The sequence below is a fragment of the Variovorax sp. IB41 genome, from assembly GCF_016405905.1.
Taxonomy (GTDB): domain Bacteria; phylum Pseudomonadota; class Gammaproteobacteria; order Burkholderiales; family Burkholderiaceae_C; genus Variovorax.
In genome coordinates this window covers 169,246-226,490 of the sequence record NZ_JAEFCB010000009.1, presented here as the reverse complement: position 1 = coordinate 226,490, position 57,245 = coordinate 169,246, and the positions used below count along the sequence as shown (strand labels likewise).

The following is a 57,245-nucleotide window of genomic DNA, read 5'->3' as shown; positions in this document are numbered from 1 at the left end:
CTCTACCTCACGATGCCACGGCGCCTGCGCAAGACCGTGCAGCCGGCGCACCGGCCTGCAACCGCCTGGTGGCAGCGCTGGAAGCCGGCGTGGACCGTGCGCTGGGCGGCCGGCGGCTACAAGCTCAACTTCGACCTGCACCGCGCGGGCGGGCTGTGGATCTGGGGGCTGATCATCGTCGTGGCCTTCACCTCGTTCTCGCTGAACCTCTACAAGGAGGTGTTCCACCCGATGCTCTCGCTGGTCTCCAAGACCACCCCGGGGCCCTCGGCGCTGGTGCCGCTCGCACCGCTGGGCACGCGCATCGAGCCCACCATCGGCTTTCGCGAGATCGTGGCGCAGGCCGAGGCCGAAGCGCGCCGCCGCGGCTGGACGACGCCGCCGGGCGGCGCGTTCTACAACGCGCGCGGCGGCTTCTACAACATCTCTTTCTTCGACCACGCCACGCACGACGACAGCGACGGCATGGGCCTGTCGAACCTCTACCTGGACGGGCGCGACGGCCACCTCATCGGCAGCAACCGGCCATGGCACGGCACGGCGGCCGACGTGTTCGCGCAGCTGCAACTGCCGCTGCACGGCGGGCGCATCCTGGGCATGCCGGGCCGCATCATGATGTCGGCGCTCGGGCTGGTGGTGGCGATGCTGTCGATCACCGGCATCGTCATCTGGGCGCGCAAGCTGCGCTCACGGCGCCTGCAGGCCCGGCGCGAGCGCGAAGCCCGCGCGGCGGCGGCGCCTGTGCTCGCGTCCGCCTCCGAGCTCAGGCAGGACGCAGCGCTTTCTCCAGCGCGTCGATGAACATCTTCGGCACGTCGAAGCCGGTCTGCTCCGTGATCTCCTGAAAGCACGTCGGGCTGGTCACGTTGATCTCGGTGACCGCGTCGCCGATCACGTCCAGCCCGATCAGGAGCAGCCCGCGCGGTGCCAGCACCTTGCCGATCGCCTCGGCGATCTCGCGGTTGCGCGCGGTCAGCGGCTGCGCCACGCCCTTGCCGCCCGCGGCCAGATTGCCGCGCACCTCGGTGCCCTGCGGAATGCGCGCCAGCACGAAGGGCGCGGGCTCGCCCGCGATGATCAGGATGCGCTTGTCGCCCTGCACCACCTCGGGCACGAAGCGCTGCACCATGATCGTCTCGGCGCCGTCCTTGTTGAGGGTCTCAACGATGGAGCCCAGGTTCAGCGCGTCCTGCTTCACGCGGAAGATGCCCATGCCGCCCATGCCGTCGAGCGGCTTCAGGATGATGTCGCCGTGCTCCGCGTGAAAGTCGCGCACGGCCTGCGCGCTGCGCGTGACCAGCGTGGGCGTCACGAACTGCGGAAACTCCATGATCGCGAGCTTCTCGGGGTGGTCGCGCAGCGCGCGCGGCGAGTTGACCACCTGCGCGCCCTCGCGCTCGGCCTGCTGCAGGAGGTGCGTCGAATAGATGTACTCGGCGTCGAAGGGCGGGTCCTTGCGCATCAGCACCGCGTCGAAATCCTTCAGCGCCTTCGACTCGGTGATGTCGACGGTGTACCAGTCCTTGGCATCGCCCGTCAGCGTGATCTGCTGCACCGTGGCCGTGACCAGCCCGCCCGACTTCCACTGGATGTCCTGCGGCAGGCAGGCCGCGATGCGGTGGCCGCGCCGCTGGGCCTCGCGCATCATCGAGAAAGTGGTGTCCTTGTAGATCTTGAAGTGATCGAGCGGGTCGGCGACGAAGAGGATGTTTTTCACGGGACGTTCTTTCCGGCGCCGGGTGCGGCGGCCACGTTGGTTTCTGGGGCGATGTTGCCGGAAGCGGCCATCTCCTTGCCGACAGGGGCTTTTTGCTTTCGCCCCACCTGCTGCACGGCCAGCGCCACCGCCCCGGCCACCACGCCCCAGAAGGCCGAGCCGATGCCCGCCAGCGTGATGCCCGAGAGCGTGACCAGGAAGGTGATCAGCGCCGCCTCGCGGTGCGTTTCGTCGCGCACCGCGGCCGCGAGCCCGCCGCCGATGGTGCCCAGCAATGCCAGGCCCGCGATGGCCGCGACCAGCTCCTTCGGAAACGCCGTGAGCAGCCCCGTGACCGCCGCGCCGAAGAGCCCGATCACCACGTAGATCGCACCGCAGGTCACCGCCGCGGTGTAGCGCCGCGCCGGGTCTTCATGGGCTTCGCGGCCCATGCACATGGCGGCCGTGATCGCGCTCAGGTTCAGCGCGAACGCGCCGAACGGCGCGAGCACCAGCGTCGCGAGGCCGCTGAGGGTGATGAGCTTGCTGACCGGCAAATCGCTGTAGCCGCTCGCGCGGATCGCCGCCACGCCGGGCAGGTTCTGCGAGGCCATGGTCACGACGAAGAGCGGCAGCGCCAGGCTCACGACGGCCTGCCAGCTGAAGACCGGCATCGTGAACACCGGCCAGGTCAGCGAAAAGTGCACCGACGACCACGCGAGTTCGCCGCGCGCCGCCACGAAGACGATGGCCACCAGCAGCGTCAGCGGCACCGCATAGCGCGGCAGCAGCCGCCTGCCGACCAGGTAGGTGCCCAGCATCAGCAGCACCAGCGGCAGGGCCGTCTGCGCCGCGACGAAGGCCGAGATGCCGAAGCGCGCCAGCACGCCGGCCAGGAGCGCCGAGGCGATCGCCATCGGAATCCGGTTCATCACGCGCTCGAACCATCCGGTGGCGCCGGCCAGCACGATCAGCACCGCGCAGACGATGAATGCGCCCACCGCCTCGCCCATGCTGTGGCCTACACCAGCGACCGCCAGCACGGCGGCGCCCGGCGTGCTCCAGGCGATCATCACCGGCTTCTTCCACCAGAGCGAAGGCAGCGCCGAGGCCAGCCCCATGCCGATGCCCAGCGCCCACATCCACGAGGCCGCCATCTCCGGCGTGGCGCCGAAGGCCTGCGCGGCCTGGAACACGATCGCCACCGAACTCGTGAAACCCACGAGCACGGCGACGAAGCCCGCGGTGAAAGCCGAAAGGCTCAGGTCCTTGAAAAATGACATCGCGCGATTGTGCCGGGCGCCCGAAGGCCCGGGCGAGGCCCGTTCGGCACAGGAATTGCGGAGGTTTCCACCATGCACCGCCACGCACTGCCATGCACCGCCGTGGCCTCAACGATGGAGAACCCCATGGACACTTCAGCTTCCCCCAACCCCGCCGCCCCCGCAGCGGTGGTCGACGAATTCCTCCGGCTCGTGATGATTCCCGACCCGCAATCGGCCTCGCGCTTCACCGCGCCCGACATCCGCATCCGCTTCACCGGCAACCGCGCGATGCACGCGCCTGGCGACACCTCGGCCTTCAACGCGAAGCGCTACGCCTGGGTGAAGAAGAAGATCGAACGCACCGAAACGGTGGCCGGCGGCACGCCCGAGGCCACCGTGGTCTACAGCCTGGGCACGCTCTACGGCGCCTGGCCCGACGGCACGGCCTTCGAAGGCAACCGGTACGTCGACCGCTACGTGGTGAGCCGCGGGCTCATCGTGCAGATGGACGTGTGGAACGACAGCGCCGAGTGGCTGCTGGTGCGCGCCGGCCTCGCGGTGCTGTGAGGCGCAACGCATGACCACGCGCTGGCCCGACCTGCTGCCCTCGCACGATCGCTTCGACTACCGCCCGATCACGCGGCGCCCCGACTACGCCTGGCCGAACGGCGCGCGGCTGGCTGTGTACCTCGGTTTCAACATCGAGCACTTCGCCTTCGGCGACGGCCTGGGCGCCTGCATCGGCCCGGCCTCGCCGCAGCCCGATGTGCTCAACCACGGCTGGCGCGAATACGGCAACCGCGTGGGCGCGTGGCGCTGCCTCGAACTGTTCGATGCGCTCGCGCTGCCGACCGGCGCGCTCATCAACACCGCGCTCTACGACCACTGCCCGGAACTGGTGGAGGCCTGCGTGGCGCGCGGCGACGAGCTCATCGGCCACGGCCACAGCAACGCGGAGCGCCAGGGCGCGCTCGACGAAGAACACGAGCGCGCCCTGCTGCTGCGCTGCCGCGAACGCATGCTGCGCGAAAGCGGCCAGGCGCCCGGAGGCTGGCTGTCGCCGTGGATCTCGGAAAGCGCCACGACGCCCGACCTGCTCGGCGAAACCGGCTACGGCTACACGCTCAATTGGTGCCACGACGACCAGCCGGTGCGCATGCGCACGCGCGGCGGCGGCTCGATCTGGTCGGTGCCGTATCCGCAGGAGCTCAACGACATCCCGATGATCGTGGGCCGCCTGATGGACGCGAAGGATTTCAGCGCGATGGTGGTCGACAACTTCGACGAGATGCTGGGGCAGTCGCGCGCGCAGCCGCTGGTGATGGGACTGGCGCTGCACCCGTACATCGTGGGCCAGCCGTACCGGCTGCGCCATTTGCGCACGGCGCTCGCGCACCTGGCGCGGGCGCGGGACCGGGGGGAGATCTGGTTCACGACGCCGGGGGCGATCGCGGGGCACATGACGCAACTGGCGGCGGAGCGGCCGGAAGACTTCGGCTGAAGAGGCGGCTGCCCCTTCCTCCGCTCAGATCTCGATCTTCGACCCCAGCTCCACCACCGCATTGTTCGGCAGCCCCAGGAACGCCGCCGCCCCGCTCGCGTTGTGGTGCATCTGTGCAAAGAGCTTCTCGCGCCACGGCGCCATGCCGCTGCCCAGCGTCGGGATCACGACGTCGCGGGAGAGAAAGTAGCTCGTGGCCATCGGCTCCAGCTGGCAGCCACGCAGGCGCGCGTGTTCGAGCGCCCGCGGCAGGTCGATGTCGTTCTTGAAGCCGTAGTGCACCATGACCTGCCAGCAGTGGTGGCCGAGCGCCTCGATCTCGATGCGCTTGTCCATCGGGATCCAGGGCACCTCGTGGTTGCGCACGGTGACGAACATGTTCTGCTCGTGCAGCACCTTGTTGTGCTTCAAGTTGTGCAGGAGCGCGTTGGGCACGACGCCCGGCTCCGCGGTGAGGAACACGGCCGTGCCGTCCACGCGCGCCGGCGGGCTCACGAACACGGAATCGAGGAACGACTTGAGGTCGATGGCGTCGGCGTGCTGCGCCTCGCCCATGAGGCGCCGCCCTTCCTTCCAGGTGATCATCAGCGTGAAGACGAAGCCGCCGATCAGCAGCGGGAACCAGCCGCCCTCGAACAGCTTGAGCAGGTTCGAGGCGAAGAACAGGAAGTCGACCACGAAGAAGACCGCGGTCGACGCGATGCACAGTGCCAGCGGCAGCTTCCACGCGTAGCGGATCACGAAGAAGGTGAGGATCGTGGTGATCAGCATGTCGGTCGTCACCGCGATGCCGTAGGCCGCGGCCAGGCTGCTCGAGGTGCGGAACATCACCACCGCCAGCACGATGGCCACGAACAGGCCCCAGTTGACCAGCGGGATGTAGATCTGCCCGGCCGTGCGCACGCTGGTGTGCTCGATGTTCAGGCGCGGCAGGTAGCCCAGCTGGATCACCTGGCGCGTCACGCTGAACGCGCCGGTGATGAGCGCCTGCGAGGCGATCACCGTCGAGAGCGTGGCCAGCATCACCAGCGGAACCAGCGCCCACTCGGGCGCCATCATGAAGAACGGGTTCTTCACCGCCTCGGGGTTCTCCAGCAGCAGCGCGCCCTGGCCGAGGTAGTTGAGCGTCAGCGCCGGCATCACGACCGAGAACCACGCGATGCGGATCGGCTTCTTGCCGAAGTGGCCGAGGTCGGCGTACAGCGCCTCGGCGCCGGTCACGCACAGCACCATCGCGCCCAGCAGGATGAAGCTGGTGCCCGGGTTGTCCCAGATGAACTTGAGCGCATACCAGGGGTTGAGCGCCTTGACGATTTCGGGGTGGTGCAGGATCTGCCACACGCCCAGCACCGCGATGGCCGCGAACCACGCCAGCGTGACCGGCCCGAAGAACTTGCCGATGCCCGCGGTGCCGCGCTTTTGCACGGCGAAGAGGCAGAACAGCACGACCAGGGTGATCGGGATCACGTAGTGCTTGAAGTGCGGCGACACCACCTCCAGGCCCTCGACCGCCGAGAGCACCGAGATGGCCGGCGTGATGACGCCATCGCCGTAGAAGAGCGAGGTGCCGAAGATGCCGATCACCAGGAGCACGTGGCGAAGGCGCGGCCTGTCGGCCACCGCCCGGGAGGCCAGCGCGAGCATGGCGACGAGGCCGCCCTCGCCTTCGTTGTCGGCGCGCAGCACCAGCACCACGTACTTGATCGAGACGATGACGGTGAGCGTCCAGAAGAACATCGACAGGATGCCGTAGACGTTCTGGACGGTGAACGGCACGTGCCCGTGGCCGAACACTTCCTTGACCGCGTACAGCACGCTGGTGCCGATGTCGCCATAGACGACGCCGATGGCGCCGACGATCAGGCCGGCAGAGATTGATTTGGGGGCTGACACGAAGTCGATGGGGAAAAGGGCTGGCCGTTGGGGATCGACGCGTCAGACACGCGGGGGCGTCGTGGCGGCGGAACATTCGTTCCACCACGCGTCGCCCCTCCCGCCCTTTTGTTTCCGTTGCTGTGGGGCCGCTATTTTGCCGTTGCCCGGTGACCCCGCAACCCGACAACCCCAATCATTCGTAGATTTCGGCGTCCGGGTCGGTCGCTTCCATCTCGTAGCTGGCCGCGACCATGGCCAGGCGGCCGACCACGCCATACATGTAGAAACGGTTCGGGGCGCTTGCGCCGGGCTTGGCGCCGGGCTGGGGCATGTGCGTGCTTTCCGAGAAAGCCAGCGGCACGTAGCTTGCGCCCGGCAGCTTCAGGTTCTCGTCGGCTGCCTGCTCTGCGTGCACCCGGTAGAAGCCGCCGACCACATAGCGGTCCATCATGTAGACGACCGGCTCGGCCACGCCGTTGTGCACGCGCTCGTTGGTCAGCACGCCTTCCTGGACGATCAGCTCGGTCGGTTCGCGCAGATCGCGCCCGGCCGAGGTCTTGGCCGCCGACGACGTGCTGGTGCGCGACTTGCCGATCAGCGCCTCGACTTCCTTGGCATCGCGCACCGTCACCACGCCCGGGCTGCCGCTGCCGCTGTGGCCGCCCTTGACGACCACGAACGGCTTCTCGTTGATGCCGTATTCCTTGTACTTGCGGCGCACCTTGGTGAGCACCGCGTCGACGTGGCTGGTCAGCACGTCGATGCCGCGGCCCTCGGCGATGTCCACGCCTTCGGCGCGCGCGTAGATCGGGTTGATGAGCCAGGGGTCGATGCCCAGCAGCTTGCCCAGGCGCTTGGACAACTCTTCATAGCTATGCAAGTGGTTGCTCTTGCGGCGCACCGACCAGCCCGCGTGCAGCGGCGGCAGCAGGTACTGCTCGTGCAAATCCTCGAGGATGCCCGGTGTTCCTGCAGAAAGCTCGTTGTTGAGCAAAATTGTGCAGGGATCGAAGTTCTTCAGGCCCAGCCGGCGCTTGCCTCGCACCACCGGTTCGAGGGTCACCGTCTCGCCGTTGGGCAGCTCGATTTTCTTGGGCGACTTGATGGCCGGATCGACTGAGCCGATTCGCACGTTCAGCCCCGCCATGTGGAAGATGCGCACCAGTTGCGCGATGTTGGCGAGATAAAAGGTGTTTTTGGAGTGATTTTCCGGAATAACCAGCAGGTTGCGCGCCTCCGGACAGATCTTCTCGATGGCCGCCTGCGCGGCCTGCACCGCCAGCGGCAGCATTTCCTTGGTGAGGTTGTTCCAGCCACCCGGGAACAGGTTGGTGTCGACCGGAGCGAGCTTGAAGCCCGCGTTGCGGATGTCGACCGAGCTGTAGAACGGCGGCGTGTGCTCCATCCATTCGAGGCGGAACCAGCGCTCGATGGCTGGCATCGAGTCGAGCACCCGCTGCTCCAATTCGTTGATCGGGCCGGTCAGGGCGGTGACGAGATGCGGAACCATGCGGCGGCCTTCTTCGATTTTTACTTAAAGGTGGAGCGGAATTGTAGGAATTGGGGGTGCATGCCCCGATGACAAGACCGCGGGAGCAGCACGCATCAGCTTCGCACTTCGCCCTGGCCGAGCACCACGTACTTGAGCGAAGTCAGCCCTTCGATGCCGACCGGGCCGCGCGCGTGGAACTTGTCGGTGCTGATGCCGATTTCGGCACCCAGCCCGAACTCGAAGCCATCGGCGAAGCGGGTGCTCGCATTGACCATGACGCTGGCCGAATCGACCTCGCGCAAAAAGCGCTGTGCATGCACATGGTCGCGCGTGACGATGGCGTCGGTGTGGTGGCTCGAATAGCGGTTGATGTGCGCAATGGCCTCATCGACGCCGGCCACGACCTTGATGCTGATCACCGCGGCCAGGTATTCCTCGGACCAGTCCGATTCGACCGCGTCGATCACCCGGGCAGCCGGATCGGCAGCGCCAGTTGCCCGCAGGATCTGCGCCGCGGCCGGATCGCAGCGCATCTCGACGCCTTTGGCGGCAAAGATGGCGGCAATCTGCGGCAGGAAGTCTTCCGCGACCACTTCCGACACCAGCAGGCCTTCGGCCGCATTGCAGGGGCTGTATTTCTGGGTCTTGGCGTTGTCCACGATGCGCAGCGCCATGCCGAACTCGGCCGTGTCGTCCACGTAGACGTGGCAATTGCCGTCCAGGTGCTTGATGACCGGCACCTTGGCGTCGCGGCTGATGCGTTCGATCAGCCCCTTGCCGCCGCGCGGAATGATCACGTCCACGAATTCGGGCATCGCGATGAGCTGGCCCACGGCCTCGCGGTCGGTGGTCTGCACCAGCTGCACCGCCTCGACCGGCAGGCCCGCTTCGGCCAGCGCCTCGGACACCAGCAGCGCCAGCGCCTTGTTCGACTCGATCGCTTCCGAGCCGCCGCGCAGGATGGCCGCGTTGCCGCTCTTGATCGCCAGGCTCGCGGCCTCGATGGTCACGTTGGGCCGGCTCTCGTAGATCATGCCGAACACGCCGATCGGCACCCGCATCTGGCCCACGCGGATGCCGCTGGGTTGCTGCTTCATGCCGATGATTTCGCCGATCACGTCGGCCATGCCGGCGAGTTGCTCGCAGCCCAGGGCCACCGTTTCGATGACCTTCGGGGTGAGCTTGAGGCGATCGACCATCGGGGCCGAGAGGCCGGCGGCGGTGGCGCGTTCCAGGTCTTTCTCGTTGGCGACCGCCAGCACCGGGCCGGCTTCGCGCAGGCGTCGCGCGAGCGCCTTCAATGCTATGTTTTTGGTAGCTGCATCCGCACGGGCCATGAGGAAAGCAGCGGTCTTTGCCTGCAGCCCGAGGGCCTGCATGTGCTCGCTGACGTTGAACGCATTCATGTCGGCATTTTCCCACGCGGACCTGTAGCCCGGCTTACGCAAGCCTTTTGGTGCCTGGAGCCATCAAATCAGGCGCGGCGCGCGGCAGCCGGCGCACTGCTGCACGCGCGGCACAGCATCAGCGCCAGCCGTTGCAGCGCCTGCCAGCCACTGGCGGGCCAGTCGGGTTGCTTCAGGCCCTTGCAGATGCCGTCCACCAGGTGCGCCGCGCGCAGCAGGCGCGCCAGCATGCGGTCGTCCAGCCGCGGCAGCACGCGCTCGAAGGCGCGCTCGCGCGGGCCCCAGATGCGGTTCTCGCGCAACGCCATCGGCAGCGGCCGGCCGGCGGCCATGGCGTCTTTCACGCGCTTCAATGCGCGGATGTCCTCGGCGATCGTGTAGTGCACCAGCACCTCGGCCTCGCCCTCGGCCTGCAGGCCGTCGAGCATGCGCGCCACGCGCTGCGGGTTGCCCGCCAGCACCGCTTCGGAGAGCTTGAACACGTCGTAGCGCGCCACGTTGTTGACCGCGCCCTCGACCTGCTCCCAGCTCAGCTCGCCCGCCGGGTGCAGCAGCGCGAGCTTCTGGATTTCCTGGTGCGCGGCCAGGAGATTGCCCTCGACGCGGTCGGCAAAGAACTGCAGCGTGCGCTGGCCTTCGTCGCCCGGCATCACGCGCTGGCCCTGCAGCGCGAGGCGCTGCGCGATCCACTGCGGCAGCGCGCCGCGCTCGATCGGATCGACCTGCAGGCTCACGCCGTTGTTCTCCAGCGCCGAGAACCAGGCGCCGGTGCGCGTGGCCTTGTCCAGGCGCGGCAGCATCACCAGCGTGAGCGTGCTGTCGTTGCCGGGCGCGGCCTCGGCCAGTTGCTGCAGGGCGGTGCTGCCGTCCTTGCCGGGCTTGCCCGAGGGGATGCGGATCTCCACGATCTGCTTGTCGGCGAAGAGCGAGAGCGAGCCGCCCGCCGCCAGCACCGCGCTCCAGTCGAAATGCGCGCCGGCCACGGTGTACGAGCTGCGCTCGGTGTAGCCCTGCGTGCGCGCGGCGGCGCGGATGGCATCGGCCGCTTCCTGCGCGAGCAGCGGCTCGTCGCCGTGGATCGTGTAGAGCGGCTTGAGCCCCTTCTGCAGGTGGGCCCCGAGTTGGGCGCTGGCAAGTTGCATGAAAAAAACGCTGGGCGCGGGCGCCTAGAGCTCCTTGACCGCCGCCAGGCGCCGCATCAGCTGCTGCGCGATGTCGGACTGCATGTCGCGGAACAGCAGTTCGGCCTCGCCTTCCTTGGCGAGCGCGTTGGTTTCGTTGAAGCTCAGGTCGCGCGTCTGCGACACCTCGGAGGCCGAGAGCAGCTCCTTGCCGCCGGGCGTCTTCAGGCTGAAGCGCACGCGCAGGCGCAGCTGCAATTCGCGCAGCGCGCCGGCCGAATTGGTCGAGATCACGAAGCGGTCGCGGTCTTCGCCGAGCACCACCAGCACCGCATCGGCGGTCTTGGCGTCTTCCTTGGGTACCAGCGTCACCGTGCCGGCCGCGCGCAACTCGCGCCGCACCTGGTTGATCAGCGCGGAATTGCCCTCGACCGACAGCGTCTTGAACGCGAAGACCGGCGCCTTGCGCAGCTCGAAGCCGCAGCCGGCCAGGCCCACGCTGGCGCCCACGGCCGTCAAACCGAGGAGAAAGCCGCGGCGCGGCAACGAGGCATTGCGTTTGTTCATGCTTCTATCGTTCAAAGGACCACGTTGACCAGACGGCCGGGAACCACGATCACGCGCTTGGGCGGCGCGCCCTCGGCGAAGGCGACGAAGTCGTCGCAGGCGAGCGCGAGCTTCTCGATCTCGTCCTTGGAGGCGCCCGCCGGCACCAGCAGCTTGCCGCGCAGCTTGCCGTTGACCTGCAGCATGAGCTCGATCTCGTCCTGCACCAGCGCCTGCACGTCGACAGTCGGCCAGGCCGCGTCGAGCAGGCCGCCCAGGTCCTTGTCATAGCCGAGCTCGCTCCACAACTGCTGGGCGATGTGCGGGGTGGCGGGGTACAGGCAGCGCAGCAGGATGCCGAAGCCCTCGCGCAGCGCGGCCGCATCGCCCGCGCTGCCGTCGGGCTTGAAGCCCTCGAGCGCGTTCAGGAGCTTCATCGCGCCCGAGACCACCGTGTTGTATTGCATGCGCTGGTAGTCGTAGTCGACCTGGCGCAGCACCGTGTGCACCTCGCGGCGCAGCGCCTGCGCGCCCTTGCCGAACGTCTGCCCGCCCGCCTTGGCCGGCGCCACGTCCGCCTGCGCCACGCCGAAATTCCACACCCGGCGCAGGAACCGGTAGCTGCCTTCGACGGCCGCGTCGTTCCACTCGAGCGTGGCTTCGGGCGGCGCGGTGAACATGGTGTACAGGCGCGCGGTGTCGGCGCCGTACTTCTCGATCAGGTCCTGCGGGTCGACGCCGTTGCGTTCGCTCTTGCCCATCTTGCCGACGCCGCCGTATTCGACCTTCGTGCCGTCGGCCGTGGTGCCGCCGGTGATGCGGCCCTGCGCGTCGAGCACGGGCGTGACTTCCGAAGGCGGGAAGTAGTCCTTGCCGCCCTTCTCGCTGCGCTTGTAGAAGATGTGGTTGAGCACCATCCCCTGCGTCAGCAGCTTGCTGAAAGGCTCGTCGGCCTTCACCAGGCCCATGTCGCGCATCACCTTGGTCCAGAAGCGCGCGTAGAGCAAATGCAGGATCGCATGCTCGATGCCGCCGATGTACTGGTCCATCGGCATCCAGTAGTCCGCGCCCTCGGCGACCATGGCCTGGTCGTTCTTCGGGTCGCAGTAGCGCATGAAGTACCACGACGAATCCACGAAGGTGTCCATCGTGTCGGTCTCGCGGCGCGCCGCCTTGCCGCAGACCGGGCACACCACGCCGGCGTGAAAGCCCTCGTGCTTGTTCAGCGGGTTGCCGGAGCCGTCGGGCACGCAGTCGGTGGGCAGCACCACGGGCAGGTCCTTCTCGGGGACCGGCACCGCGCCGTGCTCGTCGCAATGGATGATCGGGATCGGCGTGCCCCAGTAGCGCTGGCGGCTCACGCCCCAGTCGCGCAGGCGCCAGGTGGTCTGCAGCTCGCCCAGGCCCTTCTGGCCGAGCGCATGCGCCACGGCGGCCACGGCCTCCTTGTACGACATGCCGCTGAAGTTGTCGGAGTTGATGGTCACGCCGCGCTGTTTGTCGCCGTACCAGTCCTGCCACTTGTGATAGTCGAAGTGCGGCTCGTCATCGACCAGCACGACCTGGATGATCTCGATGCCGTACTTGTTGGCGAAGGCGAAGTCGCGCTCGTCGTGCGCGGGCACGCCCATCACGGCGCCGTCCCCGTAGCCGATGAGCACGTAGTTGCCCACCCACACCGGCACCTGCTCCTCGGTGATCGGGTGCTTGACCGTGAGGCCCGTGGGCACGCCCTTCTTCTCCTGCGTGGCCAGTTCGGCCTCGGTGGTGCCGCCGTTCTTGCATTCCTCGATGAAGGCCGCGACCTTCGCATCGAGCGTGGCCGCGTGCGCGGCCAGCGGATGCTCGGGCGCCACGGCGCAGAAAGTGACGCCCATGATGGTGTCGGCGCGCGTGGTGAACACGTACATGCGCCCGTCCTGGATGAGCTTGCCGCTCGCGTCCTGGATGTCGTGGGTGAAGGCGAAGCGCACGCCCTCGCTCTTGCCGATCCAGTTCTCCTGCATGAGCTTCACGCGCTCGGGCCAGCCCGGCAGCTTGTGCTGGGTGTGATCGAGCAGCTCCTCGGCGTAGTCGCTGATCTTCAGGTAGTAGCCCGGGATCTCGCGGCGCTCGACCGTGGCGCCCGTGCGCCAGCCCTTGCCGTCGATCACCTGCTCGTTGGCCAGCACGGTCTGGTCGACCGGGTCCCAGTTCACCACCTGGGTCTTGCGGTAGGCGATGCCCTTCTCGAGCATCTTCAGGAACAGCCACTGGTTCCACTTGTAGTAGCTCGGATCGCAGGTGGCGATCTCGCGGCTCCAGTCGATCGCCAGGCCCATGGCCTGGAGCTGGCCGCGCATGTAGTCGATGTTCTCGTAGGTCCACTTGGCCGGCGGCACGCCGTTCTTGAGCGCCGCGTTCTCGGCCGGCAGGCCGAAGGCGTCCCAGCCCATGGGCATCAGCACGTTGTAGCCGCTCATGCGCAGGTACCGCGTGAGCATGTCGTTGATCGTGTAGTTGCGCACATGGCCCATGTGCAGCTTGCCGCTGGGGTACGGCAGCATGGAGCAGGCGTAGTACTTCTTGCGGCTCGCGTCCTCGGTGACGCGGTAGGCATCGGCGGCGCTCCATTGCGCCTGGGCAGCGGACTCGACGTCGCTGGGTTTGTAGCTGGGGTTCATAACGGCTCGGCAAGGCCCGGCGCGGGCTGGCCGGGGAAGGCGGATTATCGCGCCCGGGCGATGCCCTCCGCGCGGCAGACCCTAGACTTGGGGCACGCAACCTGCATGTTGCCTGGGTAACGTCTGCTTTCGTACTGCCTGAACGCCATGAAACTGCTCTGGAAACACCTCGCCCTGGGCCTCGCGGCCACCCTTGCCACCGCCACGCCGCTGTGGGCGCAGCAGGCGAGCGACAAGCCCCTGCGGATGGTCGTCCCCTTCGCCCCCGGCGGCGCGCAGGACGTCATCGCCCGCTACCTGGGCGCCAAGCTCACAGACAGGCTCGGCACGCCGGTGATCATCGACAACAAGGCCGGCGCCGGCGGCATCGTCGCCGCCGACGCGGTGGCCAAGGCGACCGACGGGGCCACCGTGCTGCTGGCCACGGGCGGCGCGGTCACCATCGCGCCCCACCTGCAGGCCAAGCTCCCTTACGACCCCGTTCACGAACTGGTGCCCGTGGCGCTGGTCGCCGACACGCCGATGACGCTGTCCGTGCGCGCCGAAAGCCCCTACAAGACCATCGCCGACGTGCTGCGCGACGCCAAGGCGCGGCCCGGCCAGGTCACCTACGCCTCGACCGGCAACGGCACGGTGTCGCACCTCACCGGCGCACTGCTCGCGCAGGCGAGCGGCGTGAACCTGCTGCACGTGCCCTACCGCGGCGCGGCGCCGGCGCTCACCGACCTCTTGGGCGGGCAGGTGGCGACGATCGTCACCAGCGTCGCCTCGATCGAGCCCATGGTCGCGACCGGCAAGGCGCGCGTGCTCGGCACCTTCTCGCGCGCGGCGCTTCCCAGCATGGGCACAGCGCCGACCGTCGGCGAGGCCACGGGCCTCGCGGGCATGGAAGTGCCGGTGTGGGTGGGCGTGATGGCGCCTGCGCGCATGCCGGCCGCGGCGATCGACAAGCTCTCCGCCGCGCTGGTCGAGGTGTGCAACCTGCCGGAGACCAAGCAGCGCTTCGCCCAGCTGGGCGCGGTCAACACCTGCGGCAACGCGGCGGCGCTCGGCAAGGTGGTCACGGAAGACAGCCAGCGCTGGGCGAAAGTGATCAAGCAAGGCGGAATCAAGGTTGACTGAGGCTTCCACGGAAAAGTACCGCGTCGGTATCGCGGGCACCGGCGCCATCGCGCTCGCCAGCACCGCATGGCTGCGCCAGGCGGGCCACGGCGTCACGCTCTGGTCGCCGGGCGGCCAGGGCGCCGAGGCCCTGCGCACGCAGCCGCTCGAAGCCGCCGGCGTGCAGCCCTGCACCGTGACGGTCGAGGTGGCCGACGACGCGGCGCAGCTGTGTCACGCCTCCGACGTGCTGCTGCTCGCCCTGCCGGTCAACGGCCACAAGGCGGTGATGGACGCGCTCCTGCCCGCCCTGCGCGACGGCCAGACCGTGATCGTCAGCTCGATGGCCTCGCTGTCGTCTCTTTATCTTCACGAAGTCGCGCGGCGCGCCGGCAAGCAGGTGACTGTCGCGAGCTTCGGCACGACCGTGCTGACCGCGCGCCGCGAATCGGGCACGCAGGTCCGGGTGATGACGCGGCGCAAGGCCGTCGGCGTCTCGGCGCTGCCGGGCGCGAACGTCGCAGAGGCCGTGACGCTTTGCACCGCCCTGTTCGGCGATGGCTTCTTCCCGCAGGACAGCGTGCTCGCGAGCGCGCTCGCCAACGTCAACCCGCAGTCCCACGGCCCGCTCGCGGTCTTCAACTGGACCCGCATCGAGCGCGCGGAAAACTGGCCGCAGTACCACTGCATGACGCCCGGCGTGTCGCGCGCGATCGAGGCGCTGGACCGGGAGCGCCGCGCCGTGGCGCAGGCCTTCGGCATCGCGCTCGGCCCCATCGAGGAACACTTCGCGCGCTCCTTCGGCACCGCGTCGGCGCGGCTCGAAGACATCGCGGCCGAACTGCACGCCCAGCGCGGCGGCCCGCCCGGGCCGGTGCGCACCGACACCCGCTACGTGACCGAGGACATGCCCTACGGCCTGGCTTTCGTGGAGGCGCTGGGGCAGATCGCCGGCGTGCCCACGCCCGCGACGCGCACCATCGTCGATGCCGCTTCGCTGGTCAACGGCGTCGACTTTCGCGCGCAGAACGACCTGCTCGCGCCGCTGGGCCTCACGGGCGAAACCGTCGAAGGCCTGCTCGCGCGCCTATGACCCGTCCGCGGGAAAGACCGGCTCGCCCAGGTTGAGCATCAGCCGGTTGGCCCAGGCGAAGAGGGCCACCGAATGGACCAGGTCGAGGATCTCCAGTTCGTCCAGCCCCACAGCCTTCAGCGCGCGAACGTCCTCGGCCGACACCGTGTCCGGCTCGGCGCCGAGCTTGATCGAGAACGCGACGATCGCCTTCTCGCGCGGCGTGGTGCCGGCCGATGCGGGCGCCTCGAACACCTGTTCGATCACGTCGCTGCGCTTGGCCAGCTGCTCGAAGCGCTGCGCATGCACCGAGGCGCAGTACACGCAGCCGTTGACGCGCGACTCCACCGTGGCGCCCAGCTCGCGTTCGGCGCGCGGCATGCCGCCCGGCGCGAACATGATCGCGTTGAAGGCGATAGAGCGCTGCAGCAGGATTTCCGGCTGGTGCGCGAGCACGAGGAAATACGGCGAGCTGCGCGCCTGCGGGCTCATCTCGTCCAGCGCGGCCAGCTGGGCCGGCGTGGCAGTCTCGACATTCACCGTGTCGAGCCACGGCTTCCACTTGAGCACCTCGTTGGTGAAGCCCTGGACGCGGATCGGAAGCGTCATGCCGAAGCCTCCGCGGCCGCCAGCGCCTTGAGCCCCGCGACGACGCGGACCTGGTAGGAGAGAAAGGCGATCAGCTGGCTCAACGCGACGAGCGCGGGCGTCGAGAGCCCGTGCACCGCCAGCGCCTGGAGGGCGGCGCGGTCGCCATCGATCGGTCGCGCGATGAGCTTGCCCGCGAAGTCGAGCATCGCGCGCAACCGCGCATCGGCGAGCGAGTCGATGTCGCCGCGTTCCACCGCATCGGCCACCGCAGCGTCGGCGTTCTCGGCCGCCAGTTCCTCGCGGTAGTGCGCGGCGAGGTTCGGCGCGTTCGAGACGCGGCAGGCATGCAGCGCGACCAGCAGGCGCTCGGTGCGGGTCAGCCCCTCCACCGCGTGCGAGAACATCGCGTCGTGGCTGCTCTGGGTGGCGGCCACGACCTTGTCGCGGCGCTGGCGCAGCGCCCAGGTCGGCTGGTTCGGCGCGAGGGGCACGGCGTGATCGACCACGTCGATGGCCGGCAGCGCCACGGAAAGATTCGTCATGCGGGTCCTTGAAGAAGAAGGTTCAGCTGCGCTCGCCGGGCGGCGGCGCGGGCGTCCACTCGTCGCCGAACAATTCGGGCTCACTGTAGGCTTCGAGATTCGCGAAGTGGTGGTCGAAATCCTCGCGGTAGAACAGGCTCGCGATGCCGCTCGCAAGGCGCTTGGCACCGTCGCTGATCGCGGGGATGTCGCCCGACACCGTGCCGTGCGAGAGCGCCGCCGGGTAGCAGAAGCAGTGGATGCGATCGAGCCCCGGGCACTCGCCCGCCGTGCGCGGCTGGAATTCGAAGACCGGGCCGAGGTCGGGTGAATCGGCCAGCTCCTGGTCTTCGTCGCCGGGCGCGGGCACGAAGCGGTCCTTCCACGTGCGGATGTGGGCAGCGATGGCGTCGAACTCGGGGCGGTTCGGCCAATCGACCTTGAAGCCGGTCGAGACGATCAGGAAGTCGAATTCGAAATCGCCCTTGGGCGTCGTGACGCGCATCGCGTCGCCCTGCGGCGCGACCGCAAGGACCGGGCAGCCGAAGTTGAAGAAAGCGTTCGCAAATGCCGACACCCGCAGCGTGCTGCCATGCGGCGGCGGCACGTTCAGGGCGTTGATGTAGTGGCGGATGCGCCACTTGCGTTCGTCGGACAAATCGAAATGCCCCTGCGTGAGCCCCGGCACGCCCGCGCCCTTGCCCTTGTTGATGCGCGGCAGGTCGGGCCGGCGGATCAAGAGCTCGACGCTGCGCGCGCCCGCCTCCAGCGCGGTGGCCGCGCTGTCCATCGCCGACGAGCCCGCGCCGATCACGCCGACGCGCAGGCCGGCGAGCGTGCCGTAGTCCATCTCGTCGGACGAGTGCGCCCATTGCGAACGCGGCAGCGCATCGACGAACGCCGGAACCGCCGGGCCGCCGAGGCCGTCGCGGCCGGTGGCCAGCACGACGCGGCGCGCCAGCACGCTGCTGGCGCCGGCCGGCGTGCGCAGATCGAGCCGCACCGCCGTGCCATCGGGCAGCGGCTGGATGCGGGTGATCGCGGTGTCGTTGCGCACATCGACGTTCATCACGCGGCGGTACCAGCCGAGGTAATCCATCCACTGCAGGCGCGGGATCTTGTCCAGCGCCGCCCACGCCTCGCGCCCGAACTGCGCCTCGAACCATGCGCGGAAGGTGAGCGCCGGCAGGCCCAGCGCGGGGCCGGTGAGTTCCTTGGGCGAGCGCAGCGTTTCCATGCGCGCCGTGGTGGCCCAGGGGCCTTCGCGGCCGGCGGGCGAGCGGTCGAACACCACGGCGCGAATGCCCTGCTGCGCGAGCGCCACCCAGGCCGCAAGGCCCGCCTGCCCGCCGCCGATCACGGCCACGTCGAGCAGCGCCTGGCCATCGCTCTGCCGCACGGGCATCCATTGCCGGCCGGGAAAGCCGAGGTAGTCGAGGTCCTGGGCGAGCCGCGCCTCGAGCACGGCGAGGGAGGAGACGGAATCTGATGTCATTTGGGGGAGCCGGAAACAGCGCCCAGTGTAGAAAGCTTCGCGGCCTGCCGAATCGCGCACGGTCGCCCGCAAGCGCGTATGACTGGCCCGAATCTCGCATGCCACAATGAATTCCGACCACAGGGGCAGGCATGGGCAGCAGCATCGACAGCACTGACAACACCGACAACGCCGACGGAATCAAGGGCGAATGGTGGCGCGGCGCGGTGATCTACCAGATCTACCCGCGCAGCTTCATGGACAGCAACGGCGACGGCATCGGCGACCTGCCCGGCATCACGGCCCGGCTCGACCACGTGGCCAGCCTCGGGGTCGATGCGGTCTGGGTCTCGCCCTTCTTCCGCTCGCCGATGAAGGACTTCGGCTACGACGTCTCGGACTACCGCGCGGTCGATCCGCTATTCGGCACGCTCGCCGACTTCGACGCGATGCTCGCGCGCATGCATGCGCTGGGCCTGAAGCTCATCATCGACCAGGTGCTCTCGCACACCTCCGACCAGCATGCGTGGTTCGCCGAAAGCCGGAGCTCCCGTGACAACCCCAAGGCCGACTGGTACGTCTGGGCCGACCCCAGGCCCGACGGCACGCCGCCCACCAACTGGCTCTCGGTCTTCGGCGGCTCGGCCTGGCAGTGGGACTCGCGCCGCAGGCAGTACTACCTGCACAGCTTTCTCACCGAACAGCCCGACCTGAACTTCCACTGCGCCGCCGTGCAGGACGCGCTGCTCGGCGAGGTGCGCTTCTGGTGCGAGCGCGGCGTGGACGGCTTTCGCTTCGACGCCTGCAACCACCAGTTCCACGACGCGCTGCTGCGCGACAACCCGCCGGCCTCGCTCGCGTCGATCGGCGAGGTCAGCACGGTGCGCGCCGACAACCCCTATGCGATGCAGCAGCACCTGTACGACAAGAGCCAGCAGGAGAACCTCGTGTTCCTGGAGCGCCTGCGCCACCTCCTCGACGGCTACAGCGCGGTCGCGCTGGGCGAGGTCGGCGACGAGAACGCGCCGCCCGTCATGGCGCAGTACACCGAGCTCGGCAAGCGCCTGCACCTGGCCTACAGCTTCAGCCTGCTGACGGCCGAGCACAGCGCCAAACACCTGCGCCACCAGGTCGAGACGCTCGACCTCGCGCTCGCGCCCACGGGCGGCTGGGGCTGCTGGGCGGTGTCGAACCACGACGTGCCGCGCGTGGCCACGCGCTGGAGCAACGGCCGCGCGCCCGACACGCGGCGCGACAGGCTCTGGCTCGCCTTGCTGCTCACGCTGCGCGGCAGCGCCAGCATCTACCAGGGCGAAGAGCTCGGCCTGCCCGAAGCCGAAGTGCCCTTCGAGCTGCTGCAGGACCCCTACGGCCGCGCCTTCTGGCCCGAGTTCAAGGGCCGCGACGGCTGCCGCACGCCGATCCCCTGGCAGGCCGATGCGCCGCAGGGCGGCTTCACCACCGGCACGCCGTGGCTGCCGATGTATGGCGCGCACCTGCCGCTGGCCATCGACAACCAGGCCGACGATCCGCACTCGATGCTGGCCTTCAGCCGCGCGCTGCTGCGCTGGCGCCGCACGCAGCCGCTGCTGCGCACGGGCGGCATTGCATTTTTCGACGCGCCCGAGCCCGTGCTGTGGTTCGAGCGGCGCGACGGAAAGCGGTCGCTGCAGGCCGTCTTCAACATGGGGAGCGAGCCTGTTGCGATCCCATTGCGCGAAGCGCTGTTGCCGCTGCCGGGCCATCCGCTGACCGGCGCCGCCACCGTGCAGGGCGATGGCGATAAGCGCATGCTGGCCCTGGCGCCCTACGGCGTCTTTTTCGGAACACCCGCCAACGACGAAGCACAAATCTGATCACCATGCCGCCGAACTCCCTGCCCGCCTCCGAAGTCCACGCGCTGATGCGCGCCGAACACGGCGATCCGTTCGCGGTGCTCGGGCCGCACGAAACGCGCGAGGGGCTGGAAGTGCGCGCGCTGATGCCCGGCGCACAGAGCGTGGCGGTGATGCATTCGCGCACCGGCTGGCCGCTGGCGATGCTCACGCGGCAGGAGGGCTCCGACCTGTTCAGCGGCCTGGTGCCGGCCGCGGAAGCGCGCCTGGGCTATTCGTTCCAGGTCGAGTGGGGCTCGCACACCTCGCGCCTCGAAGACCCGTACCGTTTTCCGTTCGTGCTCGGCGAAACCGACGTGTGGCTGCTGGCCGAGGGCACGCACCTGCGGCCCTGGGAGCAGCTGGGCGCGCACCTGCGCGAGATCGACGGCGTCAAGGGCGTGGCCTTCGCGGTCTGGGCGCCGAATGCGCGGCGCGTGTCGGTGGTCGGCGACTTCAACAACTGGGACGGCCGGCGCCACATGATGCGGCTGCGCCGCGAATGCGGCGTGTGGGAAATCTTCGCGCCGCACGTGGCCACCGGCGACAGCTACGAGTTCGAGATTCTTTCGGCACAGGGCGAGGTGCTGCGCAAGGCCGACCCGTTCGCCTTCTCCTCGCGGCTGCGGCCCGAGACTTCCTGCGTGGTGGCGCCGCTGCCGGCCGCGGTGAAGATGCCCGAGGGCCGCGCCGAGGCCAACGAGCGCCATGCGCCCATCAGCATCTACGAAGTGCACCTGGGCTCGTGGCGCCGCAAGAACAACGGCCACGAGTGGCTCGACTACCGCGAGCTGGCCGACACGCTCGTGCCCTACGCGCGCGACATGGGCTTCACGCACATCGAGCTGCTGCCGATCAGCGAGCACCCGTTCGACGGCTCGTGGGGCTACCAGCCGATCGGCCTCTACGCACCGACCTCGCGCTTCGGCACGCCCGGCGACTTCCGCCATTTTGTGGAGGCCGCGCATGCGGCGGGCCTCGGGGTGATCCTGGACTGGGTGCCCGCGCACTTTCCGACCGATGCGCACGGCCTTGGAAATTTCGACGGAACGGCGCTGTACGAGTACGCCGATCCGCGCGAGGGCTTTCACAACGATTGGCAGACGCTGATCTTCAACTTCGCGCGCACGGAGGTGCGCAACTACCTCGTGGGCAATGCGCTGTACTGGCTGGAGCGCTATGGCGTCGATGGCCTGCGCGTGGACGCGGTGGCGTCGATGCTGTACCGCGACTACAGCCGCAAGGCCGGCGAGTGGGTGCCGAATGCGCAGGGCGGGCGCGAGAACCTGGAGGCCATCGACTTCCTTCGCCGCATGAACCGCGTGGTGGGCATCGAGCGGCCCGGCGCGGTGACGCTGGCCGAGGAATCGACGAGCTTTCCCGGCGTGACGCGGCCACCCGAGCACGGCGGCCTGGGCTTTCACTACAAGTGGAACATGGGCTGGATGAACGACACGCTCGCCTATGCGGGCACCGACCCGGTCTATCGCAAGCACCAGCACCAGCAGATCACCTTCGGGCTGATGTACGCGCACACCGAGAACTTCGTGCTGCCGCTCTCGCACGACGAGGTGGTGCACGGCAAGGGCTCGATGATCGGGCGCATGCCCGGCGACGAGTGGCAGAAGTTCGCGGGCTTGCGCAACTTGTACGGCTACCTCTGGGGGTATCCGGGCAAGAAGCTGCTGTTCATGGGCGGCGAGTTCGCGCAGGTGGCCGAGTGGAATGCGGACCGCAGCCTGGACTGGCACCTGCTGGAGCATGCGCCGCACCAGGGCATGCGGCGGCTGGTGCGCGATTTGAACAATGTGTACCGGCACTTTCCGGCGTTGCATGAGCTGGACAACGATGCCGGCGGGTTCGAGTGGATCGTGCATGACGATGCGGACCAGTCGGTGTTTGCCTTTGTGCGCAGGGCGCGGGATGGGGCGTTCGTTGTCGTCGTGTGCAACTTCACGCTGCTGCCTCGGCATTCGTACCGGCTGGGCGTGCCGGTTGCGGGGGCTTACCGCGAGATCATCAATACGGATGGTGCCGTGTATGGCGGGAGTGGTGTGGGGAACGGGATCGTCGAAAGCTCGCCTGTCTCCTGGCATGGGAAGGCGGACTCGGTTGTTGTCAGCGTGCCGCCACTGGCTACCGTGATGTGGGTGGTTGTTTGATGGGGCTTGAATCGTTTTGCTTTCCGAGGCCGGGTCTCGCCCCGGCGGGCGACTCACTTTCTTTTGCTTCGCCAAAAGAAAGTAAGCAAAGAAAAGGCGACCCTGCTGTCTGCGACCCTTCGCTTCGCTGCGGGCAACCTGCGGTGCTCACGTTTCGCGGGGTCTCGCCCAAACTCGCTTCGCTCAAACAAGGGCGAGCCCTGATCCGCGAAACGCTCCGCTCCTCGGCGCATACAGAAGGGCTTTCGGGCACGCCATCGCTGCGCTCGGCGTTCAAGACATGTCGGACCATCGCTTTGCTCGGTCCCACCCGTCTCCTCCCAAAAACCGCCATAGCCATTCAAGGCGGACACGCGCAGCGTGTCCGCCCTTCGTGCCGAGCAACGCGATGGCACGTTCGGTGCCCCCTCCCCTCTGGCTGCGCCGAGGAGCGGAGCGTTTCGCGGACAAGGGCTCGCCGCTGTCTGAGCGAAGCGAGTTCGGCGAGACCCCGCGAAACGCGAGCACCGCAGGTTGCCCGTAGCGCAGCGAAGGGTCGCAGACAGTGGGGTCGCCTTTCTTTTGCCTACCTTTCTTTGGCGAAGCAAAGAAAAGTAGGTCGCCTGCCGGGGCGAGACCCGGCCTCGGGAAAGAAACCAATCCAGAGGCAACAAGAATGCTGAGCCCAGGCACGCCGTTCCCGCTGGGCGCAACCCCGTCAAGCCAAGGCGTCAACTTCGCACTGGCAGCCCCCACCGCAGAGTCCGTAGAACTCTGCCTCTTCGACAGCACGGGCAAGAACGAGCAGCAACGCCTCCGGCTTCCCGCCTGCACCGATGGCGTCTGGCACGGCCTGCTGCCAAGCGGGCGCGAAGGCTTGGTCTACGGTTATCGGGTGCACGGCCCGTGGGCGCCGTGTGAAGGCCAGCGCTTCAATCCCGCCAAGCTGCTGCTCGATCCGTATGCGCGAGAGATCGTCGGGCGGTACGACGGCGGCGACCTGTTCCTAGGCCACGATCCGGCAAATCCCGATCGGCCCGACCAACGCGACAACGGCGCAGTCGCGCTCAAGGCGCGCGTGACGGCGAACGCGAATGCCGCTGCATCGCCAGGCCACGCGCGCATCGCACCGAGCGACCGCGTGCTCTACGAACTGCACGTCCGCGGCCAGACCCACCTGCACCCCGGCGTCCCCGCCGCACTGCGCGGCACCTACGCCGGCCTCGCCGAGCCCGCCATGCTCGACCACCTGCAGCGCCTGGGCGTCACCACGCTGAGCCTCATGCCCGTGCAGCACCGCGCCGACGAGCAGCGCCTGCTCGCCATGGGCCTCGCGAACTACTGGGGCTACAACACCATCGGCTGGTTCGCGCCCGAGGCGCGCTACTGGAGCGGCCGCCCCGGCACCACGCCCGCGAGCGAGTTCCGCGCGATGGCCGACGCGGTGCATGCGCGCGGCATGGAACTGGTGATCGACGTGGTCTACAACCACAGCGCCGAGAGCGACGAGGCCGGCCCGACGCTCTCGATGCGCGGCATCGACAACGCCCTGTACTACCACCTGTGCGAAGACGACCGCGCGCTCTACGAGAACTGGACGGGCACCGGCAATTGCCTGAACCTCGGCGAGCCGCGCGTGCTGCAGCTCGTGATGGACAGCCTGCGCTTCTGGGCTTGCGAGATGGGCGTCGACGGCTTCCGCTTCGACCTCGCGCCGGTGCTCGGGCGCGATGCGAAGACGGGGTTCGACCCGCGCGCGCCCTTCTTCGCGGCCATCGCGCAGGACCCGGTGCTCTCGCGCACGCTCTTGATCGCCGAGCCGTGGGACATCGGGCCCGGCGGCTACCGCCTCGGCGAATTCCCGCCCGGCTGGCTCGAATGGAACGACCGCTACCGCGACACGCAGCGCGGCTTCTGGCTGCGGCAAGGGCGCGACGGCGCGGCGGGCCTGGGCGATTTCGCGCACCGCTTCACGGCCTCGAGCACGCAGTTCGCCCACCACGGCCGCGCGCCGATGGCGAGCGTGAACTTCATCACCGCGCACGACGGCTTCACGCTGCGCGACCTCGTGAGCTACGAAGAGCGCCACAACCTCGCCAACGGCGAGAACAACCGCGACGGCCATGCCCACAACCTGAGCAACAACTGCGGCGCCGAAGGCCCGAGCGACGACGCGGCCGTGCTGGCGAAACGCAACCGCCTGCAGCGCGCGCTGCTCGCGGTGCTGCTGCTCTCGCAGGGCACGCCGATGCTGCTGGCAGGCGACGAGCTGGGCCACAGCCAGCAGGGCAACAACAACGCCTACTGCCAGGACAACGAGACCACCTGGCTCGCATGGATCGGCGCCTCCGACCCCACGAGCAACATGGCGCGCACGAGCGATTTCGTCGCGCGGCTCACGGCGCTGCGCCGTGAAGCCGCGCCGCTGCGCAGCACGCGCTGGTGGCCGGCCGATCCGTCCGGGGGTGCACCGTCCATCCGCTGGCTGCGCCCCGACGGCCAGCCGATGACGCCGGACGACTGGCACGCGGGCACGGCCCTTGCGATCCACTTCTGCGAAAGCGCGGATGCATCGTCGTGGCTCGTGCTGGTGAATTCGGGCGCGGAGACGGTGAATTTCACGCTGCCCCCGGGCGCCTGGCGCAGTTGTCTCTCGACCGATCCCGCGCAGGACCACGGCGCCTCGCCACAGGCGCTCGGCGATGCGGCAGAAGTGCCTTTTTCGAGCATCCGGGTTGCAAGAACGTAGGAGCCACGCGCACGGCGCGGTGCTAGTCTCGATGCAGAAACTCTGACGGCGCATTCCAACAAACGAACGGAGACACAGGATGGACAACCAGCTCAGCACGCACACCCCGCAGGCGCCACAAGCCCCCCTGCAAGCCCATCAACTGGTCCGCCGCACCATCGCGCTGGTGCTGGCCGGCGGCAGGGGCTCACGCCTGAAGCAACTGACCGACCGGCGTGCCAAGCCGGCCGTGTACTTCGGCGGCAAGTTCCGCATCATCGATTTCGCGCTCTCCAACTGCCTCAATTCCGGCATCCGGCGCATGGCGGTGGTCACGCAGTACAAGTCGCATTCGCTCATGCGCCACCTGCAGCGCGGCTGGAGCTTCCTGCGCGCCGAGCTCAACGAGATGGTCGACGTGCTCCCCGCGCAGCAGCGCGTGGGCGACGAGCACTGGTACCGCGGCACGGCCGATGCGGTGTTCCAGAATCTGGACATCATCCAGACCCGGTCCACGCCGCACGACTACGTGGTGGTGCTGGCCGGCGACCACATCTACAAGATGGACTACTCGATCATGGTGAAGGACCATGCCGAGCGAGGCCTGGGCTGCACGGTGGGCTGCATCGAGGTGCCGCGCATGGAGGCCACCGCCTTCGGCGTGATGGCCATCGACGACGGGCGGCAGATCACCGCCTTTCTCGAGAAGCCGGCCGACCCGCCCGCCATGCCCGGCAACCCCGACGTGGCGCTGGCCAGCATGGGCATCTACGTGTTCGACTCCGCCTACCTCTACCAGCTGTTGGAGGAAGACAACGCCAACCCCGATTCGAGCCACGACTTCGGCAAGGACATCATCCCGCGCGCCGTGGCGCAGGGCCGGGCGCTGGCGCATCCCTTCGGCATGTCGTGCGTCACGCGGGCCTCGCGCGGGCCCGACGCCAAGGCCTACTGGCGCGACGTGGGCACGATTGATGCATTCTGGGCAGCCAACCTCGACCTGGCCTCGATCACCCCGGAGCTCGACATCTATGACACGGACTGGCCCATCTGGACCTACCAGCGGCAACTGCCCCCGGCCAAGTTCGTGCTCGACCGCCACGGGCAGCACGGCATGACGGTCAACACCATCGTCTCGGGCGGCTGCATCGTCTCGGGCTCCAAGGTGAGCAGCTCGGTGCTGTTCTCGGGGGTGCGCATCCACTCCTTCTGCGAGATCAACGAGGCCGTGCTGCTGCCCGACGTGGAAGTGGGCCGCGGCGCCCGGCTCAACCGGGTGGTGATCGACCGCGCCTGCGTCATTCCCGACGAAATGGTGATCGGCGAAGATCCGGTCGCCGACGCCGCGCGCTTCGAGCGCACCGAGAACGGCGTGGTGCTGGTCACGCGCGAAATGCTCAAACGCCTGGCCGCCTGAGGCCGCAACCATCCACGATGCGAATCCTCCAGGTCAGCGCCGAACTCTTTCCCCTCCTGAAGACCGGCGGACTGGCGGACATCGCCGGCGCCCTGCCCCTGGCGCTCATGGCCGCGGGGCAGGACGCGCGCGTGCTGCTGCCGGGCTTTCCGGCCATCGTGGCCGGCGTGCGCGACCTGGCGCCGGTGGCGGATTTCAACGCGCCCTGGGGCGAGCGCTTCAGTCTCCGCGCAGGGCACATCGCCATCGACGGCGCGCCGGCGATCCGCGCCTACGTGATCGACGCGCCGGCGCTGTACGACCGGCCCGGCAATCCTTATGAAGATACGGCGCGCCAGCCCTACGCCGACAACCACCGGCGCTTCGCGCTGCTCGGCTGGGCCGCGGCGCAGCTGGCGCAGGGGCTCGATCCGGCGTGGCGGCCCGAGGTCGTGCATGCGCACGACTGGCATGCGGCGCTGGCACCCGCTTACATCGCCTTTGCGCGCGAGGCTGGAGGGCCGCGCGTGGGCAGCGTGTTCACGGTGCACAACCTGGCCTACCAGGGCATCTTCGCGCCGTGGAATTTCACCGACCTGGGCTTGCCGGGTCCCGCCTTCCACATGAACGGGCTCGAGTACCACGGGCAGGTCTCGTTCATGAAGGCCGGTCTGTATTTCGCCGACCGGCTCACCACCGTGAGCCCGACCTACGCGCTGGAGATCCAGACGCCCGAGCAGGGCTGCGGCCTCGATGGCCTGCTGCGCCAGCGCAGCGGCGCGCTCACCGGCATCCTGAACGCGGTGGACGACAAGGTCTGGAACCCGGCCTCCGACGCCGCGCTGGTGCAGGGCTATCACACGCCCGAAGGCCGCCACATGGCGGGCAAGGCGCGCTGCAAGGCGGTGCTTCAACACCAGCTCGGCCTGGCGGAGCGGCCCGATGCGCCGCTCTTCGTCCTGGTGAGCCGGCTCACCGAACAGAAGGGCCTGCACCTCGTGCTCGGCGGCATCGACGCACTGCTCGCCCAGGGCGGCCAGCTCGCGCTGCTGGGCAGTGGCGAGGCGTGGCTCGAGGAGGCCTTCCGCCAGCGCGCGGCGGCGGCGCCCGAATCGGTCAACGTCACCATCGGCTACAACGAGACGCTCGCGCACCAGCTCTTCGGCGGCGGCGACGTGACGCTGGTGCCCTCGCTCTTCGAGCCCTGCGGCCTCACGCAGATGTATGGCCTCAAATACGGCTGCCTGCCGCTGGTGCGCCGCGTGGGCGGCCTGGCCGACACGGTGGTCGACAGCACGCTGGAAGACCTGGCCAGCGGCGAGGCCACCGGCTTCGTGTTCGACCGCTTCGACGCCCACGACTACGAACGCGCGCTGCGCCGCGCCTTCGCCCTCTACCAGCGCGCGCCCGACTGGCGGCGCGTGCGCGGCAACGCCATGCGGCGACCGGCCGACTGGGCCACCGCGGCCGCGCAGTACATCGACGTCTACCAACAAGCATCGGCCCCCGCCTGACCCACGCACGGCCGACACCACACCACTCACCCGAGAGCGCCACAACCATGACGATCAAAGACTTCGCCTACGACCACCCCGACCGCGACGTCGCGGCCTTCAAGCGCGCCGTGGCCAACAAGCTGATCTACGCGGTCGGCAAGGACCCGGTCGCCGCCAGCCAGGACGACTGGCTCAACGCCACCTCGCAGGCCGTGCGCGACCAGCTGGTCGAGCGCTGGATGATGACCACGCGCGCCAACTACGCGCAGGACCTGAAGCGCGTCTACTACCTCTCGATGGAGTTCCTCATCGGGCGCACCTTCACCAACGCGCTGCTCGCGGTGGATCTGTACGACACGGTGCGCGAAGCCCTGGCCGACTTCGGCGTGGACATGGCGGCGCTCGCCGAGCGCGAGCCCGATGCGGCGCTCGGCAACGGGGGCCTGGGCCGGCTGGCGGCCTGCTTCCTCGATTCGATGGCCACGCTCGGCGTGCCGGGCATGGGCTACGGCATCCGCTACGAGTACGGCATGTTCCGCCAGCGCATCGTCGACGGCCAGCAGGTGGAAACGCCCGACTACTGGCTCACGCGCGGCAACCCGTGGGAGTTCCAGCGGCCCGAGGTGAACTACCGCGTGCGCTTCGGCGGCCGCGTGCAAAAGCGCGAGGGCCTGAATGCGCCCTACGGCGCGGCCGACTGGGTCGACACGCACGACGTGCTGGCCGTGGCCTACGACACCATCATTCCCGGCTACGGCACGCAGGCCACCAACACGCTGCGGCTCTGGTCGGCGCGCGCCACCGAGGAGATCGACCTCTCGGCCTTCAACCGCGGCAACTACATGGGCGCGGTGGAAAGCAAGAACCAGTCGGAGAACGTCTCGCGCGTGCTCTACCCCGACGACTCCACGCCCTCGGGCCGCGAGTTGCGGCTGCATCAGGAGTATTTTTTCTGCAGCGCGAGCGTGCAGGATTTGCTGCGCCGGTACCTGCGCAGCCACAAGACCTTCGACCAACTCTCCGAGAAGGTCAGCATCCACCTGAACGACACGCACCCGGTGCTCGCGGTGCCCGAGCTCATGCGCCTTCTGCTCGACGAGCATGGCCTCGCGTGGGACGAGGCCTGGGCGCACACGCAGAAGGTGTTCAGCTACACCAACCACACGCTGATGCACGAGGCGCTGGAGACCTGGCCGGTGGAGATGCTGGGGCGCATATTGCCGCGGCACCTGCAGATCATCTACGACATGAACGCGAAGTTCCTGGCCACCGTGACGCAGAAGGTGGGCAACGACGTGGAGCTGATGCGCCGGCTTTCGCTGGTGGACGAATCGGGCGAGCGGCGCGTGCGCATGGCGTACGTGGCGGTGCTCGCGAGCCACTCGATCAATGGCGTCTCGGGGCTGCATTCGGAGCTGATGAAGCAGTCGATCTTCGCGGACTTCGACAAGATCTTTCCCGAGCGCTTCAACAACAAGACCAACGGCGTCACGCCGCGCCGCTGGCTCGCGCAGGCCAACCCGCCGCTGGCCGGACTGCTGGACCAGCGCATCGGCAAGGGCTGGCGGCGCGACCTGTCGCAACTGGAAGCGCTCAAGCCGATGACCGCGCAACCTGCCTTCGTGCGCGCGTTCCGCCACGCCAAGCGTGAGAACAAGCTGCGGCTGGCCAACTGGGTCGGGGAGCACCTGAAGATCGACCTGGACACCGACGCGATGTTCGACGTGCAGGTCAAGCGCATCCACGAATACAAGCGGCAACTGCTCAACGTGCTGCACGTGGTGGCGCGCTACCACCGCATCCTGGACGCGCAGGCCGCCGGTACGCCCATCGACATCGTGCCGCGCGTGGTGGTGTTCGCGGGCAAGGCGGCTTCGGCCTACGTGATGGCCAAGCTGGTGATCCGGCTCATCAACGATGTGGCCAGCACCATCAACGCCGATGCGCGCGTGGGCAAGCTGCTGAAGGTGGTGTTTTTGCCGAACTACAGCGTGAGCCTGGCGGAAATCATCATGCCGGCAGCGGACCTCTCGGAGCAGATTTCCACCGCGGGCACCGAGGCCTCGGGCACCGGCAACATGAAGTTCGCGCTGAACGGCGCGCTCACCATCGGCACGCTGGACGGCGCCAACGTGGAGATGCGCGAGAACGTGGGGCCGGAGAACATCTTCATCTTCGGCAACACGACGCCGGAGGTGGCGGACATTCGCGCCCGCGGCTACCAGCCGCGCGAGATCTACGAGGAGAACGCGGAATTGAAGCGCGTGCTCGACGCGATCCGCGACGGCGCGTTCTCGCCCGGGGAGCCCTCGCGCTTCCAGGGCATCTACGACGCGCTGGTGAACTGGGGCGACCACTACCTGCTGCTGGCGGACTACGCGAGCTATGTCGCCAAGCAAGCCGAGGTGGATGCGCTCTACCGCGATTCGGACGCGTGGACGCGGATGGCGATTCTCAATGTGGCGGGGATGGGGGCGTTTTCGTCGGACCGCACGATCGCGCAGTACGCGCACGAGATCTGGAACACGAAGCCCGTGGTTCTGGGCTGAGTCTTCGGTATTTCTCCCTCCCCCTCTGGGGGAGTGGCCGGGGTGGGGGCACGCGGCGGCTGATGAAGCCTTGCGCTGAACGAACGCCGCTTGCCCCCATCCCAATCTTCCCCCAAAGGGGGAAGGGGCAAGACAAGTTCAGCGCGGCTTTTCAGTGGCCGCTTCGGCCTCTGTCACGAAGCCGATGCGGCTCAGCCCCGCCTTGTTCGCGATCCCCATGAGCGCCACCACCTTGCCGTAGGGCACGGTCTGGTCGGCGCGCAGCTGCACTTCGGTGTCCTTGCTGTCCGCGGCGGCCTTTTCGAGCTGGGCGGCCAGCTCTTCGTCGGTCACGGGCTTGTCGTTCAGGAAGACCTTGCCCGATGCATCGACCGAGAGGCTCACGAACTTGGGCGTGTCGTTGGGCTGGCCGGCATCGGTCTGCGGCAGGTCGAGCTTGATCGAGCTGGCCATCAGCGGCGCCGTGATGATGAAGATCACCAGCAGCACCAGCATCACGTCGACCAGCGGGGTGACGTTGATGTCCGAGAGCGGTCGCTGCCCCCCGGCGCCCGTGGCGCGTCCGCCGCCCGCGGCGCTGCTGCCGAGCGAAGTGCGTCCGAAGGCCATGGTGCGTGCGCTCCCCGGTCAGACGGGCATCGGCCGCGCCGGCGGCGGTGCGGCGGGTGCCGGTGCGTCGCCGAAGCTGCCGAGCAGGTCGTGCGCGAAGCCTTCGAGCTCGGCCTCGACGCGGCCGATGACGCGGCCGAACACGTTGTAGGCCAGCACGGCCGGAATGGCGACCGCGAGGCCGAAGGCCGTCATGACGAGCGCCTCGCCGACCGGGCCGGCCACCTTGTCGATGGTGAAGCCGCCGGTCTGGCCCGCGATGCCCGTCAGCGCGCCGTAGATGCCCCAGACCGTGCCCAAGAGGCCGACGAAGGGCGCAGTGGCGCCGACCGTCGCGAGAAGAATTTGCCCGGCCTGCAGGCGCCGCAGCGCGCCGTGCAAGGCATCGCGCAGCGCGCGCGTCAGGCGCTGGTTGCGGTCGCCCGTCGCACCGAGCGTGCCATTGACGTTGATGGCCGCCGCGTTCGTGAGGGCCACGACCGCCGGCAGCACCAGCGTCGCCCGGTCGAACGCCTTGAGCTTCTGCTCGGCATCGGCCAGCGTGGCCGACTGCCAGAACGCCGCGATGCCGCGCAGCACGTCGCGCGTGCCACCGCGCAAGAGCCACGCCTTCCAGAGGATCACGACCCAGCTGGCGATCGACATCGCCAACAGCAGCGCCGCCACCGAACGGCTGACGCCGTCGCCCTGGGTCAGCAGTTGGAGCACGCTCATCGGGTGTTGCGGCCGCCGCCGGGCCGCCCCAAGGCGAGTCGCGCCTCACCCACGGGGGGTGGCGACGCACACGAAGTGGCAAGCCGGGGGGCCGTCATTTCAGCGCAGGCCGAGCACGTCGTACATGTCGAAGAGGCCGGACTTTTGACCGGCCAGGAAGCGCACCGCGCGCAGGGCGCCCTGCGCGTAAGTGACGCGGCTGGACGACTTGTGCGTGATCTCGATGCGCTCGCCGATGCCGGCGAAAAGCACCGTGTGGTCGCCCACGATGTCGCCGCCGCGGATGGCCGAGAAACCGATGGTCGAGGGGTCGCGCTCGCCGGTGATGCCTTCGCGGGCATAGACGGCGCAGTCCTTCAGGTCGCGGCCCAGCGCGTCGGCGATCACTTCGCCCATCTTGAGCGCTGTGCCCGAGGGCGCATCGACCTTGTGGCGGTGGTGGGCCTCGATGATCTCGATGTCGTAGCCGGTCGCCATCGCCTTGGCCGCCATCTCGAGCAGTTTGAAGGCGACGTTGACGCCCACGCTCATGTTGGGGGCCAGCATGATCGCGACGTCCTTGGCGATCTCGGCGATCTCGGCCTTCTGCGCATCGCTGAAGCCGGTGGTGCCGATGACCGCCTGCACGCCGAGCTCGCGGCAGATCGCCAGGTGCGCGAGCGTGCCTTCGGGGCGGGTGAAGTCGATGAGCACCTGCGCGTCCGCAAGGCCCGTGCGCAGGTCCGCCACGATGGGCACGCCGCTCGTGAAGCCCAGAAACGCCGCGGCGTCGGCGCCGATGGCCTCGCTGCCGGCGATGTCCAGGGCGCCGGCCAGGCGGCAGTCGGGGGCGTTGCGCACGGCCTCGATCAGCATGTGGCCCATGCGGCCCGAGGCGCCGGCGATGGCGATGCGGCGCAGCGCGGGGGTGGCGGAAAGAGAGGAAGAGGTAGGTTCGGTCACGCGGATTCAGTCTTCAAGATGGCCCGCAGGCCACTGGGAACCAAGAAGGGCACCGGACGGACGCCGCCTGACTCGGCGGGCGCCGCCCGCTCCTGCTGCGCTCAGCGCGCGGCTTCGAGCGGGGGGTAGGCGGCCGGCAGCGGCGGCACGGCGGCCGATGCGGCGGCGTCGGCTTTCTCATCCTTGGCCGGCGCGAATTTCTTGAGCTCGTCTTCGGTGGCCTCCAGCGGGGGCACCTTGCCGGATTTCTTGCGGGTATCGAGCGTGGCGACGAATTCTTCTTCGCTGGGCATCTCGCCGCCTTCGAAGCGGTCCAGCAGCTCGCCGTTGAAGAACACCGTCAGGCGCCGTTCCTGGGGCTCGACGCCCTGGCGGCGGATGGTGAACACGTAGTCCCAGCGGTTGGCGTGGAACACGTCGCTCAGCAGCGAAGTGCCGAGGATTTCACGCACCTGCTGGCGGGACATGCCGGGCTTGAGCGCCGCGACCTGTTCCTTCGACACGAAATTGCCCTGGACCACTTCGACCTTGTAGGGCGTGATCGCGGACAGCGCGCCCCGCGTGCGATCGCTGAAACCGCTGCAGGCACCGAGGCAGAGCGTCGCGGCGACGGCAGCAGCCAGCAGCCAGGGACGGCGTTGGAGAATGGCAGGCATGGGAGGAAAAGGGGGTAGCGATATGATCGGCCATTGTAGCGGCTGACCTTTTCAGGACCTGACCGCAGCACAGGGCGCAGGAACCATCAATGGCCAATATCGACGAACTCAAGAATACCGGCCTCAAGGCCACCTTGCCACGCCTGAAGATTCTGGAAATCTTCCAGACCGGCAGCCAGCGGCACATGACGGCCGAAGACGTGTTTCGCGTGCTGCTCAACGAGCATTCCGACATCGGCCTGGCCACCGTCTACCGCGTGCTCACGCAGTTCGAGCAGGCCGGCATCCTGGAGCGCAGCCACTTCGAGAGCGGCAAGGCAGTCTACGAACTCAACGAAGGCACCCACCACGACCACCTGATCTGCACCTCGTGCGGCAAGGTCGAGGAGTTCTACGACGCCGAGATCGAGCGCCGCCAGCAGATGATTTCCAAGGACAAGGGCTGGATCCTGCAGGACCACGCCATGTCGCTTTACGGCCTCTGCGGCGACTGCGTAGCGAAGCGCTGAACGGTCGACGAAGACGGCGTCAGTCGCCGTCGCGCCCGCTTTCCATCGCCTTGTGGTGGCGCGCCACGAAATCCGCATAGGTGTCGATGCCCCGCAGCTGCAGGATCGAATTGCGCACGGCCGCCTCTACCAGCACGGCGATGTTTCGCCCCGCCACCACCTGGATGATGACCTTGCGCACCGGAATGCCCAGCACGTCCTGCGTGAGCGGCGCCGAGGGCATGCGCTCGTAGTCGCGCTCGAAGCTGTCGCGCCGCACCAGGTGCACGATGAGCTTCAAGCGCATCTTCCGGCGCACCGCCGTCTCGCCGAAGATCGCGCGGATGTCCAGGAGGCCGATGCCGCGCACTTCCAGCAGGTTCAGCAGCAGATCCGGGCAACGCCCTTCGATAGTGTTCTGGTTGATGCGGTAGAGGTCGACCGCATCGTCGGCCACCAAGCCGTTGCCGCGCGAGATCAGCTCCAGGCCGAGCTCGCTTTTGCCGAGGCCCGACTCGCCCGTGATCATCACGCCCATGCCCAGGATGTCCATGAACACGCCGTGCATCGAGGTGCGCTCGGCGAAATGCTTGGACAGGTAGGCGCGCAGCAGGTCGATCACGAAGGCCGACGATTCGCGCGTGGCGAAGAGCGGCAGCTGCGCGCGCTCGCAGATCGACAGCAGTTCGTCCGGCGGCGCCTGGCCGTCGGCCAGCACCAGCATCGGCGGCTCCAGCGTGACGATGCGGGCGATGCGGCGCGCGCAGTCGTCGGGGCTTCCGCGCGTGAGGTAAGCCACCTCGCGGGCGCCCAGGATCTGCACGCGGTACGGGTGGATGTAGTTGAGGTAGCCGACCAGGTCCGCGGCCGACTGGGCGCGGCTGATGACTTCGGGATCGAACTGGCGCTCCGAAGCGCCGAGCCCCGCGAGCCATTCCCAGCGGAGCGACCCGCGGAACTCCTCGAACATGGCATCGGCGCTGATGACGGTCGGCTTCATGCGTTCAGGAGGCGGCGCGCGGCGCCTAGTTGGAAGCAGGCCAGAATACCGCGGAACCGGCTTTGCCGGGCCGCTGGTATTGCCCCGGAAGGGGGTTGGCGAAGCGACACGAAATGCGCGAAGCCTGGGGGCGAGTCACCTTTATGCGACTTGGGTCGACTGCCAGCCGGCGATCAGGCCGTGGAGCGCGGCCGCATCGGTGCTGGACTTGATCTGTTCGCGCAGGCTGGCATCGCTCAGCAGTTCGGCGATTTCAGAGAGGATTTCCAGGTGCTTCTGCGTGGCCGCTTCGGGCACCAAGAGAAAGATCAGGAGGGCGACGGGCTGCTCGTCCGGGGCATCGAAACCGATGGGGTTGGCCAGCTGGAACACCGCGGCCATCGGGGCCTTCAGGCCCTTGATGCGGCCATGTGGAATCGCAACGCCGTGACCGAGGCCGGTGGAGCCGAGGCGCTCGCGCGCAAAGAGGCTGTCGGTGATCAGGGCGCGTCCCAGGCCGTGAAGGCTTTCGAACAGAAGGCCAGCTTCTTCGAAAGCACGTTTCTTGCTGGTAGCGTCAACGCTCACAAGCACTTGGGCGGGCGGCAGGATGGACGCGAGGCGATTCATGGTGGGGGCAGAGCGGGGGCGATTATGCACCCGGTTGGTAAAAACCCCCAGTCCCCCTACCTACTTTCTGTTTACATGTTGCCCGGAGGCCTCGCTGCGCCTAGGCAGAAGCCAGAAAGAAACCCCAAAGTCCCTGGGCCACAGTCGGAAAAGCAAAAGGCCGCCCGAAGGCGGCCTGTGGTGCGAGCGGCCCCAGGAAGGGCCTCGCCCGGTGCTCACATCACGCGCTTGGGCGCCATGTGATGGTGGTCCTGCAGTCGGTCCTTGTGGCGAACCACCTGGCGGTCGAGCTTGTCGACCAGTTCATCGACCGCAGCGTAGAGATCAGCGTGGCTCGACTCCGCGAACATGTCATTGCCCTTGACGTGAATGTTGCACTCCGCCCTTTGGCGGCGTTCCTTTTCCTTCTGCTTTTCCACCGTGAGGATCACCTTCACATCGACCACCTGGTCGAAATGCCGTGTGATCCGGTCCAGCTTGCTCGTGACGTAGGTGCGCAAGGCAGGGGTGACGTCGAGGTGATGACCGCTGATCGTCAAATTCATGAATGACCTCCTGAGAATTGACGGTTGGGGAAATGACCCCGCTCCGGAATGGAGCGTGGCCGGCGAAACGAGAGGTGTGGTGCGGTGGGAGAGGGAGAAGAAGGGGGAGAAAGAGGGGTCGGTCGATTCACTATGCCCAAGCTGTCACGGTATTGCAATACCTGGGTTCTCCGGGTGGCGGGGGCGCCCGGGGCCTGCTTCAATCCGCTATCGAATCCATAGCTGCCCGCGCATGTTGGCCCGCCTTCGTGGCGCTTTGCCAGCAAGTGTTAACGAGCTTTTTGCCCGGTGACCCTGCCGGGCGAAGGGCCAGCCGCTTCAGCGCCAGGCCGCGCGCATGCGGTTGCGCAGATCGATCACGGCAGTAGGCGGCGGCACGGCGGGCGCGCGAACCGGCGGTGGCGGCCAGGTCTGCTGCTCGAAGCCCGCCAGATCCGATTCGGTGATGAAGCGCGTGCGGTTCGCGTACAGGTGCCGGTCGCCCCGCACCGCCTGCTGCGTGATGTAGAAGCGCTGCGGCACGAGGAGGTGCAGATGGTCGCGGGCCCGCGTCATCGCGACGTAGAGCAAGCGCCGTTCTTCCTCCAGTTCGTGCGCGCTCTGCGCCACGTCGGCCGGCAGGCAGCCGTCGACCACGTTGAGCACGTGCACCGAGTTCCACTCCTGGCCCTTGGCCGAATGGATGGTGGAGAGGATCAGGTAGTCCTCGTCCAAGAGCGGCGGCCCGGGGCGATCGCTCGTGGCCTCGGGCGGATCGAGCGTGAGCTCGGTCAGGAAGCGCTCGCGCGAGCCATAGCCTGCGGCCAGGCGCACCAGCTGCTCCACGTCCTGGCGGCGCACGCCGGAGGTGTCCTCGTAGAGCCGCTCCAGGTGCGGCAGGTACCAGTCCATCGCCAGCTCGACATCGGCCGGCCACGCCAGCGACGGCGCGCGCAACGCGGCATAAGTCTCGGCAAAGCCCGCCCACTGCTCGCGCGCCGCGGACGGCGGCACGAAGTCGCGCACGGCCACGGCCGGGTCGGCCGCCTGGTCCATCGCATCGAGCAACCGCGTACCCGTGACGGGCCCGATGCCCGGAATCAACTGCGTGACGCGAAACCCCGCCATGCGCCCGCGCGGGTTCTCGGCGAAGCGCAGCACCGCGAGCAGGTCCTTCACATGCGACGCCTCGAGAAACTTGAGGCCGCCGAACTTCACGAACGGGATGTTGCGGCGCGCCAGTTCCAACTCGAGCGCCGCGCTGTGCGACGAGGTGCGAAACAGCACCGCCTGCGACTTGAGCGCGAGCCCACCCTCGCGGTGCGCGAGCACCTTGTCGGCCACCCAGCGCGCCTGCCCCGCTTCGTCGGGCACCAGCACGATCTGCGGCTTGCCGGCGGAGGGCTTGTCGGTCCAGAGCGTCTTGGCGTGCCGCTCGGCGGCTTGCGCGATCACGCGGTTCGACACGTCCAGGATCGGCTGCGTCGAGCGGTAGTTGCGCTCCAGCGTGACCACCCGCGCGGCCTGGCTGAACTGCGCCGGAAAATCCAGGATGTTGCGCACCGTCGCGCCGCGGAACGAGTAGATCGACTGCGCATCGTCCCCCACCACCGTGACGCCGCGCCCGTCGGGCTTCATCGCGAGAAGGATCGAGGCCTGCAGCAGGTTGGTGTCCTGGTACTCGTCGACCAGCACATGGTCGAAGCGCGCGCCCACGGCCTCGGCCAGCGCGGGCTCCGCGACCATCTCGGCCCAGTAGAGCAGCAGGTCGTCGTAGTCGAGCACGTTCTGCTGCTGCTTGGCCTCGACGTAGGCACTGAACAGCCTCTTGAGCTCGGCCTCCCATTCGCCGCACCAAGGAAAGGCTTCCTTCAGCACCTCGGCCACCGAGGCGCGCGTGTTCACGCAGCGCGAGTAGATCGACAGGCACGTGCCCTTGCGCGGGAAGCGGTTCACCGTGGACGACAGGCCCAGCTCGTGGCGCACCAGCCCCATGAGGTCCTCGGCGTCGCCGCGGTCGTGGATCGTGAAGCTCTCGTCCAGGCCGATCTGCGGCGCGTACTCGCGCAAGAGGCGCGCCCCGATGCCATGGAAGGTGCCGGCCCACGGCAGCGCGGGCGGCCGCTCCGACTTCAGCCCGAGCACGCGCGCCAGCACCTGGCCCGCGCGGCGCTCCATCTCCTGCGCGGCGCGGCGCGAGAAGGTCAGCAGCAGCAGCCGCTGCGGATCGACGCCATCCGCGATCAGGTGCGCCACGCGGTGCGCCAGCGTGCTGGTCTTGCCGGAGCCGGCGCCGGCAATCACCAACAGCGGGCGGTGATCGTCGGCCACCGCGGCGCCCACGCCGTGCTCGACCGCCGCGCGCTGGTCGTCGTTGAGCGTGGCCAACGCCGCGGCCAGGCGCTCGGCTTGCGTCTTTGGCGCAGCGGAAAAAACGGGGGTCGCAGCGGTCTGCATGGGGCACGACTTTACTGTATGTCCGTCCAGTTCGGTCAGGTTGCCGCCCTGTGGCCGGTGACATAATCGCGCCTCGCTGCAACCGGAGACTCCCCCATGGAAACCGCCCCGTCTCGGCAGCTTTCAACTCCCTTCTGACGCGCTCGCGCCGGGCCCGGGAATTGAAAGCGCCCCTCCCTCGCCCACCGTTCAGTCATCCCCGGGAGTGAGCCCATGCTCAATATCTTTACGCTCGCCAACGGCCGCCTCGTCCAGGAAGAGATCGAGTCGCTGGAAGAGCTCTCCAAGTTCCAGCCGATCTGGGTCGACCTCGAATCGCCCACGCTCGAGGAAAAGCGCTGGATCAAGCAGTACTACGGCCTCTCGATTCCCGAAGACGCGATGGACGAGGACATCGAGGAATCCGCCCGCTTCTACGAGGAAGACAACGGCGAGCTGCACATCCGCTCCGACTTTTTGATCGACGACGACGAAGACCCGCGCACGGTGCGCGTGGCGTTCATCCTCAACCAGCACAACACCGATCTGCGCAGCCGCGGCGTGCTGTTCTCGATCCACGACGAGGACGTGCCCGTGTTCCGCCTTCTGCGCATGCGCGCGCGCCGCGCGCCGGGGCTGATCGAAGACGCGAAGGAAGTGATGCTCAAGCTCTTCGACGCCGACGCCGAATACTCGGCCGACACGCTGGAGAACATCTACGACGAGCTCGAGGTGGCGGGCAAGAAAGTGCTCTCGGGCAACGTCACCGACGAGCTGGCCGGCGAAGTGCTCGGCCTCATCGCGCGGCAGGAAGACTTGAACGGGCGCATCCGCCGCAACGTGATGGACACGCGCCGCGCGGTCAGCTTCATGATGCGCAGCAAGATGCTCAACGCCGAGCAGTTCGAGGAGGCGCGGCAGATCCTGCGCGACATCGAATCGCTGGACAACCACACGGCCTTCCTCTTCGACAAGATCAACTTCCTGATGGATGCGACCGTCGGTTTCATCAACATCAACCAGAACAAGACCATCAAGATCTTCTCGGTGGCGAGCGTGGCGCTCTTGCCGCCCACGCTGATCGCGAGCATCTACGGCATGAACTTCAAGTTCATGCCCGAGCTCGACTGGGCCATGGGCTATCCGTACGCCATCGTGCTGATGGCTGCGAGCGCGCTGGTGCCGATGTGGTACTTCCGCCGGCGCGGCTGGCTCAAGTAGCCGGTTGCCGCGCGAGCCACGCGCCGACCAGCGCGAGGCTGTAGCGGCTCGCGACCTCGGCGACGAAGCGCGCGAAGTCGCCGTGGGCTTCATCGTCGGCGCGGTCTGAAATCGTCCGCATCGCCGCGAAGGGCACGCCGTAGTCGTGGCACACCTGCGCCACCGCGGCGCCTTCCATTTCCACGGCGAGTGCATCGGGCAGTTGGCGGCGCAGCGCGTCGCTCTCTGCGGCGGTCGAGACGAAGCGGTCACCGCTCACCAGCAGCCCGCGATGCACCTTCGGTGAACGAAGGCCGAACTCATCGACAGCGCCTTGCCCCACCAACGCCACCGGATCGCGCAGTGCCTCTTCGGCGACGGCAACCAGCGAATCGCTGATCGCAGCGTCGGTCGCGAAACGCGAAAGGCCCATCAACGGCACTTCGTATTTCGGAAAGAGGGGCGAGGCGTCCATGTCGTGCTGAAGCAGTTCGGTCGCCACGACCACATCGCCCACATTCACGCCCGGCGCGAGCCCGCCCGCAACACCGCTGAACACGATGCCCCGCACGGCGAAGCGTTCGAGCAGCATCGTCGCCGTGACCGCCGCCGCCACCTTGCCGATGCGCGACAGCACCGCGACCACCGGCTGGCCATGCAGATGGCCCACCCAGAAGTCGCGCCCGGCAATGCGCACGCGCTGCTCGTCGGGCATCTGCGCGAGGAGCGCCTTCAGCTCCTCGTGCATCGCCGCGACGATGGCGATGGGCGCAGCCACCGTTTACTTGATATCCACGCCGTAGAAGGTGTGACGGCCGAAGGGGCTGAGCTTGAAGTCGATCACTTCCTTGCGCACGGGTTTGAGTTGCACCGCGTGCGCGATGGTGAACCACGGCGCCTGCTCCTTGAAGATGACCTGCGCCTTCTTGTAGAGCGCATCGCGGTCGGCCTGCTTGACCGTGCTCTTGGCCTTCACCACGAGGTCTTCGTAGGGCTGGTAGCAGAACTTGGAGATGTTGCTGCCGCTCGCCGACTTGGCCGAAGCGCAGCCCAGGAGCGTGTAGAGGAAGTTGTCCGGATCGCCGTTGTCGCCGGTCCAGCCCAGCATGCCCATCTGGTGCTCGCCGGCCTGCAGGCGCTTGCGGTACTCGCCCCATTCGAAGCTCTTGATTTCGGCCTTCACGTTGATCTTGGCGAGGTCCGCCTGCATCAGCTCGGCGATGCGCTTGGCGTTCGGGTTGTACGGGCGCTGCACCGGCATGGCCCACAGGTCGGTCGAGAAGCCGTCGGGGAAGCCCGCCTGCGCGAGCAGCTTCTTGGCGGCTTCGGGGTCGTACGGGTCGTCTTTGATCGCGTCGTTGTAGGACCACATGGTCGGTGGAATCGGGTTCTTCGCGGCCACGCCGGTCGTGAGGTAGACGCCATCGATGATGGCCTTCTTGTTGATCGCCATGTTGATGGCCTTGCGCACGCGCACGTCGTCGAAGGGCTTCTTGGTCGTGTTGTACGAGAGGTAGCCCACATTCAGGCCCGGCTGCTCCAGCACCTGCACGTTCGGGTCCTTGCGGATCGCGTCCAGGTCGGCCGGGTTCGGGTACGGCATCACGTGGCACTCGCCCTTCTGCAGCTTGGCCCAGCGCACCGACGCATCGGGCGTGATCGCGAACACGAGGTCGTCGATCTTGGCCTTGCCGCCCCAGTACTGCGGGAAGGCCTTGAAGCGGATGATCGCGTCCTTCTGGTACTGCACGAGGTAGAAGGGGCCGGTGCCGATCGGGTCCTGGTCCACCTTCTCGGGCGTGCCGGCCTTGAGCATCGCGATCGCGTATTCCTTGGACTGGATGCCCGCGTACTGCATCGCCAGGTTGGCCAGGAACGGCGCCTCGGCCTGGTTCAGCGTGATCTTCACGGTGAAGTCATCGATGCGGTCCACCGACTTCAGGAGCTTGGGCATGCCCATGTCGTTGAAGTACGAGTGGTTCTGGCTCGTCACCTTGAAGAACGGATCGCTCTCCTTCCACTGGCGCTCGAGCATGAAGATGAAATCGTCGGCGTTGAAGTCGCGCGTGGGCTTGAAGCTCTTGCTCGTGGTGTGCCACTTCACGCCCTTGCGCAGGTGGAAGGTGTACACCGTGCCGTCGGCCGAGATGTCCCACTTTTCTGCGAGGCCCGGGGTGATCTTGGTGCCGCCGCGCTCGAACTCCACGATGGTGTTGTAGACCTGCGTGGTCACGTCGAACGACGTGCCGGTGGTGTTCATGCCCGGATAGAAATTCTCCGGGCTTCCTTCGGAGCAATACACCAGCGTCTTGGCCGACACCGCGCCCGCGGCCAGGGTAAGGGCCGCAAGCGCTGTCGGTGCCAGGAGCGCCAGCAGTCGTGAGCGGCGCGAAACGGAGGGTTGGGTCTTCATGAGGACTCCTTCAGACACGGTTGAAAAAAAGGAAAACGAACTCAGGGATTCGCCGCCGCCGCAGCGGCGAGCACGGGACCATCGGCGCGCACGGGCGGCGCGCCATCGAGAAACTTCTCTGCGTAGTGGCAGGCCACCAACCGCTCGTCGAGCGCGCGCAGCAGCGGCCGTTCTTCGCGGCAGCGCTGCTGCACGTGCTGGCAGCGCGTGTTGAAGACGCAGCCCGTGGGCGGATTCAGCGGCGACGGCAGCTCGCCCTTGAGCACGATGCGCTGGCTGCTGAGCCCCGGCGTCGAGGCCAGCAGCGCCTGCGTGTACGGATGCAGCGGCCGCGCGAAGATGCGCCCCTTCGGGCCCTGCTCCACCGCGTGGCCCAGGTACATCACGAGCACGTCGTGCGCGATGTGGCGCACCACGCCCAGGTCGTGCGAGATGAAGAGGTACGCGAGCCCGAGCTCCGCCTGCAGGTCGGCCAGGAGGTTCAGCACCTGCGCCTGGATCGACACGTCCAGCGCCGACACCGGCTCGTCGGCCACCAAGAGGCGCGGCGACAGCATGAGCGCGCGCGCGATCGCGATGCGCTGGCGCTGGCCGCCCGAGAACATGTGCGGATAGCGGTTCGCGTACTCGGGGCGCAGGCCCACGCGCGCGAGCATTTCGCGCGCCTTGGCGGCACGCTCCGCCTTGCCCAGCGTGGTGTTGATCGCGAGCGGATCTTCGAGCACGGCCGAAATCTTCTTGCGCGGATTGAGCGAGCCGTAGGGGTTCTGGAACACCAGCTGCACGGCCTGGCGCAGCTCGCGCTTGCGCTCGGCCGGCGGGTTCACCGCATCGGCGCCGACGAGCGTGAGCTGCCCCGCCGTCGGCTTCTCGATCAGCGCGACCATGCGCGCGAGCGTCGATTTGCCGCAGCCCGATTCGCCGACCACCGCCAGCGTCCGGCCGCGCTCGAGGCGGAACGAGATGTCGCCCACCGCGCGCAGATGCGCCGGCGCGCGAAAGAGCCCGCGCCGCACGTCGTAGGTGCGCTGCAGGTTGGTGGCCTCGACCACGATGTCGCCGGGCGCGCCCTTGTCGTTGTTCATTGCAGCGCCTCCGCCGCGGGCACCTGCTGCGGCCGGTCCTGCTCGATGGCCACGATGCGGCCCGGCTCGCCGAGCGGATAGTGGCAGCGCACCTCCGCGCCCTGCCACTCGCGCAATGCGGGGCGCACGTTGCAGGCGCGCGTGGTGACGTAGCTGCAGCGCGGCGCGAACAGGCAGCCCGAGGGCCGGTCGTGCACGCCGGGCACCACGCCGCTGATGGTGGCAAGCCGCCCTTCAGGCGCGGCGCGTTCAGGCAATGCCGCGAGCAAGGCCTCGGTGTACGGGTGCTGCGGCGATGCGAAGAGCCGGTCGACGCGCTGGTGCTCCATCACCTGGCCCGCGTACATCACGGCGATGCGCTGCGCCATCTCGCTCACCACGCCCATGTTGTGCGTGATGAGCACCAGCGCCATGCCGCGCTCCTTCTGCAGGTCGCGCAGCAGGTCCAGGATCTGTGCCTGGATGGTCACGTCCAGCGCGGTGGTCGGCTCGTCGGCGATCAAAAGGCGCGGGTTGCAGGCGATGGCCATCGCGATCATCACGCGCTGGTTCATGCCGCCCGAGAGCTGGTGCGGATAGCTTGCGAGGCGCGACGATGCGGCGGGAATGCCCACCTGCTCCAGCAGCTCGGTCGCGCGTTTCTTCGCGGTGCGCTTGTCCAGGTTCAGATGCAGACGCAGCACCTCCATCAGCTGGAAGCCGATGGTGAAGCAGGGGTTCAGGCTGGTGGTCGGCTCCTGGAAGATCATCGCGACCTCCTTGCCGACCAGCGAGCGGCGCGCCTTGTCCGAAATGCCGAGCAGGTCTTTCCCCGCGAAGCGCATGTGGTCCGCGCGCACGCGGCCCGGAAAGCCGACGAGGCCCATGAGCGCCATCATCGTGACGCTCTTGCCCGAGCCCGATTCGCCGACGATGCCGAGCACTTCGCCCTCTTCGAGCGTGAGGCTCACACCGTCGACGGCGTGCAGCACGCCGCCCTGCGTGGGAAATTCGACGTGCAGATCTTTGATGTCCAGCAAAGGCATCGTTTCTCTCCTTTGCGTTGAATCAGCGCTTGAGCTTCGGGTCGAGCGCATCGCGCAAGCCGTCGCCCAGCAAATTGAAAGCCAGCACCGCCGCGAGGATCGCCAGACCCGGGAAGGTCACGACCCACCACGCGCGCAGCACGAACTCGCGCGCATCGGCCAGCATCGTTCCCCACTCGGGCGACGGTGGCTGCGCGCCGAGGCCCAGGAACCCGAGCGCGGCCGCATCGAGGATGGCGGTGGAAATGCCGAGCGAGGCCTGCACGATCAGCGGCGCTGCGCAGTTGGGCAGCACCTCGCGGAACATCAGGCGCAACGTGCCGGCGCCGCTCACGCGGGCCGCGGTCACGTAGTCGCGCGAGACCTCGGCGATGACGGCCGCGCGCGTGATACGCACGTAATGCGGCAGCACCACGATGGCCACCGCGAGCATTGCGTTGACGAGCCCCGGGCCGAGGATCGCGACGATCACGATGGCGAGCAAGAGGCTCGGCAGCGTGAGCACGATGTCCATGAGCCGCATGATCGCGATCTCGAGCACGCCGCGGAAAAATCCCGCGATGAGGCCGAGCACCACGCCCGCCACGACCGACAGCGCCACCACGGCCACGCCGATCGACAGCGAAAGCCGCGCGCCGTACATGAGGCGCGACAGGATGTCGCGCCCGATGGCGTCGGTGCCCAGCAGGTAGCGCCACGTTCCGCCCTGCTGCCATGCGGGCGGCTGCAGGAAAACGGCGCTGTTGGTTTCGTTGGGCGCGTGCGGTGCGATCCACGGCGCGAGGAGCGCGACGAGCAGCAGCACGACGATGGTCACGAGCCCGATGACCGCGCCGCGATTCGCCGAGAACGCGGTCCAGAACTCGCGCCAGGGGCCGGGCGGCGCGGCGCCCGCGCCGGTCGTCGGAATGATGGGAGTTGAGGTCGTGTTCATCATCAGCGTCGGATACGGGGATTGATGACGCCGTAGGCAACGTCGACCAGGAGATTCACCAGCATCACGATGCCGCCCAGCAGCAGCATGCCGCCCTGCAGCACCGGGTAGTCGCGCCGGCCGATGGCCTCGATGAGCCACTTGCCGACACCGGGCCAGGAGAAGATCGTCTCGGTGAGGATCGCGCCGGTGAAGAGCACGCCCACCTGCAGCCCGATGACCGTGACGACCGGGATCAGCGCATTGCGCAATGCGTGCAGGCCCACTACGCGAAAGCGCGACAGCCCCTTGGCTCGCGCTGTGCGGATGTAGTCCTCGCCGAGCACCTCGAGCATGGCCGAGCGCGTCATGCGCGCGATCACCGCGAGCGGCACGGTGCCCAGCACGATGGCCGGAAGAATCAGGTGGTGCAGCGCCGACCAGAAGGCATCGGTGTCGCCGGCGCGCAGCGAGTCGATCAAGAGGAAGCCGGTCTCGGGCTCGATGAAGTACTGCACCGCGATGCGCCCGGAAACGGGCGTCCATCCGAGCTGCACCGAGAAGAACAGGATCAGCAGCAAGCCCCACCAGAAGATCGGCATCGAGTAGCCGGTGAGCGAGGTGGCCATCACGCCGTGGTCGAAGATGGAGTTGCGCCGCACGGCCGCGAGGATGCCGGCGGGCAGGCCGAGCAAGAGCGCGAAAAGAATCGCGCACACGCCGAGCTCGACCGTGGCCGGGAAGAGCGCGAGGAACTCGCTCATCACCTTGTCCTGCGTGATGATCGACTTGCCGAGATCGCCATGCAGCACGCGGCCGATGTAGATGCCGTACTGCACGAGGATCGGCTTGTCGAAGCCGTAGGCGGTGCGCAGTTCGGCATGGCGCGCAGGATCGATCCCGCGCTCGCCGGCCATGGTTTCAATGGGGTCGCCCGGCACCAGCCGGATGAGGAAGAAGGCCAGCAGCGTCATGCCGATGAAGGTCGGCACGAGCAAACTTAAACGAACGCAAATGAACTTAAACATCGACCCGCGAATATGCAAGATCGATGCCGCGGCCCTACCCGGGCCGAACCCTTACTTCTTGGCGTCGCGCAATTCGCGTCGGAGGATTTTTCCGACCGGTGTTTTCGGCAGGTCCGTACGAAACTCTACGATTCGCGGCTGCTTGTAACCCGTAAGGTTTGCTCTGCAGTATTCGCGCACCTGCGCCTCGGTGAGCGACTCGTCTTTCTTCACGATCACGAGCTTGACGGCCTCGCCGGTCTTGTCGTCCACCACGCCCACCGCCGCGCATTCGAGCACGCCCGGAATCTGTGCGACGACGTCTTCGATCTCGTTCGGATACACGTTGAAGCCCGACACCAGGATCATGTCCTTCTTGCGATCGACCACCTTGAAGAAGCCGCGCTCGTCGACCACGCCGATGTCGCCGCTCTTGAAGTAGCCGTCGGGCGTCATGACCTTGGCGGTCTCGTCGGGACGCTGCCAGTAGCCAGCCATCACCTGCGGGCCCTTGATGGCGATTTCGCCAGGCTGGCCCGCCGGCACTTCGTGGCCGTCGTCATCGAGCAGCTTGAGCCAGGTGCTCGGAAGCGGCACGCCGATGGTGCCCGTATAGGCCTTGCTGTTCGTGGGGTTGCAGGTGGCCGAGGGCGAGGTCTCCGAGAGGCCGTAGCCTTCGCAGATCGGGCAGCCGGTTTTCTCGAGCCAGAGCTTCGCGACCGCAGCCTGCACCGCCATGCCGCCGCCCACCGAGACCTTCAGGTTCTTCCAGTTGACGGTGTTGAAATCGGGGTGGTTCGCCAGGCCGTTGAAGAGCGTGTTGACCGCGGGGAAGCTGTGGATCGTGTGCTTGGACAACTCCTTTAGCACGCCCGCGAGGTCGCGCGGATTCGGGATCAGGATCAGCTTGCCGCCCGTGCGCATGCCCAGCATCATGCCGACCGTGAACGCGAAGATGTGATAGAGCGGCAGCGCGCACACGCCGGTGGGCTGTTCGTTGGCCGGCACCTGCGCCATCACCGGCTCGTTCCAGGCCTCGGACTGCAGCACGTTGGCGATCACGTTGCGATGCAGCAGCACCGCGCCTTTCGAGACGCCCGTGGTGCCGCCCGTGTACTGCAGCACGGCCACGTCGTCGGGGCCGATGGCCGGCGCCTGCAGCTTGCGGGCCGCGCCCTTCTCCAGCGCCTCGTTGAAGCGCACGGCGCCGGGCAGGCTGTAGTGCGGCACCATCTTCTTGACGTTGCGCACCACGTAGTTGACCAGCGCGCCCTTCAGGAATCCGAGGCGGTCGCCCATCGAGGTGAGCACGATGTGCTTGATCGGCGTGGCCGCGATGCATTGCTGCAGCGTGGTGCCGAAGTTCTCCATGATCACGATGGCCTTGGCGCCCGAGTCCTTCAACTGGTGCTCCAGTTCGCGCGGCGTGTAGAGCGGGTTCACATTCACCAGGATGAGGCCCGCGCGAAGGATGGCCGCCACCGCGATGGGGTACTGCGGGCAGTTGGGCATCATCGCGGCCACGCGGTCGCCCTTCACGAGGCCCAGGCCCTGCAGGTACGCAGCGAACGCCTTGCTCTGCTTGTCGGTCTCCGCGTAGCTCACGTCCTTGCCCATGAAGCTGTAGGCCGTGCGGTCGGCGTACTTGGTGAAGCTCTCTTCCATGAGCCCGACCAGCGAGGAATAGTGCGAAGCGTCGATGTCGGCGGGCACGCCTTGCGGGTAGCTGCTGAGCCAGGGGCGGTCGGTCATGGATGTGTCTCCTCCAGGTCTTGGAACTTGCGGGTAACTGAAACGAAAACGGCGCTCGAATGGCGCCGCGATGATCTGGCCGCGCCTTGCAGCGCGGCCCGGGATCGCCGGCCTATTCGATGGCCTTGCCCATATCTTCCACTACTTTCTTCGCATCCCCAAAAACCATCATGGTCTTGTCCATGTAGAAGAGTTCGTTGTCCAGGCCCGCGTAGCCCGCCGCCATGGAGCGCTTGTTCACGATCACCGTCTTGGCCTTGTAGGCCTCAAGAATGGGCATGCCGTAGATCGGGCTGCCCTTGGTGTGCGCGGCCGGGTTCACCACGTCGTTGGCGCCCAGGATGATCGCCACGTCGGCCTGGCCGAACTCGCCGTTGATGTCTTCCATCTCGAACACCTGGTCGTAGGGCACCTCGGCCTCGGCCAGCAGCACGTTCATGTGGCCAGGCATGCGGCCGGCCACCGGGTGGATCGCGTACTTGACGGTGATGCCCTTCTCGGTGAGCTTGGCCGCGAGTTCCTTGACGGCGTGCTGCGCGCGCGCGACCGCCAGGCCGTAGCCTGGCACGATCACCACGGTCTCGGCATTGCCGAGCACGAAGGCCGCGTCGTCGGCGCTGCCGGTCTTCACCGGGCGCTGTTCCTTGGCTGCGCCGCCGGTGGTGGCCGCCTCGCCGCCGAAGCCGCCCAGGATCACGTTGAAGAACGAGCGATTCATCGCCTTGCACATGATGTACGAGAGGATCGCGCCCGAGGAGCCCACCAGCGAACCGGCCACGATCAGCATCGCGTTGTTCAGGCTGAAGCCGATGCCCGCGGCCGCCCAGCCCGAGTAGCTGTTGAGCATCGACACCACCACCGGCATGTCGGCCCCGCCGATCGGGATGATGATGAGCACGCCCATCACGAAGGCCAGCGCCAGCATCGCGAAGAAGGCCGGCCAGCTCTCGGTGAAGACGAACACCAGGCCCAGCGCGACGGTCAGGAGACCCAGCACGAGGTTCAGCATGTGCTGGCCCGAGAACTGCACCGGCGCGCCCTGGAACAGGCGGAACTTGTACTTGCCCGAGAGCTTGCCGAAGGCGATGACCGAGCCGCTGAAGGTGATGGCACCGATGGCCGCGCCCAGGAACAGTTCGAGCCGGTTGCCTGCGGGAATGGCGTAGCGCACGAAGCCGTCCAGGATGACGGCGCCATCGGGCGTGTTGGCGCCGATGAGTGCGGCCACGGGCGCGGCCGTGATGCCGAAGGCCCAAGGCTCGGCCACCGCGGCCACGCCGATGAAGACCGCGGCCAGGCCGATCATGCTGTGCATGAAGGCGACCAGCTCGGGCATCTTGGTCATCTCGACCTTGTTGGCCATGAAGGCACCCAGGCCCCCGCCGACCACCACGGCCGCGAGCACGTAGACGATGCCGGTGCCGAAGTCGACGTTGAGCGAGCGCGCCTGTCCGTGGATCAGCGCGATGGTCGTGAGCACGGCGATGGCCATGCCGGTCATGCCGAAGACGTTGCCGCGGATCGAGGTGGTGGGATGCGAGAGGCCCTTCAGGGCCTGGATGAAGCAGACGCTGGCAACCAGGTACAGCAGCGTGACGAGGTTCATGCTCACTTGGAAGCTCCCTCTTCAGCCTTGGGTGCGGCTGCTTTCTTTTCTTTCTTCTTGAACATCTCCAGCATCCGCCGCGTGACCAGGAAGCCGCCGAAGACATTCACCGCGGCCAGGGCCACCGCGAGCACGCCCATGGTCTTGCCCAGCGGCGTGGTGGTGAGCGCGGCCGCCAGCATGGCGCCCACGATCACGATCGCCGAGATCGCGTTGGTCACGGCCATCAGCGGCGTGTGCAGCGCGGGCGTGACGGTCCAGACCACGTGGTAGCCCACGTAGATGGCCAGCACAAAGATGATCAGGTTGATGACTGTGTGGGAAACGGGATCCATGGCGCTTGTTCTCCTCGGCGGGTTCGCTGTTCGCTGTTCGCTTTATTTCTTCGTGACCTGGCCGTCATGCGTCATGCGGCAGGCGGCGACGATGTCGTCTTCCAGGTCGATCTTGAGCGCACCTTCCTTCGTGACGATGAGCTTCAGGAAGTCGAGCACGTTGCGCGCATAGAGCGCCGATGCGTCGGCCGCCACGAGCGCCGCGAGGTTGGTTTCGCCCACGATGGTCACGCCGTGCTTGACCACCGTCTTGTCGGCTTCCGACAGCGGGCAGTTGCCGCCGATGCCACCATCGGGATTGACGGCACCCTTGCCAGCGGCGATGTCCACGATCACCGAGCCGGGCTTCATGGACTTGACCATGTCCTCGGTGATGAGCGTGGGCGCGGCGCGGCCGGGAATGAGCGCGGTGCTGATGACGATGTCGGCCAGCGCCACGCGCTTGGCCACCTCGATCTGCTGGCGCGCGAGCCAGCTCGGGGGCATCGGCTTGGCGTAGCCGCCCACGCCGACGGCGGCTTCCTTTTCTTCATCGGTGTCGTACGACACCTCGATGAACTTGCCGCCGAGCGATTCGATCTGTTCCTTCACGCTCGGGCGAACGTCGGAGGCTTCGATCACGGCGCCCAGGCGCTTGGCCGTGGCGATGGCCTGCAGGCCGGCCACGCCGACGCCCAAGATGACGACGCGCGCGGCCTTCACGGTGCCGGCGGCCGTCATGAGCATCGGGAAGAAGCGCTGGTAGCGGTCGGCCGCGATCATCACGGCCTTGTAGCCGGCGATGTTGGCTTGCGAGGAGAGCACGTCCATGCTCTGGGCGCGGGTGGTGCGCGGCGCCGCCTCGAGCGCGAAGCCGGTCACGCCGGCCGACGCCAGGCGCTGCAGGCCCGCGGCATCGAACGGGTTGAGCATGCCGATGACGACGGCGCCCGGCTTCATCAGCGAAGCCTCGGCATCGCTGGGCGTGCGCACCTTGAGCACCATGTCGGCGGACAGCGCGCCGGCCTGGTCGGTGATTTCCGCACCTGCGGTCTGGTAAGCCGCATCGGTGACGCTGGCTGCGACGCCGGCCCCCGACTGAACACGAACGATGTGCCCGGAAGCGACCAGTTTCTTCACCGTTTCGGGTGTCACGGCCACTCGGGTTTCGCCAGCCGCGGTTTCGGCAGGCACGCCTATCAGCATAGAGATCTCCTCAGGGGGAAGGGGCAGCACGGAATGCGGGCAGAGCTTACAGCAAGATTACAGCGGCCCGTGTCGCAGGAATGTCGCAGCGAATTTGCCTGCCAAGCCCCATGCATGCTATTGATATAGCTATCTAATTTATAGCGACTTCGGGTATTTGCCGGTCGGATGGGGGCAGTCTCGCCCGAAGACCGCATCGGCGTCTTGATCCCGATCAAGAACCCGTGGATCAGGGGCCGGGACGTAAACGATGGTGGCCGGAATAACAGCATTTGTATTCAACTGTAGTTATCTCTCCCCGGTATTCCCCTGAAAAACGCAATATGCGTGCATTAGTTGGAATCTCCATTTTTTACGTCAGACGCAGATAGATACACTTCTGATCAATCGCCCGCTCACTGAGGTTGGCGAAGGGAGGAAAAAGGGGATGGAATGCGTATTGCCGTACTGGACAACGGGCCGGAACAGCTCAAGTTGATCAAACAGACCATGAAGCGGCTCGGGCACGAGCCGCACGTCTACACCGAAGGAAAAACGCTGCTGCAGTCCTTGCGCCGGCAGACTTTCGACCTGCTGATACTCGATTGGGGCCTGCCCGACATGAAGGGCCTGGACGTGGTGAAGACCATCCGGCACGCGCTCAAGAGCCGCCTGCCCATCCTCTTCGTGACCGACCGGCGCGACGAGGCCGACATGGTCGCGGGCCTCAACAGCGGCGCCGATGACTTCATGGCCAAGCCCATCCGGGCCGGCGAACTCGAGGCCCGCGTCAACGCGCTGCTGCGCCGCTCGTATCCGTCCAAGCACGAGGCGGAGCTCATCTTCGGGCCCTACCATTTCTACCCGCCCGCGCGCATCCTGAAGGTCAAGGGCAAGCCGGTGGAGCTGAAGAACCGCGAGTACGAGCTGGCGCTCTTCCTGTTCCAGAACCTCGGGCGCCTGCTCTCGCGCGAGCACCTGCACGAAGCGGTGTGGGGGCTGGGCGTGGAGGCGCTCTCGCGCTCGCTCGACACCCATGTGTCACGCCTTCGGACCAAGCTCGACCTGCGACCCAAGAACGGTTTCCTGCTGCTGGCCATCTACGGACTGGGCTACCGGCTCGAAACGATCGAGGCGAGCACCTTGCCCGCATCCGCGCGCTAGTTGCGCCCACCCGACAGGCCGGGAATCTCCGCCGAGCTACAGTCTCCAACGGCGTCCCGGCACCCAAAAAAGGAATGAGACGATGAACCGCACGACCCGGCTGCTGCTCGCCGCCACGCTGCTCTGGAGCAGCTTCACCGGCCTGGCGGCCGCACAGGACATCGTCGAGGCCAGCGACATGGTGCGCGGCGGCATGCAGGCGATCCAGATGATCGACCAGGGCAAGGCCGGCGAACTCTGGGACGGCGCCACGCCGGCCACCCGCAAGCGCGTGACCCGCGCCGACTTCACGGGCAAGGTCGCCAGCAACCGCGCGTCGCTCGGGGCGCCCCAGCAGCGCACCTGGGTGGCGGTCAACCGCCAGGTCGTGGCCGACGCCGATGCGGACACCGCCGGCCAGTACGTCAGCGTCGAATACGAGACCCGCTTCGCCAACAAGCCCGAGGGCACCTTGCGCGAGCTCGTGAGCTTCCACCTCGACCGCGACCGCACCTGGCGCTTCGCGGGCTACGTGCTGCGATAGCCGGGAGTCAGCCATGGCCACGCGCTGGAAGCCCAATGTCACCGTCGCCGCGGTGATCGAGCAGGACGGCCGGTTCCTGCTGGTCGAGGAGCATGCCGGCGACGGCCTCATGCTCAACACGCCCGCAGGCCACCTCGACCCCGGCGAATCGCCGGCCGAAGGCTGCATCCGCGAAACGCTCGAGGAAACCGCCCACCACTTCACCCCGACCGCGCTCGTCGGCGTCTACATGGCGCGCTCGCGCCCGAAGGCCGAGCAGGGAGAAGACGTGACCTACATGCGCTTCGCTTTCACCGGCGTGCTCGGCGCGAAGGAAGAAGGCCGCGCGCTCGACGAAGGCATCGTGCGCACGCTGTGGATGACGCCCGACGAAATCCGCGCCAGCGTCGCGCGGCATCGCAGCCCGCTGCTGCTGCAGTGCGTCGAAGACTACCTGGCCGGCCAGCGCCACCCGCTCGCGCTGATCCACATCGACGAATCGGTGCGGACCCCGCCGGTCAGACGATGACGCCGCCCCCGAGGCAGCGCTCGCCGTCGTAGAGCACGGCCGACTGCCCCGGCGTGACCGCCCATTGCGGCGCGCCGAAGCGCAGGCTGAAAGCGCCATTCGCGCCATCTGCGCCATCGGAGAGTTCGCACCCCGCATCCGCCTGCCGGTAGCGCGCCTTCGAGCCGTAGCTGCCCGCGGCGGGCGCCTCGCCCGACACCCAGCTCGCATCGTCCGCATTCAGCGCCGACGAAAGGAGCCACGGATGGTCGTGCCCCTGCACCACCCAGAGCGTGTTCTTCTCCACGTCCTTGCGGGCCACGAACCACGGCGAATGGTCGCCCGATCCGCGCTGCGCGCCCTTCTCCTTGACGCCGCCGATGCCCAGCCCCTGCCGCTGCCCCAGCGTGTAGAAGCTCAGCCCCTGGTGCTCGCCGAGCTTGCGACCGCGGTCGTCCTTGATCGGGCCCGGCTCCTTGGAGATGTAGCGGTTCAAAAAATCGCGGAACGGCCGCTCGCCGATGAAGCAGATGCCGGTCGAGTCCTTCTTCTTCGCGTTGGGCAGGCCGATTTCTTCCGCGATGCGGCGCACCTCGGTCTTGTGCAGCTCGCCGACCGGAAACAGCGTCTTCGAGAGCTGCGCCTGGTTCAGGCGGTGCAGGAAATAGCTCTGGTCCTTGCCGGGGTCGAGCCCCTTGAGCAGCTCGTGCCGGCCGGCGGCTTCGTTCAACCGCACGCGCGCGTAGTGGCCTGTGGCGATCTTCTCGGCGCCCAGACGCATCGCATGGTCGAGGAATGCCTTGAACTTGATCTCGGCGTTGCACAGCACGTCGGGGTTGGGCGTGCGGCCGGCCTTGTATTCGCGCAAAAACTCGGCGAATACGCGGTCCTTGTAGTCGGCGGCGAAGTTGACGTGCTCGATCTCGATGCCCAGCACGTCGGCCACGCTGGCGGCGTCGATGAAGTCGATGTTCGACGAGCAGTATTCGCTGTCGTCGTCGTCTTCCCAGTTCTTCATGAAGATGCCGACCACCTCGTGCCCCTGCTGCTTGAGCAGGTGCGCGGTGACGGCGGAGTCCACTCCGCCGCTCAGTCCGACCACGATCCGTTGCTTTGCCATAAGCCCGCCATTGTCCCAGCCCCGGGGTAGCGGCTTGCGGCGTGGGGGAAATGCGCCCCCGGATGCCCCGAGGCGCGCCTTAGCGGATGCCGGCCAGCAGCTCGTAGGAGCGCAGCCGCGCCGCGTGGTCGAACACCTGCGAGGTGATCATCAGCTCGTCGGCGCCGGTGCGCGCGACGAAGGCCTCCACGCCCTGGCGCACCGTCTCGACCGAGCCGACCGCCGAGCACGAGAGCACCGAGTCGAGCAGCGCGTTCTCCGCCGGGCCCACCTTCTGGCGGTAGTTCTCCACCGGCGGCGGCAGGCGGCCGGGCCGGCCGCTGCGCAGGTTCACGAAGGCCTGCTGCCACGAGGTGGCGCGGAACTCGGCCTCCTCGTCGGTGTCGGCCGCGAACACGTTGAAGCCCAGCATCACGTACGGCTTCTTCAGTTGCGCCGAGGGCTTGAAGGTCTCGCGATAGATCTGGATGGCCTGCATGATCTGCTGCGGCGCGAAATGCGAGGCAAAGGCATAGGGCAGGCCCAGGTGCGCCGCCAGCTGCGCGCCGAAGGTGCTGGAACCGAGGATCCACACCGGCACTTCCAGCCCCTCGCCAGGCACGGCCCGCACGGGCTGCTGCGGCGTCTTGGACATGAGATCCATCAGCTCGACCACGTCCTGCGGGAACTGGTCGGCGTCCGATTCGAGGTTGCGGCGCAGGGCGCGCGCGGTGCGCTGGTCGGAGCCCGGCGCGCGTCCGAGCCCCAGGTCGACGCGCCCCGGGTAGAGCGACGCCAGCGTGCCGAACTGCTCGGCGATCACCAGCGGCGAGTGGTTCGGCAGCATCACGCCGCCGGCGCCGATACGAATGGACGTGGTGCCCGCCCCGATGTACGACAAGAGCACCGCGGTCGCCGCGCTCGCGATGCCCGGCATACCGTGGTGCTCGGCGAGCCAATAGCGCGTGTAGCCGAGCTTTTCGCCATGCTGCGCCAGCGAGAGCGAGTTGCGGAACGACTGCGCGGCGTCGCTGCCCTCGGTGATGGGGGAGAGGTCGAGGATCGAGAACGGAATCATGGGCGCCATCATGGCGCGATCCGTACGCCGCCGCCACGGCAGGGGCTATTCGGTTTGGTATAGCGTCGTCACGCTCGCGAAGTCGCGGCCGTTCTGCTCCACGTTCACCTGGAACGGCACGCTCTCGCCCGGCGCGATGGCCGGCAGGTTGTCCACCAGCTTGAAGCCGGTGAGCTGCCCGTTGCGGTCGCGCAGGCTCACCCACAGCCGCACCTTGCCGATGATCGCGTTGCCCGGGTTCTTCACGCTGCCCGTGACCTCCACGCTCTTGTAGGTGAAGCGCTGGCTGAAGTTCAGCAGCACGCTGCCCAGCTCGGCCTTGGTGCCGGCGACCTTCACCTCCAGCGGCTTGCGCGGCCCCGGCAGCGCGGCGCGGCGCATCGGCTTCCATTCGATGCGGGTCGAGGTGAAGCGCTCCATGTCCTGCGGCTCCAGGAAGATCGGAAAACGCTCGCCCGGGTACAGGTACGCCAGACCCGAGATGTTCGTCGTGCCGTGCGCCTTGCTTCCGCTGAAGCGCGAGATCACGCCGCCCGGCGCGAGCACGATCGCGTCGGTGCTGCGGTTCACCAGCTCGCCGAGAAAGAGCCGCTGCTGGATGTTGTTGCGCCCATCGACCAGCGGCAGCAGTTCAAGGTCCTTCGGATCGAAGCGCTCGCTGTCCTCGGCCAGGAGGTCCTCGGTGCCCAGCCGCAGATCGGGGTTGAAGCTCTCCGGCCCCGCCGCCGTGCGGACCACCCGCTCGGCGTTGAGCACCGGCGTGCGCGCGCCCGCGGCGTCGACGGTGTTGTAGCCGATGCGGTAGTCCCAGGCCGCGATCGCCGTCGCGCGGCCGAAGCGCGCGACGCTCACGTCCACCGAGGTCTGCGCGCCGGGCTTGAGTTCGCTCGCCTGCGCATAGCCGTGGCCGAAGCCGATCACCTGCCCCGCGTCGTCGTACAGCGTGGCCAGCACGTCGATGCCGCCGAGCGTGGCCGCGTCCTTGCGCGTGTTGTCGATGCGGCCCACCAGCCGCACGCGCTCGCCCTGCTGCACCAGCCGCACGCGCGTGAACGCGAGGCGCGGCCCCTGCACCGCGTTGTAGGGCGCGGAGAGTTTCTGCACCTGCAGCTCCTGGCGCGTGACATTCTTTCCATTCGGCATGTCGATCAGCGCGGGCGCGCTCTCGCCGGGCTCCAGCACGTAGATCGGCAGCGTCTCGGTGCGCTCGTCCACCTTGCTGTCGCCGTCGTAGTAGGTCGCGCGGATGCCCGCGCGCGACAGCGGCTTGCCGGTCTCGTTGCGCGCCACCACCAGCAGCTTGGGCTGCGCCGAACTGCCGCTGCCCACCAGCACCTGCCGCGGCTCGCCCAGCTTCAGGCCGTCGGTGGGAATGCTGCGGTCGACCACCGCCGCGACCACGGGCCGCCTGTCGTCCGGCCGGCGCGGCTCGACAAGCGCCGCGACGATGCGCCACACCAGCACCAGCCCGAGCACGCCGATGACCGCGATGCCGATGTTGCGCAGCACCCAGTTCTGCCGAAGCGCCTGCTCGGCCGCGAGCCGCCGGCCAGCTTCGTTCTTGACCTGGTTGAGCACGCGTTCGAGCCGGTCGGAGACGTTGTCCTCCACCAGCGTGACGGAGCCGCAGTGGTCGCAGGTGTATTCGTTCAGGCCCGTGCGCTTGAGCGCGCTGCTGCCGCATTCGCCGCACTTGAGCGTCTGGAGATCGATGGTCATGAAATGCTTTCGTCGTTCTTGTTGTCGTCCGCGTTGCAGGCATTCCTCAATGCCGCGCGCAGACCCTCCACATCGCCCGCCGCGACTTCGCGCACGCCGGGCAGTCCCGCGAGGCCGCAGGCGCTCGATGCCACCACCGGCACGCCGGCCGCCAGGGCACGCAGGAGCGCGCGCGGCGCGTGCTCGATG

Annotated in this window: 49 protein-coding genes (2 of these 49 only partly in view); 16 read left to right on the top strand and 33 right to left on the bottom strand. The window is 67.7% G+C overall.

Annotated elements, in window-relative coordinates; translation table 11 throughout:
* Positions 1-801, top strand: the 3' portion of a protein-coding gene (locus JC881_RS18350; protein WP_198787132.1) for a PepSY-associated TM helix domain-containing protein. The gene continues 522 nt to the left of window position 1, outside the view; 801 of the gene's 1,323 nt are visible here — the last part of the coding sequence; its start codon lies beyond the left edge, outside the window; its stop codon occupies positions 799-801.
* On the opposite strand, the gene gshB is transcribed toward JC881_RS18350, so the two are convergent.
* The gene (gshB, locus tag JC881_RS18345) at positions 764-1,717 is read right to left on the bottom strand and encodes a glutathione synthase (protein WP_198787131.1); all 954 of its coding nucleotides are present in this window, start codon (positions 1,715-1,717) and stop codon (positions 764-766) included. The two genes, JC881_RS18350 and gshB, sit on opposite strands and share 38 nt — an antisense overlap.
* Entirely contained in the window at positions 1,714-2,979 is a 1,266-nt protein-coding gene (locus JC881_RS18340) for a benzoate/H(+) symporter BenE family transporter (RefSeq protein WP_198787130.1), read from the bottom strand. Before JC881_RS18340 ends, gshB begins: the two co-directional genes overlap by 4 nt.
* A gap of 126 nt (positions 2,980-3,105) precedes the next feature.
* Here JC881_RS18340 and JC881_RS18335 point away from each other — a divergent pair, with 126 nt between their 5' ends.
* Entirely contained in the window at positions 3,106-3,528 is a 423-nt protein-coding gene (locus tag JC881_RS18335; RefSeq protein WP_198787129.1) for a nuclear transport factor 2 family protein, read from the top strand.
* 10 nt (positions 3,529-3,538) lie between these two features.
* A complete protein-coding gene (locus tag JC881_RS18330; protein ID WP_198787128.1) occupies positions 3,539-4,462 on the top strand; it encodes a polysaccharide deacetylase family protein in 924 nt (307 codons plus the stop codon).
* Between the two features lie 24 nt (positions 4,463-4,486).
* Here JC881_RS18330 and JC881_RS18325 read toward each other — a convergent pair whose 3' ends face one another.
* The 6 genes from JC881_RS18325 to leuS form a co-directional block, all read right to left on the bottom strand.
* Positions 4,487-6,355 (bottom strand): potassium transporter Kup, encoded by a 1,869-nt coding sequence (locus JC881_RS18325; RefSeq protein ID WP_198787127.1) that lies wholly within the window; start codon positions 6,353-6,355, stop codon positions 4,487-4,489.
* Positions 6,356-6,530: 175 nt separating this feature from the next.
* Positions 6,531-7,847, bottom strand: coding sequence for a glutamate--cysteine ligase (gshA, locus tag JC881_RS18320; RefSeq protein ID WP_013538918.1), 1,317 nt, complete (start codon positions 7,845-7,847; stop codon positions 6,531-6,533).
* A 95-nt stretch (positions 7,848-7,942) separates the two neighbouring features.
* Positions 7,943-9,235: a glutamate-5-semialdehyde dehydrogenase gene (locus JC881_RS18315; RefSeq protein ID WP_198787126.1), complete on the bottom strand. Its 1,293-nt coding sequence runs from the start codon at positions 9,233-9,235 to the stop codon at positions 7,943-7,945.
* Between the two features lie 68 nt (positions 9,236-9,303).
* Entirely contained in the window at positions 9,304-10,377 is a 1,074-nt protein-coding gene (holA, locus tag JC881_RS18310; protein ID WP_198787125.1) for a DNA polymerase III subunit delta, read from the bottom strand.
* A 24-nt stretch (positions 10,378-10,401) separates the two neighbouring features.
* Entirely contained in the window at positions 10,402-10,923 is a 522-nt protein-coding gene (locus tag JC881_RS18305) for an LPS-assembly lipoprotein LptE (RefSeq protein ID WP_198787124.1), read from the bottom strand.
* Between the two features lie 11 nt (positions 10,924-10,934).
* Positions 10,935-13,565, bottom strand: coding sequence for a leucine--tRNA ligase (gene leuS, locus JC881_RS18300; RefSeq protein WP_198787123.1), 2,631 nt, complete (start codon positions 13,563-13,565; stop codon positions 10,935-10,937).
* Positions 13,566-13,712: 147 nt separating this feature from the next.
* Here leuS and JC881_RS18295 point away from each other — a divergent pair, with 147 nt between their 5' ends.
* Both JC881_RS18295 and JC881_RS18290 read left to right on the top strand, forming a co-directional pair.
* Complete coding sequence (locus JC881_RS18295) at positions 13,713-14,687, top strand: Bug family tripartite tricarboxylate transporter substrate binding protein (RefSeq protein WP_198787122.1); 975 nt, start codon at positions 13,713-13,715, stop codon at positions 14,685-14,687.
* Positions 14,680-15,759: an NAD/NADP octopine/nopaline dehydrogenase family protein gene (locus JC881_RS18290; RefSeq protein ID WP_198787121.1), complete on the top strand. Its 1,080-nt coding sequence runs from the start codon at positions 14,680-14,682 to the stop codon at positions 15,757-15,759. Before JC881_RS18295 ends, JC881_RS18290 begins: the two co-directional genes overlap by 8 nt.
* Here the strand turns inward: JC881_RS18290 and JC881_RS18285 are convergent.
* Genes JC881_RS18285 through JC881_RS18275 form a run of 3 tightly spaced genes read right to left on the bottom strand, consistent with a single transcriptional unit; the run spans position 15,754 to position 18,345 of the window.
* Positions 15,754-16,347 (bottom strand): peroxidase-related enzyme, encoded by a 594-nt coding sequence (locus tag JC881_RS18285; RefSeq protein ID WP_198787120.1) that lies wholly within the window; start codon positions 16,345-16,347, stop codon positions 15,754-15,756. The genes JC881_RS18290 and JC881_RS18285 overlap by 6 nt on opposite strands.
* Positions 16,344-16,871 carry a CMD domain-containing protein gene (locus tag JC881_RS18280; protein WP_198787119.1) on the bottom strand — a complete coding sequence of 176 codons (528 nt, stop codon included), beginning with the start codon at positions 16,869-16,871 and terminating at the stop codon, positions 16,344-16,346. Before JC881_RS18280 ends, JC881_RS18285 begins: the two co-directional genes overlap by 4 nt.
* Positions 16,872-16,893: 22 nt before the next feature.
* Positions 16,894-18,345: an NAD(P)-binding domain-containing protein gene (locus tag JC881_RS18275; RefSeq protein ID WP_198787118.1), complete on the bottom strand. Its 1,452-nt coding sequence runs from the start codon at positions 18,343-18,345 to the stop codon at positions 16,894-16,896.
* 131 nt (positions 18,346-18,476) lie between these two features.
* Here JC881_RS18275 and JC881_RS18270 point away from each other — a divergent pair, with 131 nt between their 5' ends.
* From JC881_RS18270 to JC881_RS18245, 6 genes are all read left to right on the top strand, one after another.
* Complete coding sequence (locus JC881_RS18270) at positions 18,477-20,180, top strand: alpha-amylase family glycosyl hydrolase (protein WP_198787117.1); 1,704 nt, start codon at positions 18,477-18,479, stop codon at positions 20,178-20,180.
* Positions 20,181-20,185: 5 nt separating this feature from the next.
* The gene (gene glgB / locus JC881_RS18265) at positions 20,186-22,360 is read left to right on the top strand and encodes a 1,4-alpha-glucan branching protein GlgB (protein ID WP_198787116.1); all 2,175 of its coding nucleotides are present in this window, start codon (positions 20,186-20,188) and stop codon (positions 22,358-22,360) included.
* Between the two features lie 655 nt (positions 22,361-23,015).
* Positions 23,016-25,088, top strand: a complete 2,073-nt coding sequence (gene glgX, locus JC881_RS18260) for a glycogen debranching protein GlgX (protein ID WP_198787115.1) — start codon at positions 23,016-23,018, stop codon at positions 25,086-25,088.
* Between the two features lie 79 nt (positions 25,089-25,167).
* Positions 25,168-26,484 (top strand): glucose-1-phosphate adenylyltransferase, encoded by a 1,317-nt coding sequence (gene glgC, locus JC881_RS18255; RefSeq protein ID WP_198787114.1) that lies wholly within the window; start codon positions 25,168-25,170, stop codon positions 26,482-26,484.
* Between the two features lie 17 nt (positions 26,485-26,501).
* A complete protein-coding gene (gene glgA / locus JC881_RS18250) occupies positions 26,502-27,977 on the top strand; it encodes a glycogen synthase GlgA (RefSeq protein WP_198787113.1) in 1,476 nt (491 codons plus the stop codon).
* Between the two features lie 47 nt (positions 27,978-28,024).
* Complete coding sequence (locus JC881_RS18245; RefSeq protein ID WP_198787112.1) at positions 28,025-30,508, top strand: glycogen/starch/alpha-glucan phosphorylase; 2,484 nt, start codon at positions 28,025-28,027, stop codon at positions 30,506-30,508.
* 138 nt (positions 30,509-30,646) lie between these two features.
* On the opposite strand, the gene JC881_RS18240 is transcribed toward JC881_RS18245, so the two are convergent.
* The 4 genes from JC881_RS18240 to JC881_RS18225 form a co-directional block, all read right to left on the bottom strand.
* The gene (locus JC881_RS18240; RefSeq protein ID WP_198787111.1) at positions 30,647-31,117 is read right to left on the bottom strand and encodes an ExbD/TolR family protein; all 471 of its coding nucleotides are present in this window, start codon (positions 31,115-31,117) and stop codon (positions 30,647-30,649) included.
* 18 nt (positions 31,118-31,135) lie between these two features.
* A complete protein-coding gene (locus JC881_RS18235) occupies positions 31,136-31,831 on the bottom strand; it encodes a MotA/TolQ/ExbB proton channel family protein (protein ID WP_198787110.1) in 696 nt (231 codons plus the stop codon).
* Positions 31,832-31,930: 99 nt separating this feature from the next.
* Entirely contained in the window at positions 31,931-32,731 is an 801-nt protein-coding gene (dapB, locus tag JC881_RS18230) for a 4-hydroxy-tetrahydrodipicolinate reductase (RefSeq protein ID WP_269823190.1), read from the bottom strand.
* A gap of 143 nt (positions 32,732-32,874) precedes the next feature.
* Positions 32,875-33,429: an outer membrane protein assembly factor BamE gene (locus tag JC881_RS18225; RefSeq protein WP_198787109.1), complete on the bottom strand. Its 555-nt coding sequence runs from the start codon at positions 33,427-33,429 to the stop codon at positions 32,875-32,877.
* An 89-nt stretch (positions 33,430-33,518) separates the two neighbouring features.
* Between JC881_RS18225 and fur the strand changes: the two genes are divergently transcribed.
* A complete protein-coding gene (fur, locus tag JC881_RS18220; protein ID WP_042581320.1) occupies positions 33,519-33,938 on the top strand; it encodes a ferric iron uptake transcriptional regulator in 420 nt (139 codons plus the stop codon).
* 19 nt (positions 33,939-33,957) lie between these two features.
* Here the strand turns inward: fur and hprK are convergent, their stop codons facing one another.
* The 4 genes from hprK to JC881_RS18200 form a co-directional block, all read right to left on the bottom strand.
* Positions 33,958-34,917, bottom strand: a complete 960-nt coding sequence (gene hprK / locus JC881_RS18215) for an HPr(Ser) kinase/phosphatase (protein ID WP_093436676.1) — start codon at positions 34,915-34,917, stop codon at positions 33,958-33,960.
* Between the two features lie 141 nt (positions 34,918-35,058).
* A complete protein-coding gene (locus JC881_RS18210) occupies positions 35,059-35,526 on the bottom strand; it encodes a PTS sugar transporter subunit IIA (protein WP_093127334.1) in 468 nt (155 codons plus the stop codon).
* 215 nt (positions 35,527-35,741) lie between these two features.
* Positions 35,742-36,071 carry a ribosome hibernation-promoting factor, HPF/YfiA family gene (gene hpf, locus JC881_RS18205; RefSeq protein WP_093436673.1) on the bottom strand — a complete coding sequence of 110 codons (330 nt, stop codon included), beginning with the start codon at positions 36,069-36,071 and terminating at the stop codon, positions 35,742-35,744.
* Between the two features lie 318 nt (positions 36,072-36,389).
* Complete coding sequence (locus JC881_RS18200; RefSeq protein WP_233101871.1) at positions 36,390-38,507, bottom strand: ATP-dependent helicase; 2,118 nt, start codon at positions 38,505-38,507, stop codon at positions 36,390-36,392.
* Between the two features lie 213 nt (positions 38,508-38,720).
* Here JC881_RS18200 and corA point away from each other — a divergent pair, with 213 nt between their 5' ends.
* Positions 38,721-39,707 (top strand): magnesium/cobalt transporter CorA, encoded by a 987-nt coding sequence (corA, locus tag JC881_RS18195; RefSeq protein WP_013538896.1) that lies wholly within the window; start codon positions 38,721-38,723, stop codon positions 39,705-39,707.
* Here the strand turns inward: corA and JC881_RS18190 are convergent.
* The 10 genes from JC881_RS18190 to JC881_RS18145 form a co-directional block, all read right to left on the bottom strand.
* Complete coding sequence (locus tag JC881_RS18190) at positions 39,700-40,464, bottom strand: 5'-methylthioadenosine/adenosylhomocysteine nucleosidase (RefSeq protein WP_198787108.1); 765 nt, start codon at positions 40,462-40,464, stop codon at positions 39,700-39,702. The two genes, corA and JC881_RS18190, sit on opposite strands and share 8 nt — an antisense overlap.
* Before the next feature lie 3 nt (positions 40,465-40,467).
* Positions 40,468-42,099 carry an ABC transporter substrate-binding protein gene (locus tag JC881_RS18185; RefSeq protein WP_198787107.1) on the bottom strand — a complete coding sequence of 544 codons (1,632 nt, stop codon included), beginning with the start codon at positions 42,097-42,099 and terminating at the stop codon, positions 40,468-40,470.
* Between the two features lie 41 nt (positions 42,100-42,140).
* Positions 42,141-43,184: a peptide ABC transporter ATP-binding protein gene (locus JC881_RS18180; protein WP_198787106.1), complete on the bottom strand. Its 1,044-nt coding sequence runs from the start codon at positions 43,182-43,184 to the stop codon at positions 42,141-42,143.
* Entirely contained in the window at positions 43,181-44,209 is a 1,029-nt protein-coding gene (locus JC881_RS18175) for an ABC transporter ATP-binding protein (protein WP_198787105.1), read from the bottom strand. The genes JC881_RS18180 and JC881_RS18175 overlap by 4 nt, the downstream gene beginning before the upstream one ends.
* 22 nt (positions 44,210-44,231) lie before the next feature.
* On the bottom strand, positions 44,232-45,146 hold the full coding sequence (locus JC881_RS18170; RefSeq protein WP_198787104.1) for an ABC transporter permease subunit: 915 nt from the start codon (positions 45,144-45,146) through the stop codon (positions 44,232-44,234).
* The gene (locus JC881_RS18165) at positions 45,146-46,150 is read right to left on the bottom strand and encodes an ABC transporter permease subunit (protein WP_013538889.1); all 1,005 of its coding nucleotides are present in this window, start codon (positions 46,148-46,150) and stop codon (positions 45,146-45,148) included. Before JC881_RS18165 ends, JC881_RS18170 begins: the two co-directional genes overlap by 1 nt.
* A 51-nt stretch (positions 46,151-46,201) precedes the next feature.
* Entirely contained in the window at positions 46,202-47,881 is a 1,680-nt protein-coding gene (locus tag JC881_RS18160) for a long-chain-fatty-acid--CoA ligase (RefSeq protein ID WP_198787103.1), read from the bottom strand.
* A gap of 112 nt (positions 47,882-47,993) precedes the next feature.
* The gene (locus tag JC881_RS18155) at positions 47,994-49,493 is read right to left on the bottom strand and encodes an NAD(P)(+) transhydrogenase (Re/Si-specific) subunit beta (protein ID WP_198787102.1); all 1,500 of its coding nucleotides are present in this window, start codon (positions 49,491-49,493) and stop codon (positions 47,994-47,996) included.
* Positions 49,490-49,822, bottom strand: coding sequence for an NAD(P) transhydrogenase subunit alpha (locus tag JC881_RS18150; protein ID WP_198787101.1), 333 nt, complete (start codon positions 49,820-49,822; stop codon positions 49,490-49,492). Before JC881_RS18150 ends, JC881_RS18155 begins: the two co-directional genes overlap by 4 nt.
* Positions 49,823-49,864: 42 nt before the next feature.
* Positions 49,865-51,007 (bottom strand): Re/Si-specific NAD(P)(+) transhydrogenase subunit alpha, encoded by a 1,143-nt coding sequence (locus JC881_RS18145; RefSeq protein WP_198787100.1) that lies wholly within the window; start codon positions 51,005-51,007, stop codon positions 49,865-49,867.
* 432 nt (positions 51,008-51,439) lie between these two features.
* On the opposite strand from JC881_RS18145, the gene JC881_RS18140 reads away from it, so the two are divergent.
* From JC881_RS18140 to JC881_RS18130, 3 genes are all read left to right on the top strand, one after another.
* Positions 51,440-52,150: a response regulator transcription factor gene (locus JC881_RS18140; protein ID WP_198787099.1), complete on the top strand. Its 711-nt coding sequence runs from the start codon at positions 51,440-51,442 to the stop codon at positions 52,148-52,150.
* A gap of 82 nt (positions 52,151-52,232) precedes the next feature.
* A complete protein-coding gene (locus tag JC881_RS18135; RefSeq protein ID WP_198787098.1) occupies positions 52,233-52,673 on the top strand; it encodes a DUF4019 domain-containing protein in 441 nt (146 codons plus the stop codon).
* Between the two features lie 13 nt (positions 52,674-52,686).
* Positions 52,687-53,181, top strand: coding sequence for an NUDIX hydrolase (locus tag JC881_RS18130; protein WP_198787097.1), 495 nt, complete (start codon positions 52,687-52,689; stop codon positions 53,179-53,181).
* On the opposite strand, the gene mnmA is transcribed toward JC881_RS18130, so the two are convergent.
* The 4 genes from mnmA to JC881_RS18110 form a co-directional block, all read right to left on the bottom strand.
* A complete protein-coding gene (gene mnmA / locus JC881_RS18125; protein WP_198787096.1) occupies positions 53,171-54,280 on the bottom strand; it encodes a tRNA 2-thiouridine(34) synthase MnmA in 1,110 nt (369 codons plus the stop codon). The two genes, JC881_RS18130 and mnmA, sit on opposite strands and share 11 nt — an antisense overlap.
* 79 nt (positions 54,281-54,359) lie before the next feature.
* On the bottom strand, positions 54,360-55,337 hold the full coding sequence (locus JC881_RS18120) for an LLM class flavin-dependent oxidoreductase (protein WP_198787180.1): 978 nt from the start codon (positions 55,335-55,337) through the stop codon (positions 54,360-54,362).
* 45 nt (positions 55,338-55,382) lie between these two features.
* Positions 55,383-57,056 (bottom strand): FxLYD domain-containing protein, encoded by a 1,674-nt coding sequence (locus JC881_RS18115; RefSeq protein WP_198787095.1) that lies wholly within the window; start codon positions 57,054-57,056, stop codon positions 55,383-55,385.
* Positions 57,053-57,245: the 3' portion of a VanW family protein gene (locus tag JC881_RS18110; protein ID WP_198787094.1), read on the bottom strand. It continues 1,655 nt past the right edge of the window; the window shows 193 of its 1,848 coding nt (coding positions 1,656-1,848); its start codon lies beyond the right edge, outside the window — the gene reads right to left on this strand; the stop codon is at positions 57,053-57,055. Before JC881_RS18110 ends, JC881_RS18115 begins: the two co-directional genes overlap by 4 nt.

Coding starts and splice junctions, on each gene's coding strand:
- JC881_RS18340 (WP_198787130.1), bottom strand. CDS start 2,979: ATGTCATTTTTCAAGGACCTGAGCCTTTCGGCTTTCACCGCGGGCTTC.
- JC881_RS18335 (WP_198787129.1), top strand. CDS start 3,106: ATGGACACTTCAGCTTCCCCCAACCCCGCCGCCCCCGCAGCGGTGGTC.
- JC881_RS18330 (WP_198787128.1), top strand. CDS start 3,539: ATGACCACGCGCTGGCCCGACCTGCTGCCCTCGCACGATCGCTTCGAC.
- gshA (WP_013538918.1), bottom strand. CDS start 7,847: ATGGTTCCGCATCTCGTCACCGCCCTGACCGGCCCGATCAACGAATTG.
- JC881_RS18315 (WP_198787126.1), bottom strand. CDS start 9,235: ATGAATGCGTTCAACGTCAGCGAGCACATGCAGGCCCTCGGGCTGCAG.
- holA (WP_198787125.1), bottom strand. CDS start 10,377: ATGCAACTTGCCAGCGCCCAACTCGGGGCCCACCTGCAGAAGGGGCTC.
- JC881_RS18305 (WP_198787124.1), bottom strand. CDS start 10,923: ATGAACAAACGCAATGCCTCGTTGCCGCGCCGCGGCTTTCTCCTCGGT.
- leuS (WP_198787123.1), bottom strand. CDS start 13,565: ATGAACCCCAGCTACAAACCCAGCGACGTCGAGTCCGCTGCCCAGGCG.
- JC881_RS18295 (WP_198787122.1), top strand. CDS start 13,713: ATGAAACTGCTCTGGAAACACCTCGCCCTGGGCCTCGCGGCCACCCTT.
- JC881_RS18285 (WP_198787120.1), bottom strand. CDS start 16,347: ATGACGCTTCCGATCCGCGTCCAGGGCTTCACCAACGAGGTGCTCAAG.
- JC881_RS18280 (WP_198787119.1), bottom strand. CDS start 16,871: ATGACGAATCTTTCCGTGGCGCTGCCGGCCATCGACGTGGTCGATCAC.
- JC881_RS18275 (WP_198787118.1), bottom strand. CDS start 18,345: ATGACATCAGATTCCGTCTCCTCCCTCGCCGTGCTCGAGGCGCGGCTC.
- JC881_RS18270 (WP_198787117.1), top strand. CDS start 18,477: ATGGGCAGCAGCATCGACAGCACTGACAACACCGACAACGCCGACGGA.
- glgB (WP_198787116.1), top strand. CDS start 20,186: ATGCCGCCGAACTCCCTGCCCGCCTCCGAAGTCCACGCGCTGATGCGC.
- glgX (WP_198787115.1), top strand. CDS start 23,016: ATGCTGAGCCCAGGCACGCCGTTCCCGCTGGGCGCAACCCCGTCAAGC.
- glgC (WP_198787114.1), top strand. CDS start 25,168: ATGGACAACCAGCTCAGCACGCACACCCCGCAGGCGCCACAAGCCCCC.
- glgA (WP_198787113.1), top strand. CDS start 26,502: ATGCGAATCCTCCAGGTCAGCGCCGAACTCTTTCCCCTCCTGAAGACC.
- JC881_RS18245 (WP_198787112.1), top strand. CDS start 28,025: ATGACGATCAAAGACTTCGCCTACGACCACCCCGACCGCGACGTCGCG.
- JC881_RS18240 (WP_198787111.1), bottom strand. CDS start 31,117: ATGGCCTTCGGACGCACTTCGCTCGGCAGCAGCGCCGCGGGCGGCGGA.
- JC881_RS18235 (WP_198787110.1), bottom strand. CDS start 31,831: ATGAGCGTGCTCCAACTGCTGACCCAGGGCGACGGCGTCAGCCGTTCG.
- JC881_RS18225 (WP_198787109.1), bottom strand. CDS start 33,429: ATGCCTGCCATTCTCCAACGCCGTCCCTGGCTGCTGGCTGCTGCCGTC.
- fur (WP_042581320.1), top strand. CDS start 33,519: ATGGCCAATATCGACGAACTCAAGAATACCGGCCTCAAGGCCACCTTG.
- hprK (WP_093436676.1), bottom strand. CDS start 34,917: ATGAAGCCGACCGTCATCAGCGCCGATGCCATGTTCGAGGAGTTCCGC.
- JC881_RS18210 (WP_093127334.1), bottom strand. CDS start 35,526: ATGAATCGCCTCGCGTCCATCCTGCCGCCCGCCCAAGTGCTTGTGAGC.
- hpf (WP_093436673.1), bottom strand. CDS start 36,071: ATGAATTTGACGATCAGCGGTCATCACCTCGACGTCACCCCTGCCTTG.
- JC881_RS18200 (WP_233101871.1), bottom strand. CDS start 38,507: ATGCAGACCGCTGCGACCCCCGTTTTTTCCGCTGCGCCAAAGACGCAA.
- corA (WP_013538896.1), top strand. CDS start 38,721: ATGCTCAATATCTTTACGCTCGCCAACGGCCGCCTCGTCCAGGAAGAG.
- JC881_RS18185 (WP_198787107.1), bottom strand. CDS start 42,099: ATGAAGACCCAACCCTCCGTTTCGCGCCGCTCACGACTGCTGGCGCTC.
- JC881_RS18180 (WP_198787106.1), bottom strand. CDS start 43,184: ATGAACAACGACAAGGGCGCGCCCGGCGACATCGTGGTCGAGGCCACC.
- JC881_RS18175 (WP_198787105.1), bottom strand. CDS start 44,209: ATGCCTTTGCTGGACATCAAAGATCTGCACGTCGAATTTCCCACGCAG.
- JC881_RS18170 (WP_198787104.1), bottom strand. CDS start 45,146: ATGATGAACACGACCTCAACTCCCATCATTCCGACGACCGGCGCGGGC.
- JC881_RS18165 (WP_013538889.1), bottom strand. CDS start 46,150: ATGTTTAAGTTCATTTGCGTTCGTTTAAGTTTGCTCGTGCCGACCTTC.
- JC881_RS18160 (WP_198787103.1), bottom strand. CDS start 47,881: ATGACCGACCGCCCCTGGCTCAGCAGCTACCCGCAAGGCGTGCCCGCC.
- JC881_RS18150 (WP_198787101.1), bottom strand. CDS start 49,822: ATGGATCCCGTTTCCCACACAGTCATCAACCTGATCATCTTTGTGCTG.
- JC881_RS18145 (WP_198787100.1), bottom strand. CDS start 51,007: ATGCTGATAGGCGTGCCTGCCGAAACCGCGGCTGGCGAAACCCGAGTG.
- JC881_RS18140 (WP_198787099.1), top strand. CDS start 51,440: ATGCGTATTGCCGTACTGGACAACGGGCCGGAACAGCTCAAGTTGATC.
- JC881_RS18135 (WP_198787098.1), top strand. CDS start 52,233: ATGAACCGCACGACCCGGCTGCTGCTCGCCGCCACGCTGCTCTGGAGC.
- JC881_RS18130 (WP_198787097.1), top strand. CDS start 52,687: ATGGCCACGCGCTGGAAGCCCAATGTCACCGTCGCCGCGGTGATCGAG.
- mnmA (WP_198787096.1), bottom strand. CDS start 54,280: ATGGCAAAGCAACGGATCGTGGTCGGACTGAGCGGCGGAGTGGACTCC.
- JC881_RS18120 (WP_198787180.1), bottom strand. CDS start 55,337: ATGATTCCGTTCTCGATCCTCGACCTCTCCCCCATCACCGAGGGCAGC.
- JC881_RS18115 (WP_198787095.1), bottom strand. CDS start 57,056: ATGACCATCGATCTCCAGACGCTCAAGTGCGGCGAATGCGGCAGCAGC.